Genomic DNA, 57,385 nt, shown 5'->3' on the forward strand with positions numbered 1-57,385 from the left:
CCTGACCTTGGGCACCTGTCCCCGGTTGGTCTGCCGGGCCTGTGGGTGCCGCCCCGCGAGGCGGGCCCTAACCTTGGGCACCTATCCCCGGTTGGTCTGCCGGCAGGGCCCGCCTGACTTTGAATCAGGACTAGCGACGTAGGTTCGACTCCTACCCGGGGAGCTGCACCCCCGCGAGGACGGTGCGTCGCAGCCAGGTCGAGGCGCCCCCGGCTCCGTCGGCGGGTCGCGACAGCAGCCGCGCGAGCACGACGGTCAGCACGGTGTGGGCGAGGTCGTCCAGGTCGACGTCGTCGGCCAGCTCGCCCGTCGCGACGCCGTCACGCAGGGCGGACCGGACCTCCTCTAGCACCGTGTCGTCGGGGCGCTCGCGGCCGCCGGCCACGAGCTCGGCGGCGTAGGGCTCGGTGAGGTGGGCGCAGCGGGCGAGCAGCCCGACGACGTCGTCGAGCCGCTCGCGCCACGGCGTCGGACGGGGGTCGAGGTGGGCGCGCGCCTCGGCGAGCAGGCAGTGGACGGCGAGGTCAGCCTTGCCGTTGAACAGTGCGTGCAGAGTGCTGGTGGCGACGTCGGCGGTGCGGGCGATCTCGGCCATCGTGGCGTCGGCGTACCCGCGTTCCCAGAACGTCGTCCGCGCGCTCGCGACGACCGCGTCGCGCCGCGGCTGCGCGCGGGTGCTGCCCTGGTGGCGGCTGCCACGGTCGGGGAGCGGGAAGTAGTTGATCTCGGCGAGCCGGTCGTCGAGGTCGCGTCGTTCGCCCTTCATCCGCAGCATCACCAGGCTGAGGGACGCGGCACTGCGGGCGAACACCTCGCGGTCGAGTGCCGTGTCGACGGACGCGCGGATCGCGGTGCCGTTGAGCAGGGCCGCGTGGGTCGCGCCGAACGCCGCCATCGACAGCGGCGGTCTGAGCTCGCGACCCCAGCTGTCGTAGAGCCGGTGGGCGAAGTCGTGCAGCGGTGCGTCGCGCTGACGCAGGTAGTCGCCGTACGCCGCCCGCCCGGCCTCGCCGCCCAGCGCCCACAGCCCGATGCGCAGGGGGTGCTCGGCGTCGGAGGTGATCCGGTCGAACTCGCCGGCGTGGAACTCCAGCGCGGTCGCCGTCGGCAGCGCGGAGCCGCGGATCTCGGTGACGCCCGGGCCGATCTCGCGGTCCGACGACGACGGTCGCGCCGGGTCGTAGACCCGGTCGAGGACCGCCCTCGCGAGGGACTCGGTGGTGCCGTAGTGGTGGAACAGCGTCGCCGCGCTCACCCCGGCTCGCGCGGCGATCGTGCGGGTGCCGACGGCCCGGAGCAGACCGGGCACGTCGAGGGCGAGCAGCTCGGCGACCGCCGCCGCGACCAGCGCGGCCCGGGTCTGCTCGGCGGTGGAGCGGCGGGGCACGGGGCGACCGTAGTCGACCGCCGGGCCCGCTACTCGTCGCTGACCTGCACGTCTCGATCACGTCACGCGCACGGCCTAGGGTGACCCGGTGCGCGACCCCCGGCAGACCGACCTGACCGTCATCGTCCTGGCCGCCGGAGGCGGCACGCGGATGAAGAGCAAGACGATGAAGGTCCTCCACCCGGTGGCGGGCCGGTCGATGGTGGGCCACGTGCTCGCCGCGGTGCAGGGGGTCCAGCCCCGCCGGGTCGTGACGGTCGTCGGCCACCAGCGCGAGCAGGTCGCGCCCCACGTCGAGGCCCTGCTGCCGGGCGTCGTGCTGGCGGTGCAGGAGGAGCAGCGCGGCACCGGCCACGCCGTCCGGGTCGCGATGGAGGCGCTGGCGGGGGAGGAGCCGAGCGGCACCGTCCTGGTGGCGTACGCCGACACCCCGCTCCTGCAGAGCGAGAGCCTGGCCCGCTTCGCCGAGGAGCACGAGGCCGCCCAGCGCGCCGTCAGCATCCTGAGCGGGGTCGTCGAGCGACCGACCGGCTACGGACGGATCGTGCGCGACGCGGTCGGCGACGTCGAGGCGATCGTCGAGGAGAAGGACGCGACGCCGGAGCAGCGGGACATCCGCGAGATCAACTCCGGCATCCTCGCCTTCGACGCGGCGTTCCTCGCCGAGGCGCTGCCGCGGCTCTCCGACGACAACGCGAACGGCGAGTACTACCTCACCGACACCGTCCACCTGGCCCGCGAGGCCGGGCTGCACGTCGGCGCCCACGTCATCGACGACGTCGCACAGACCGAAGGGGTCAACGACCGCGTGCAGCTGGCCGCCATGGGCCGCGAGATGAACCGCCGCATCGTCGAGCGCTGGATGCGCTCCGGGGTGAGCGTGATGGACCCCGACACCACCTGGGTCGACGCCGACGCGGTGCTGCACCCCGACGTGACCCTGCTGCCGGGGGTCCAGCTCCTCGGTGCCACGGTCGTCGGAGAGGACGCCGTCGTCGGTCCCGACTCCACCCTCCAGGACTGCGAGGTCGGCGCGGGCGCCCGCGTCGTGCGCACCCACGCCCAGCTCGCCGTCATCGGCGCCGGCGCGAACGTCGGACCGTTCAGCTATCTGCGCCCGGGCACCGTGCTCGGGGCCGACGGCAAGATCGGCGCCTTCGTCGAGACCAAGAACGCCGACATCGGGGCGGGGGCCAAGGTGCCGCACCTGTCCTACGTCGGCGACGCCGAGATCGGCGAGGGCACCAACATCGGCGCCGGCACGATCTTCGCCAACTACGACGGGGTCGCCAAGCACCGCACGACGGTCGGCCGCCACGCCCGCACCGGCAGCAACAACACCTTCGTGGCGCCGGTGGCGATCGGCGACGGCGCGAGCACCGCCGGCGGGACCGTCGTACGCCGCGACGTGCCGCCGGGCGCTCTCGCCGTCAGCAGCGCGCCCCAGCGCAACCTCGCCGAGTGGGTGCTCTCGCGCCGCGCCGGCACCGCGCAGGCGTCCGCCGCCGCAGCCGCCCTGCCCGTCGAGCGCCCCGGCGTGCGAGACTCGTCCGCGGACGGCGCGCAGGCGGAAGCGCCGTCCGAGGAGCACGGCGGCGACGGCGAGGAGCAGTCACGGTGACCGGGATGAAGAGGACCACCGAGAAGAACCTCATGGTGTTCAGCGGGCGGGCCCACCCCGCGCTCGCCGCCGAGGTCGCCGACCTGCTGGGCACCGATCTGGTGCCTCAGGCGGCCTACGAGTTCGCCAACTCCGAGATCTACGTGCGCTTCGAGGAGTCCGTACGCGGCTGCGACGCGTTCGTGATCCAGAGCCACACCGCTCCGATCAACGAGTGGATCATGGAGCACCTGATCATGGTCGACGCCCTCAAGCGGGCGAGTGCCAAGCGGATCACCGTCGTCATGCCGTTCTACGGCTACGGCCGCCAGGACAAGAAGCACCGCGGCCGCGAGCCGATCTCGGCGCGGCTGATGGCCGACCTGTTCAAGACCGCCGGCGCCGACCGCCTGATCACCGTCGACCTGCACGCCGACCAGATCCAGGGCTTCTTCGACGGCCCGGTCGACCACCTGATGGCGCTGCCGATCCTCGCCGACCACGTCAAGGCGAAGTACGGCGACCAGCAGCTCGCCGTCGTCTCGCCCGACGCGGGCCGGATCAAGGTCGCCGAGCGCTGGTCCGCCCGCCTCGGCGGCGTACCCCTCGCCTTCATCCACAAGACCCGCAACATCGACCGGCCCAACGAGACCGTCGCCAACCGCGTGGTCGGCGACGTCAAGGGCCGTTTGTGCGTCCTGGTCGACGACATGATCGACACCGCCGGCACCATCACCAAGGCCGCCGATGCGCTGCTCGCCGACGGCGCCTCGGGCGTCGTCATCGCCGCGACCCACGCGATCCTCTCCGACCCCGCCGTCGACCGCCTCAAGAACTGCCAGGTCGACGAGGTCGTCGTCACCAACACGCTGCCGCTCACCCCCGAGCAGCAGTTCGACAAGCTCACCCAGCTCTCGATCGCCCCGCTCGTCGGCCGCGCCATCCGCGAGGTCTTCGAGGACGGGTCGGTCACCTCGATGTTCGACGGGCACGCCTGAGCTACGGCGAGTGGTTTCGAGACGGCCGTAGCCGGCCTCCTCAACCACCGGGTGAGCGAGTGGTTTCGAGACGGCCGTAGCCGGCCTCCTCAACCGCCGGGTGAGCGAGTGGTTTCGAGACGGCCGTAGCCGGCCTCCTCAACCACCGGCACGGTGGTTGAGGAAGGACGAAGTCCTGTCTCGAAACCACGCCAGTTGCGGACGTAGGCTCGAGTCGTGCGCAGCAGGTCGCGTCCCGACCTGGTCGGGCCGCAGGAGCGCCCGGCCGACGAGTTCCTGCGGCTGGCCTGCCTGACCTGGGGCGACGACGCCCCGGGCCGTCCCCTCCGCGCTGCAGCGATGGTGCTGCCGCCCGAGACGGCGGACGACGTCCACGTCGCGGCCGCCCGGTGCGACGCACCCGCCCTCCGACGTCTGCTCGCCGCCGACCGCGACCTCTCCGGCGCCGAGGGCGGCCCGTTCGGCTGGGCGCCAGTGCTCTACCTGGCCTACGCCCGTCACGACCCGGCCGTGAGCGCCGAGGCGGTCCGCGCTGCGGTCGAGGCGCTGCTCGAGGCAGGTGCCGACCCCGACGCGCGCTTCTGGTGGGACGGGGCGGAGCCGCCGTTCACCGCGCTGACGGGGGCGTTCGGTGGCGGGGAGGGCGACCAGCCGCCGCACCCGCGGGCCGAGGTGCTCGCCCGGGCGCTGCTCGAGGCCGGGGCGGACCCGAACGACGGGCAGGTGCTCTACAACCGGATGTTCGGGCCCGACGACTCCCATCTGCGGCTGCTCCTCGCCCACGGCCTCGCCGACCCCGAGCTGCTGCGCCAGCAGCTGGGCTGGGCGGTCGTGCACGGCATGGACGCGCGGGCCGAGCTGCTGGTGGCGCACGGCGTCGACCCCGACACCGAGGTCGGCGGGGTCTACGGCGTGCCGCGGCGGGCCGCTCCGCTCGCGGCCGCCGAGGCCGGGCACCCGGCCACGGCGGCGCTGCTGCACCGGCTCGGCGCCACCAGCAGCAGCACGTCCGTGGTCGCCGCGGTGCTCGCGGGCGAGCCGGTGGCCGAGACGGAGGTGGCGGCCGCGATCCGGGCTCGCCCGGGTCTCGTGGCGTGGGCGGCCGCGCGCGGCGACCGGGCCGGCGTACGCCGCGCGGCGCAGCTCGGGTGGAGCGTCGACCGCCGAGCACGCACCGACGTGCCCTCGGACGAGGAGTGCGAGACCGGGCTGCACTCTGCGGCCGGTCGCGGCGACCTCGCGACGGTGCGGCTGCTGCTCGACCTCGGCGCCGACCCGACGGTGCGCGACGCGCGCTTCGACGCCACGCCCGAGCAGTGGGCCGGGCACGGCGGCCACGCGGAGGTGGCGGCGGTGCTGCGGGAGGGGCTCAGCGGCCGTTCTGGCTGAAGTGCTGGTAGTCCTTCAAGGAGCGCCAGTCCCCGCCCCACTCCCAGCCGATCCGGGCGAACGCCGCCACTACGGCGGGGGTGACCATGCCCGGGCGCTGGTCGCCCCGGTCGAGGTAGGTCGAGGCGAGCTCGGGCAGCACGACGTCGCCGTAGGGGCTGGCCTTGAGGTAGGGGTTCTGGAACGGGTCGAGGTCGATCGCCAGACCGTAGGCGTGCTGGCTGAACCCGCTCGACTGCCCCGTGGTGGGCCGGCACACGAAGGCACCGGTGTCGTTGCCGTCGCCGGTCGGAGCGGCGTCGAGCTCGGCGAGCGGCGTGATCCGCAGCCGCTCCATCGGGAACCGCTGGCGGTAGAGCGAGCGGAAGACCGAGACCAGGTCGCCGGCGACACTGCGGGCGACCAGCAGCTCGCCGGTGTGGCGTCGGTCGTCGAAGCCCCAGAAGCTGAGCCGCACCCAGGCGAGGTCGGCCGCGGCTACCGGGCAGCCGGGCTGCCACGTCGAGCGGGCGAGCACGGCCGCGGGCGCGCGGCGCACCCGTGCCTGGAAGCCCCGCCCGGGCAGCGGGCGCACGGTGTCGGGGAGCGTGAACTCGCGGGGATCGAGCGCCCGCGGGGTCGGGCGCACCTCGCCGAACCCGTCGGGCCGCAGCGGGAGGGGGCGGGTGCCCAGCCACGGTGGCGGCTCGGTCGCTGCCGGGGCCGCCGGGGCCGCCGGGGCCGCCGCGGGTGCCGGGGCCGCCGCGGGTGCCGAGGCCGCCGCGGGTGCCGAGGCCGCCGCGGGTGCGTCGTACGTCGACCGGTCGGCCCCGCCCGCCGCCTGGCAGCCGAGGCTGACCAGCGCGGTGAGGGCGAGGCCGAGGGCGGTCAGGGCGCGGGGCACGCCCCTCAGGGTAGGTGCCCGCGCCGGTGCGTCAGGCCCAGGCGAGCGCGTCGTCGGTGGCGACGCGGGGCAGGCGGTCGAACCACGGGTTCTCGCCGGGGTGGCCGAGGTTGACGACCAGGTGGGTCTTCCAGGTGGTGCCGGCGAAGAACTCCTCGTCGATGCCGGCGGCGTCGAAGCCGCCCATGGGGCCGACGGCGAGGCCGTGGGCGCGGGCGGCCAGGAAGAAGACGCCGGCGCCGAGCGCGGCGCTGTACTTCGCGACGTCGGCACGTGCCTCGGCGGGCATGGAGCCGAAGTTGTCCTTCATCATCTCGCCACGGGCCGGGAAGACGGTCGGGAAGTGCTCGTGGAACTCCGTGTCGTAGGCCAGCACGGCGACGACGGGGGCCGACTCGGTCTTGGCGCGGTTGCCCTCGGCCATGTGGGGCAGCAGGCGCTCCTTGCCCTCGGGGGTGCGCACGAACAGCACGCGCAGGGGCTGGCTGTTGGCCATGGTGGGCGCGAAGCGCGCGAGGTCCCAGATGCCGCGCAGCTCCTCGTCGGTGACCGGCTCGTCGGAGAAGGAGTTGGCGGTGCGGGCCTCGGTGAACAGCAGCGAGCGCGCCGTGTCGTCGAGCGTCTCGGATGCGAAGGTGGTCATGGGTGCTCCTGGTCTGAGGGTGGCTTGCGATCTCAAGGCTACTACTAAATCAGGAGTTACCGTCAAGACCGGAGTGCCGGTAGGGTGGGTCACATGAGCGAGGTGGACCGGTCGGAGCGCGTGTGCGACGCGGCGCTGACCCGTGCCTTCTCCTTCCTCGGCAAGCGGTGGAACGGCATGCTGCTCGCCTCGCTCGGCGCCGGCCCCGCGGGCTTCGCGGAGCTCAAGCGCGGGCTCGGCATCAGCGACTCGATGCTCTCCGACCGCCTCGCCGAGCTCTCCCGGGCCGGCCTGGTCGCCCGGACGGTCGACGACGGCCCGCCGCTCTCGGTCTCCTACACGCTCACCGACGCCGGCGCCGCCCTGCGGCCGGCACTCGACGTGCTCGCCGCGTGGGCGCGGGAGAACCTCACCGAGGAGCGCTGCTCCGGTCAGCACTGACCCCCAGTGATTCGTTGCTGGCAGAGCCGCGGTCCTAGACTGGTGCGGTTGCCTCGGCGAGGGAGTCCCTGGACTCCGTGATCGACAGGGCAGGTGCTTGGCCCCGCGGTCCCGCGCCTCCACGTCGTCACGTGTCGAGGCCCGACCGATCGACGTCATCCCGAGGAGCACCCGCCACCATGGCCAACGAGAAGATCACCGCCGAGCCGCGCACCGAGTTCGGCAAGGGCGCCGCCCGCCGCATCCGCCGCGCCGACAAGATCCCCGCCGTCATCTACGGCCACGGCAACGACCCCGTCCACGTGACCCTGCCCGGCCACGCCACGATGATGGCCCTCAAGCACGGCGGCGCCAACGCCCTGCTCGACCTGCAGATCGACGGCCAGACCCAGCTCGCGCTGACCAAGGCCATCCAGGTCGACCCGATCCGCCGCGTCATCGAGCACGTCGACTTCGTCGCAGTCCGCCGTGGCGAGAAGGTCACCGTCGACGTCCCCGTGACCGTCGAGGGCGAGGCCGGCCCCGAGACGCTGGTCGTCACCGAGAACGCCACCGTCCAGCTCGAGGTCGCCGCCACCGACATCCCCGAGGCCATCGTCGTCTCGGTCGAGGGCCTGCCCGCCGGCACCCAGATCCTCGCCAGCCAGCTCGACGTGCCCGCGGGTGCCGAGCTGCTCGACGACCCGGAGACGCTGATCGTCAACGTCACCGAGCAGATCTCCGCCGAGGCCCTCGAGGCCGAGCTGGAGGAGGCCGAGGCCGAGGCCGGCATCGAGCGCGAGCTCTCCGACGAGGAGGAGGCCGAGCAGGCCGAGGCCGAGGCGGCTGAGGGCGACGCCGAGGGCGAGTCCGCCGAGGGCGACTCCACCGAGGAGTGAGCGACGACGCTCTCTGGCTCGTCGTCGGGCTCGGCAACCCGGGCCCGACGTACGCCGGCCACCGGCACAACGTCGGCTACCTCGTGACCGACGAGCTGTCACGACGCCTCGGCTCGCCGTTCCGTGCCCACAAGCAGGGGCGGGCCGAGGTCGTCGAGGGCAGGCTCGGGGTGCCCGGCACCCCGGGCCCCCGGGTCGTGCTCGCCCGGCCTCGTTGCTACATGAACGAGGTCGGCGGGCCGACCAAGGCGCTGGCGACCTTCTACAAGATCGCCCCCGACCACGTCGTGGCCGTGCACGACGAGCTCGACATCGCCTTCGACACGATGCGGGTCAAGCTCGGCGGCGGCGACAACGGCCACAACGGGCTGAAGTCGATCCGCAGCTCGCTCGGCACCGGCGACTTCTACCGGGTCCGGGTCGGCATCGGCCGCCCGCCCGGGCGCCAGGACCCGGCCGACTTCGTGCTGTCCAACTACTCGACCGCCGAGCGCAAGGTGCTGCCCTTCCAGGTCGACACCGCCGCCGACGCCGTCGAGACCCTCATCACCGAGGGCCTCGAGCGCACCCAGCAGCGGTTCAACAGCTGACCGCGGGGCCTCCTCGGGCGTGGCTTTCAACCCGCGCGGTCGCCCGCGCGGCGCCGCATCGGACCTGGCGGCGTTGTCGTCGCCCGCCGTGGCGCCGCCACGGCGGGCTCCTCCGCCTTGCCAGCTCCGCGCGACCCCACGCCTGCTCCCACGGGGGTTGAAGAGCCACGCCCTAGGGTGAGCCCGTGACCTCCGACGTGCAGCCGACCCCGCCCGCCGACGCCGACGACCACGTGCTCGCCGCGTGGCTGGCCGAGACCGCCGGCCACCGCCTGCTCGAGGTGCGGCAGGAGGGGCTCGAGGGCCGCGAGCTCAAGGACGCCGGCGACCGGGCCGCCCACGAGCTGCTCATGGAGCTGCTCGAGCGGCACCGGCCCGACGACGCCGTGCTGTCGGAGGAGGGCAAGGACGACAAGGTCCGCCTCGAGCGCGACCGCGTCTGGATCGTCGACCCGCTCGACGGCACCCGGGAGTTCTCCGAGCCGCCCCGCGACGACTGGGCCGTGCACGTCGCGCTCTGGGAGCGCGGCGAGCTCGTCGCCGGAGCGGTCGCCCAGCCCGGGCTCGGCCAGGTCTTCTCGACGGCCGAGCCTCCCGTCGTACCCCCCAGCACCGCGGAGCGCCCGCGCATCGCGGTCTCGCGCAGCCGCCCGCCGGCGTTCACCGACGGCCTGGTCGCCGTGCTCGGCGGCGAGACGGTCGCGATGGGCTCGGCCGGCGCCAAGGTGATCTCGGTCGTCCGCGACCTCACCGACGCCTACGTCCACGCGGGCGGGCAGTACGAGTGGGACTCCGCGGCTCCCGTCGCCGTCGCCCGCGCGGCCGGACTCTTCACCTCCCGCGTCGACGGCTCGCCGCTGGTCTACAACCAGGACGACGTCTACCTCCCCGACCTGGTCGTGTGCCGGCCCGAGCTCAGCGAGCGCATCCTCGCCTACCTGGCGGAGCACGGCACCGACTGAGACGCTGGGGGTCATGGCCTCCTTCGTCTCCCACACCACCATCGACTGCCGCAACGCGTACGCACTGTCGGAGTGGTGGAAGCCGGTCCTGGGCTACGTCGACCTCGACGACGACCCCAACCTGCCCGGTCACACCGAGTGCGCGATCCGCGACCCCGAGACCGGCCACGAGCTGCTGTTCATCGAGGTGCCCGACCCGACGCCCGGCAAGCCGCGCATCCACCTCGACCTGCGCCCGCGCCAGGGCACCCGCGACGAGGAGGTCGAGCGGCTGCGGGCGTACGGCGCCACGGAGGTCGCCGACCTGCGCGGGAAGTACGGCCCCGGCACCGGGTGGGTCGTCTTCGCCGACCCCGAGGGCAACCAGTGCTGCATCCTGCGCTCGCTCGGCGAGATCGAGGCTGTCGGAGCGGGCTCCTAGACTGGGAGGCACGACCACCGGTGGTCGAGCAGCGAGCTCCAGCGAGCGTCGTCGAGACCCCGGCCTCCCGCTCGCGAGCCGCTTGCACCACCCTGCCTGGAGCCCTGCTGTGACCCTTTACGGACTGGCTGACGCCGTCCTGGCCGACCCGACCCTCGACGAGACGATCGCCGACGCCCGCGCGGGCGCGCTGCGGGCGCTCGACCTGACCGGGCCGGCCGCGCTGCGACCCTTCGTCGTCGACGGCCTGGTCCGCGCCGGGCGCACGGTGCTCGCGGTCACCGCCACGGCCCGCGAGGCCGAGGACCTGGTGAGCGAGCTCGGCTCGCTGCTCGACGAGGACGCCGTGGCGCTGTTCCCGAGCTGGGAGACGCTGCCGCACGAGCGGCTCAGCCCGCGCAGCGACACCGTCGGTCGCCGTCTCGCGGTGCTGCGCCGGCTGTCCCACCCCGACGCCGAGGGCGCCCACGGGCCGCTGCAGGTCGTCGTCGCGCCGGTGCGCTCGGTCCTGCAGCCCCAGGTCAAGGGGCTCGGCGACCTCGAGCCGGTCGCGCTGGTGCCCGGTCAGACCGCGGGCCTCGACGAGGTCGTCCAGCGGCTCGCGGACGCGGCGTACTCCCGCGTCGACCTGGTCGAGAAGCGCGGCGAGTTCGCCGTGCGCGGCGGCATCGTCGACGTCTTCCCGCCCACCGAGGAGCACCCGCTGCGCGTGGAGTTCTGGGGCGACGACGTCGAGGAGATCCGCTCGTTCTCCGTCGCCGACCAGCGCACTCACGAGCCCGTCGACCGGCTCTGGGCGCCGCCGTGCCGCGAGCTCCTGCTCACCGAGGACGTGCGCCGCCGCGCCCGTGAGCTCGGCCATGCCCACCCGCAGCTGCTCGAGCTCACCGACAAGATCGCCGCCGGCATCGCCGCCGAGGGGATGGAGTCGCTGACGCCTGTCCTCGTCGACGAGATGGAGCTGCTCGTCGACCTGCTGCCCGCCGAGACCCACGTGCTTGTGCTCGACCCCGAGCGGGTGCGCCGGCGCGCGCACGACCTGGTGGCGACGAGCGAGGAGTTCCTCGGCGCGAGCTGGGCCGCCGCGGCCAGCGGGGGAGAGGCGCCGATCGACCTCGGCGCCGCGTCCTACCGCGAGCTCGCCGACGTCCGCAGCCACGCCATCGACCGGGCGCAGAGCTGGTGGACGGTCAGCCCGTTCGGCCTCGCCGACGACGCCGACGACCTCGCGGGCTCCACCGCGGCCGACGCCGGCGTGCCGACCCGCACCCTGCCGATGCAGGCCGCCGAGGCCTACCGCGGTGACGTCGACAAGGCCTTCGCCGACGTTGCGCAGTGGCAGGCGGCCGGGTTCCGCACGGTCGTCGTCCACCCCGGTCAGGGGCCCGCGCAGCGCACGGTCGAGGCCCTCGGTGAGCGCGACATCGCGGCGCGGCTCGTCGACCACCTCGAGGACGCCCCGCCCGCCGACGTCGTCACCGTGACCTGCGGCAGCCTGACGGCCGGGTTCGTCGACGAGACCAACCGCCTCGTGCTGCTCACCGGCGAGGACATCTCCGGTCAGAAGGCCGCCTCCACGCGCGACATGCGCAAGATGCCGGCGCGGCGCAAGCGCCAGATCGACCCGCTCGAGCTCAAGACCGGCGACTACGTCGTCCACGAGCAGCACGGCGTCGGCCGCTTCGTCGAGATGAAGCAGCGCGAGGTGCAGGGCGCGGTCCGCGAGTACCTCGTCCTGGAGTACGGCGCCTCCAAGCGCGGCGGCCCGCCCGACCGTCTCTACGTCCCGGCCGACGCGCTCGACCAGGTCACCCGCTACGTCGGCGGCGAGCAGCCCGGCCTCGACCGCCTCGGCGGCGCCGACTGGGCCAAGCGCAAGGGCCGCGCGCGCAAGGCGGTCCGCGAGATCGCCGCCGAGCTGATCAAGCTCTACGCCGCGCGTCAGGCCACGCAGGGCCACGCCTTCGGCCCCGACACCCCGTGGCAGCGCGAGCTCGAGGACGCCTTCCCGTTCGTCGAGACCCCCGACCAGCTGACGACGGTCGAGGAGGTCAAGCAGGACATGCGCAAGACCGTCCCCATGGACCGCCTCATCTGCGGCGACGTCGGCTACGGCAAGACCGAGATCGCCGTGCGTGCGGCGTTCAAGGCCGTGCAGGACGGCAAGCAGGTCGTCGTCCTCGTGCCGACCACGCTGCTGGTCACCCAGCACCTCTCGACGTTCACCGAGCGGATGTCGGGCTTCCCGGTGCGCCTGGAGGCGCTCTCGCGCTTCCAGAGCGACAAGGAGGCCAAGGCCGTCATCGCGGGTCTGGCCGACGGCAGCATCGACATCGTCGTGGGCACCCACCGCCTGCTCAACCCCGACATCCGGGTCAAGGACCTCGGGCTGATCATCGTCGACGAGGAGCAGCGCTTCGGGGTCGAGCACAAGGAGCAGATGAAGCGGCTGCGCACCTCGGTCGACGTGCTGTCGATGTCGGCGACGCCGATCCCGCGCACCCTGGAGATGGCGATCACCGGCATCCGCGAGATGTCGACGATCACGACGCCGCCCGAGGAACGCCACCCGGTGCTGACCTACGTCGGCGCCTACGAGGACCGCCAGGTGACGGCCGCCGTACGCCGCGAGCTGCTGCGCGACGGCCAGGTCTTCTACATCCACAACCGCGTGCAGTCGATCGAGAAGGCCGCCGGCAAGCTCCGCGAGCTCGTGCCCGAGGCCCGCGTCGCGACCGCGCACGGCCAGATGAACGAGAAGCAGCTCGAGCAGGTGATGCTCGACTTCTGGGAGAAGCGCTTCGACGTCCTCGTCTGCACCACGCTCGTCGAGTCCGGTCTCGACGTCTCCAACGCCAACACGATGATCATCGAGCGTGCCGACACCCTCGGCCTCTCGCAGCTGCACCAGCTGCGCGGTCGGGTCGGCCGCTCCCGCGAGCGGGCCTACGCCTACTTCCTCTACCCCGCCGAGAAGCCGCTGACCGAGACCGCCCACGAGCGGCTCGCGACGCTTGCCCAGCACTCCGACCTCGGCGGCGGCATGGCGATCGCGATGAAGGACCTCGAGATCCGCGGGGCGGGCAACCTGCTCGGCGGCGAGCAGTCGGGCCACATCGCCGACGTCGGCTTCGACCTCTACGTCCGCCTGGTCGGCGAGGCGGTCTCAGAGTTCCGCGGCGACGGCGAGCCCGAGCTCGACGAGGTCCGCATCGAGCTGCCCGTCGACGCCCACCTGCCCCACGACTACATCCCCAGCGAGCGCCTTCGCCTGGAGATGTACAAGCGGCTGGCCGAGGTGCGCTCCGACGACGACGTCGACACGCTGCGCGAGGAGCTCGTCGACCGCTACGGCAACCCGCCGCAGGAGGTCGACTCGCTGCTGCTCGTCGCCCGCTTCCGCGCGCGGGCCCGCAAGGCCGGCGTGGGGGAGGTGACGCTCGCGGGCAAGAACGTCCGCTTCGCCCCGGTCTCGCTCCCGGAGTCGCGGGTGGTGCGGCTGCAGCGGATGTACCCCAAGTCGATCGTCAAGCCCCAGGTGGACACGATCCTGGTGCCGCGGCCCCACATCGGCGGGGTGCTCGGCAAGCCCCTCGACGGGATCGGGCTGCTGCAGTGGGCCCACCAGGTCATCGACGCGGTCATCGACCCGGTGCCGGAGCCGGTCAAGGCCTGACCGCTCGACGGCGGCCGCCGGGTCACACGAGCAGCACGAACGCCGTCAGCCCTGCGGCGACGATGGCGGCGCGCAGCAGGGTCGGGCGCAGCCTGCGCCCGACCCGCGCGCCGACGTACCCACCGATGACGGAGCCGAGGGCCAGGGTGATCGCGACCGGCCAGTCGATCTCGGCGACCAGGACGAAGACGAGGCTCGCGACGACGTTGGCCGCGGCGAGGCAGAGCGTCTTCAGCGCGTTGGCGACCCGGAGCTCCAGGTCGGCGCCGAAGCCGAGGACCGCGACCATCATGACGCCGGCCCCGGCACCGAAGTAGCCGCCGTAGGCACCGACGACGGTGGCTGCCACCGTGGTGGCCGGCCCCAGGCCGCGACGACTCACCGGGGCGGAGCCGGAGCGGCGCCGCAGCCAGGCGGTGATCCAGGGCTGCACTCCGACGAGCAGGCAGGTGAGCAGGATCAGCCAGGGGACGACCCGCTCGAAGACCCCGGGCGGGAGGGCGAGCAGCAGCAGCGCACCGCCGATCGAGCCGAGGGCGCAGGTCACCAGCACCGTGGCGGCGATCCGCGGCTGCGAGCGCAGCTCCTCGCGGTAGCCCAGCGAGCCGCTCAGGCCGGCCGGCGTCAGCCCGAGCGTGTTGGAGACGTTGGCGACGACGGGCGGCACGCCCAGGGCCAGCAGCACCGGGAAGCTGAGCAGCGAGGCGACCCCGACCGTCGAGGACAGCACGCCGGCTCCGAACCCGGTCGCGAGCACCAGCAGCTGCTCGACCGGACTCACCGATTCATGGTCTCAGCCCGGATCCTGTGACCGACACCGCAACGGGGTAACGCCGTTCTATGGAGCTGCTCGTCGTCTCCGCAGGCGGGGCCGTGGTGACGCTCGCCGTAACCGGCTTGCTGTACGTCGTGTTCAGAGACCGCTGGGGTGGGCAGCGATCCTCAGGGCGGGTGGCCACGACGACACCGCCGGACCGGGTGCTCGAGGCCGCCGTCGCCATCGGGCGACAGAGACTGAAGGCGTCGGTCGTCGAGGAGCGTCGAGGACGGGTGCAGCTCAAGATCCCCGTGACCTGGCGTTCCTGGGGTGAGCGAGTCGAGGTGCACGCCTGCTCGGCTCCCGAGGGCTCCGGCTGGACGGAGGTCGAGGTGACCTCGCGGAGCAGGTTGCGGACGACGGTCCTCGACTGGGGCGAGAACCGCGCCAACGTGGAGACGCTGCTCGCCGGCATCGACGCCCTTGGGGAGGTGTGAGCGGTGGCCGACCGCGGTGGCGACCCCCTGATCGACGCGAACGATGTCATGTGGTGGGCACTCTTCTCGATCCTCGCGATCGCGCCCTTCGTGGTCGTCGAGACACTGAGGTGGCCGTGGTGGACCATCCTGCTGGTCGCTCTCGGCCTGGCGCTGGTGACGATGCCCCTGCGGCGACGCTATGTGCGTCGCGTCCACGAGAGGGGGCGCGAGACGCCCTGACCAGGGCTGCTGTCGAGTCGGTGGGACGCGGGTTTCGCCGAACGCCGTCGCACACGGATCATGGACGGCGATGACCCGACTCTGCGCGACCGCCGCCGCCCTCGCGCTCGTGGCCGCCCTCGGCGCCGCGTGCTCGGACTCCTCGACCGTGCCCTCGTCGTCCGAGCTGCCCAGTGCGCCGACCACACCCGTGTCGTCGGCCGCCACCCCGACGCCGACGCCGACCCCGGTCGCGGAGCCCACGATCTCGGCGGCCGAGCAGCGCGCAGCCCGGCGGGCCGCGAAGGCGCAGGCGCGGGCGGAGGCGAAGCGGGCCGCCCGCGTCGCGGCCCGCCAGGCGAAGCGCGAGGCGCGGCGCCAGACCCTTGCCGAGCTACGAGCGGCGCGACAGGCGAACCCGCTCGCCGGTCGCCCCTGGGGCAACTACTACGGCGACGGCGACCAGGCGTGGGCGCCGTACGAGCGGTCGTCGGGTGAGACCCGGTCGCTGCTGGGCGAGATCGTGCTGCAGCCGCGCTCGAAGTGGTTCGGCGCCTGGATCCCCGACGGCGAGATCGAGGGCAAGGTCCGCGACTACATCGCCAACGCCCAGGACGGCGACCCCGACAAGCTCGTCCAGCTCGCGACGTTCCGGATGAAGCCGTGGGAGCACGACGCCTGCCGCTCGCTGCCCGGCCCGGCCGAGCAGGCGGGCTACAAGGCGTGGACCGACGCCCTGGCCCGCGGCATCGGCGACTCGCCGGTCGCCATCACGCTGCAGGCCGACGGCCCGTTCGCGCTGTGCGCGCCCGGCGGCTCGGGCATCTACAGCAGCCTGATCCGCTACTCCGCGCAGGTGCTGGGCGCCCTGCCCAACGCCGCGGTCTACATCGATGCCGGCGCTGAGGACTGGCTGCAGGGCGACCCCGAGGAGGCGCTGCGCCTGCTCGTGCCCGCCGGGGTGGAGTACGTCCGCGGCTTCTCGCTCAACAACACCCACTACAACTCCACCGAGCTCGAGGTGGAGTTCGGCGCCCGCGTCGTCGAGGCACTCGCCGCGCGCGGCATCACCGACAAGCACTTCGTCGTCAACACCTCCTCCAACGGCCGCCCGTTCCGCGGCTACGAGTACGACGGCAAGGGCCACTTCGACAACGCCGACCTGTGCCGCTCGGTCGACGACACGACCTGCGTCACTCTCGGCATCCCGCCGACCACCCGCGTCGCCGATCCCGCCTGGGGCATGTCGGCCGAGAACCGCCGCGCCGCCGCCCTCCACTGCGACGCCTTCATGTGGATCGGCCGCCCGTGGCTGTTCATGCAGGCCGACCCCTTCGACCTCCAGCGCGCCCTCCAGCTCGTCCGCACCTGGCCCTACGCCCAGTACGCCGACACCGCCATGACCGGTGGTTGAGGAAGGACGAAGTCCTGTCTCGAAACCACGCGCACGTCAGCTCGACAGCTGAGGTGGTTTCGAGACAGTCGCTGGCGCGACTTCCTCAACCACCGTGGGGAGACCACTGCGAGGGGACTCGACCCGGGGAGGCGCGCCGGGGCGCGGTCGGTGTTCAATGGTGCCGTGCGTCACGCCCGTCTGCTCCCGGTCCTCGCTCTCACCGGTGTCACGCTGCTCAGCGGCTGCGGCGTCGCCGGCACCCAGTTCAGCCCGGGGGTGGCGGCGAAGGTGGGTGACGTCCGCATCACCGAGCACCAGGTGGAGCAGGTGACCGACGGCTACTGCGGAGCCATCGAGGCGGTCTCGGCCGAGCAGGGCGGCACGCAGTCGGTGCCGCTGCGCTACCTCACCCACGAGTTCACGACGACGCTGGTCATCAAGGCGGCCGCCGAGCAGCTCGCCGAGCAGTACGACGTGCAGGCGGGCGACAGCTACCGCCAGGCCCTCGCCCAGCTCGAGCCCCAGGTCGCCTCGCTGAGCCGGGCGCAGCGCGACGCCGTGCTGGAGATCGAGGGCGGCCAGGCCTACTACCAGGACGTCCTCACCCAGATCGGCGCGATCGAGGCCGGCGACGACGAGGGCGACGACGCCGACAACGGCGCCACGGACGGCGCGGCGGCGGCCGGCCAGGCGGTGCTCGACGACTGGTTCGAGAAGAACGACGTCGAGGTCAACCCCAAGTACGCCTTCGAGTACGGCACCGCCGGCCAGGCCGACACCGACACCTCGGTGGCCGTCAGCTCGGCGGCCACGGGCGGCCTGGCCGCCCAGCCGTCGGAGTCCTACGCCGCCTCGCTGCCCCAGCACATGGTGTGCGGCGGGACCGAGGGCTGACCTGACCGAGCAGCAGCCGGGAGGGGCGGGGGACGAGCCGCTCCTCGAGTTCCGCGAGGTGATGCGCCGCCTGCGGGCCGAGTGCCCGTGGAAGCGGGAGCAGACCCACGCCTCGCTGTCGCGCTACCTGCTCGAGGAGGCCCACGAGACCCTCGAGGCGATCGACGACCTCGCGGACGGCGGCGACCCCGACCACCTGCGCGAGGAGCTGGGCGACCTGCTGCTGCAGGTCTACTTCCACGCGGCCATCGCGGAGGGGGCCGGCACCTTCACCCTGGACGACGTCGCGCGCGGCATCGTCGACAAGATGCACCGCCGCAACCCCCACGTCTTCGGTGACGCGGAGACGCCGGCGACGGCTGCCGAGGTCGACGCGGCCTGGCAGGCGATCAAGCAGGCCGACGCCCCGCGTCGTTCGCCGACCGACGGCCTGCCGGAGACCCTCCCGGCGCTGCTGTACGCCGCCAAGGCCGTCGAGCGGGGGCTCGAGCCGTCCACGAACGCCGACGGCCTCGGCGACCGGCTGCTGAGCCTGGTCGCCGAGGCCGTGGCGAGCGGGGTCGACCCGGAGCAGGCGCTCCGGACCGCCGTACGTCGAGCCGGTGGCCCTAGCGGCGCTTCTTCGCCTTCTTGACCTTCACCGTCACGGCGTTCGACTCCGAGCCGAGCACGGAGTCGTGGGCGGCGTACGACGCCACGACGGTGCGGCGACCCGGCTTGGCCTTGAGCACCAGCGTCGCGACACCGCTCCGGACGGTCGCGGTGCCGAGCACCTTGCCGCGGGAGGTGAAGGTGACGGTGCCGCTGGTGGCGCCGGTGACGGTCGCGTGCAGCCGGACCTTCTTGCGGCCCACGTCGGCCCGCAGCGTGGTCGTGGTGACGACCTTGCCGACGACCAGCGTGCTCGCCGACGACGTGCTCGGGCGGCGAGTGTCGGTGCCGCTCCACGTCGCGGTGTAGCTGTGCGAGCCGAGGCCGGGGGTGAAGGTGAAGGTCGCGACGCCGGTGCTCGACGGCTTGACGGTGGCCACCGGGGTGCCGCCGTCGAGCAGCGTCACCGTGCCGGCCGACGCGGCCGAGGAGGCGGGCGTGACGGTGACGGTCGCGGTGGCGGTGCCGCCGAGCAGCATCGAGGTGGCGCTGAGCTTGAGCGAGGTCGAGGACGACAGCGCCGAGCTGAACACGTCGGTCGCCTTGCCGAGGCGCAGGAACTGCGTCTCGCCGGTGGCGTCCTTGAGCCCGTCGTTGTCGGTCACGGCGTAGACCTGGCGGTCGGCGCCGATGGTGAGGCCCTCGAGCTTCTCCTGGGTCCAGCCCTTGAGGCCGCGCAGGGTGGGCAGCACGTCGACGGCGAGCCTCTTGGTCACCGGGGTGACCGAGCCGGTCGCGGTGCTGGGCAGGTCGACGGTGTAGACGCGCTTGACCGCGGCGGCGGGCCCGTTGAGCTTGTCGCGCTCGATGACGGCGACGGTGTCGCTGTCGACCATCGTGATCTCGGACAGCCCGATCCAGTCACCGGAGGTCGAGGTGGTCTCGAGCGGGTAGAGGAACCACGTCCACGCGCCGGTCGCGACGTCGTAGCGGCCGATGCGCGCGTTGTTGCCCTCGACGGGCTGCACCGCGCCGGCGGCGACGCTGGGGTCGACCCACAGCGGGCGCTGCAGGGCGACGTAGACCTGCTCGGCGGAGCCGGTGCCGGTCGCGGCGACGCCCTCGATGCCCCAGTTCTTGATCCGGTCGGAGACCGCGGTCGGCAGCGAGACGCGCTGCTGCACGACGCCGGTGGCCGAGACCTTGACCAGCGCGTTGGCGGCGCCGGTCGCGCCCTCGGAGCCGAGCCAGAACCCGCCCTCGGAGCGCGCCGAGACGGCCTCGATGTCGAGCGCGACGGGCGCGCCGCTCTCGGTGGTCTCGACGACCCGGTCGATGACGGCCGGGCTCTTGCTCACGTCGACGGAGTAGAGCCGGCCCGGGCTGGCGGCCGAGTCGCTGGCCGACCAGAGGTGGGTCGGGTCGCCGGGTGCGGCGGAGAGGGCGCCCAGTGCGGTCCAGCCGATCGGCTGGGCCGAGCCGTCGGTCGGCGTCGAGACGATCGAGGGGAACGTCGGGGTGCTGGTGCCGAGCCGGAACACGCCCACGCTGGCGCGCACGCCGACCGAGGCGTCGTCGGTCTCCGACGAGGTGAGCAGCAGGTTGCGCGAGGGCACCGGCAGCAGCCCCTCGGGGCCGTTGGTCGTCGGCAGTACCTGCCGGAACACCGGCGCGGTCGGGTCGCTCATGTCGTAGACCGCGACGAAGTTGCTCCGCTCTGAGCCGACGAAGGCGTACGGCGTGCCGCCGAACGTCTCGAAGGCGAGGCCCTCGGGCTCGGTGCCCTTCTTGCTCGCGCGGGCGTCGTTGAACAGCCCGTGCGCGACGGCGATGCGCTCGAAGCTGGTGCCGGCGTCCCAGACCACCGCGCCGGTGGTGGCGTTGAAGACGGTCCAGCCGCGGCTGCCGCCCTTCCAGTCGCCCTCGTTGGCGGTGGCGACCAGGTCGGGCCCGACCCACTGGATCGCGTCGGGCTCGCGCGGGACGCCGGTGATCGTCGCGGTGGGGTTGAAGACCTTGTCGCTGGTGTTGTCGACGCCGCTCAGCGTGACGGTGCCGGCGCTCCACGAGCGCAGGACCGCCTTGGTGGCGAGGTCGATGAAGACGACGCCGTTGTTCTCCTGCAGGGTCAGCGCGAGCACGTTGGCGTCGTTGATGTCGACGTACTCCGGCTCGGCGTCGTCGGGAGCCGTCAGCCCGGTGAGGGCCGAGGACGGCAGGGTGACGGGCGTGACCGTCCAGCCGGAGGGGTCGGACGGCGAGGGCAGGTCGACGACCTGGACGAACCCGGCCGGCGCCTGCGGCAGGTCGCCCTTCGAGCCGCCGGAGGGGGTGGCGTTCTCGTCGCGCTGGTTCTCGATGGCGATCGCGGCGAACTTCAGGTCCTTGCTGACCGCGATGGAGTCGGGCTGCCCGCCGAGCTGGATCGAGCGCACCCGAGTGCGGTCGGAGATCTTGATGACGTCGAGGCGGCCCGACGGGTTGGTGAAGCTGGCCGAGGTGTCGACCACGACCAGCACGTAGTCGCCCACGACCGCGACCGACGTCGGCTCGTCGGAGGCGTCGCCGAGCTGGGTGAGGTCGACGCTGCCGGTGCCGCGCGGGGCGGCCGGGTCGCTGAGGTCGAGGAAGCCGATGCGCTTGCCGGCGGCGTCGGTGTAGATCATCGTCCGGCCGTCGGCGGTGACCGCGGAGATCTCGGCGACCGTCTGAGAGGTCGGGGCGACGCCGGTCGGCAGGTTCTGGAAGACCGGGTACGTCGCGACCCGGTCGAACCAGCCCGACGCAGCCTGGGTGGTGGGGCTCGTCGGGGCCGCGGTGGAGGTCGCGGTGGGGCCGGCCGCGACGAGGGCGGTGGCGGTGAGGGCGGCGGCCGTGAGCCCGGCCGCGCGTCTGTGGGTGCGCATGGCGCGGAGGCTCACGGTGTCCGGCGTACGTCGGGTGGCGCCCGGGCGACGCGCGGGCGAACACCGGACGCACGCCAGGGCGTCCCGCGCCGGGGCCTCCGCGCGGACTAGGCTCAGCGCTCGTGGCATCCATCGAAGCTGTCGGCGCCCGCGAGATCCTCGACTCGCGCGGCAATCCCACCGTCGAGGTCGAGGTCCTTCTCGACGACGGCACGTTCGCGCGTGCCGCCGTCCCCAGCGGTGCCTCCACCGGCGCCTTCGAGGCGGTCGAGCTGCGCGACGGCGGCGACCGCTACCTCGGCAAGGGCGTCCAGAAGGCCGTGGACGGGGTCATCCAGACCCTCGGCCCGGCCGTCGAGGGCATCGACGCCGACGACCAGCGCCTGGTCGACCAGGCGATGCTCGACGCCGACGGCACCCCCAACAAGGCCAACGTCGGCGCCAACGCGATCCTCGGCGTCTCGCTCGCCGTCGCCCGCGCCGCGGCCGACTCGGCGGGCCTGCCGCTCTACCGCTACGTCGGTGGCCCCAACGCCCACCTGCTGCCCGTGCCGATGATGAACATCCTCAACGGCGGCGCCCACGCCGACTCCAACGTCGACGTGCAGGAGTTCATGATCGCGCCGATCGGCGCGCCGACCTTCGCCGAGGCCCTCCGCTCGGGCGCGGAGGTCTACCACGCCCTCAAGTCCGTGCTGAAGAAGAAGGGCCTCTCCACCGGCCTGGGCGACGAGGGCGGCTTCGCGCCGAGCCTCGACTCCAACCGCGCCGCGCTCGACCTGATCGCGGAGGCCGTCGAGGCCTCGGGCCAGTCGCTCGGCACCGACATCGCGCTGGCCATGGACGTCGCCGCGAGCGAGTTCTTCTCCGACGGCACCTACACCTTCGAGGGCGCGCCCAAGAGCAGCGAGGAGATGGTGGCCTACTACGCCGACCTCGTCTCGGCGTACCCCATCGTCTCGATCGAGGACCCGCTGAACGAGGAGGACTGGGACGGCTGGAAGGCGATGACCGACCAGCTCGGCTCGCGCGTCCAGATCGTCGGCGACGACCTGTTCGTCACCAACGTCGAGCGCCTCCAGCGCGGCATCGAGACCGGCACCGCCAACGCGATGCTGGTCAAGGTCAACCAGATCGGCTCGCTGACCGAGACCCTCGACGCCGTCGACCTCGCGCACCGCGCCGGCTTCCGCAACATGATGAGCCACCGCTCGGGCGAGACCGAGGACACCACGATCGCCGACCTCGCCGTGGCGACCAACTGCGGCCAGATCAAGACCGGTGCGCCGGCCCGCTCGGACCGCGTCGCGAAGTACAACCAGCTGCTCCGGATCGAAGACGAGCTCGCCGACGCGGCGCGGTACGCCGGCGCGGGCGCGTTCCCGAGGTTCACTGTCTCCTGATGGCACGAGACCGCAGCCGCGGACCCCGCGGGCGCACCGGACCGGGTCGCCGGCCCGGCGCCCCGCGGGCTCCGCGCGCCGCGGCGACGTCGACGACGTCGACGACGCACCCCGCGCGGCCAGGGGCCTCCGCTGCCACCCGGCCCCGCTCGCGCCTCACGATGCGCGCGGCGGTGCTGGTGCTGGTGCTCGCCGTGCTGATGCTGTCCTACGCCTCGTCGCTGCGGGCCTACCTCCAGCAGCGCTCGCACATCAACGACCTCAAGGCCTCCATCGCCGAGCGCGAGGCCGCGATCGACGCGCTCGACGACGAGAAGCAGCGCTGGAACGACCCGGCGTACGTCGAGCAGCAGGCGCGCGAGCGCCTCGGCTACGTCATGCCGGGGGAGAAGACCTACATCGTGCTCGGGGCCGACGGCCTGCCGCTCGAGCCGGTCGCGGAGCTGCCCGACCCGACCACCGTGCTGCGCTCGACGCCGCAGGCGTGGTGGGACGGCGCCTGGGACACGATGGAGACCGCCGGCAACCCGCCGCGCATCGGCAAGCCCCCGGTGACCGAGATCGACGGCACCGGCAAGGGCACCGGCGGCGAGGCCAGCCGCGGCGAGGAGCCCGAGGCGCCGTGACCTCACCTGACGACCTGGCTGCGCTCGAGGCGCAGCTCGGCCGGCCCGCCCGTGGCGTGCACGGAGTGGCCCACCGGTGCGGCTGCGGCCTGCCCGACGTGGTGGCGACCGAGCCGCGGCTGCCGGACGGCACGCCGTTCCCCACGACCTTCTACCTCACCTGCCCCCGCGCGGCCTCGCGGATCGGCACCCTCGAGGGCGAGGGCCGGATGCGCGAGATGCAGGAGCGCCTCGGCGAGGACCCCGAGCTGGCCGAGGCCTACCGCGCGGCCCACGAGCGCTACCTCGCGGCCCGCGCCGAGCTCGGCGAGGTGCCGGAGATCGACGGCATCTCCGCTGGCGGGATGCCCGACCGCGTCAAGTGCCTGCACGTGCTCGCCGGCCAGTCGCTCGCCCAGGGCCGCGGCGTCAACCCGCTCGGCGACGAGGTGCTCGACGAGCTCGGCGAGTGGTGGGCGACCGGACCGTGCGTGGAGCCGGGTGCCGGTGGTTGAGGAACCGTCCCCGGTGGTCGAGGAGTCGTCCCCGGTGGTTGAGGAGGCCGGCTACGGCCGTCTCGAAACCACTCTCGGGTGTGACGGTGGCCCCGGTGGTTGAGCCGGTCGCCGCGATCGACTGCGGCACCAACACCATCCGCCTGCTCATCGGCGACCTGCCCGACATCGCCCACCGGGAGTCGCGGGTGGTGCGCCTCGGCCAGGGCGTCGACGCCACCGGCCGCCTCGCCGACGAGGCGCTCGACCGGGCCTTCGCCGCGCTCGACGACTACGCCGCCCTGATCTCGTCGTACGGCGCGACGAGGGTGCGCATGTGCGCCACCTCGGCGGTGCGCGACGCCAGCAACGGGGCGGCGTTCGTCGATGGTGTCGTCGCGCGGCTCGGCGTCGCTCCGGACGTGCTCACCGGGGACCAGGAGGCGGCGCTGACCTTCGACGGCGCGGTCCGCAACCTCACCGGGGAGGCGCCGGAGCCGGTGCTGGTGCTCGACATCGGCGGCGGCTCGACCGAACTGGTGACCGATGACCGGGCCCACTCGATGGACGTCGGCTCGGTCCGCCTGCACGAGCGTCACCTCCACTCCGACCCGCCGACCGCGGCCGAGGTCGCGGCCTGCGTCGCCGACATCGACGCCCATCTCGACGCCCAGCCGGTCGACCCCGCGGTCGCCCGCACCGTCGTCGGAGTGGCCGGCACGGTGCTCTCGATCGCGGCCGGGGTGCTGGGGCTCGACCGCTACGACCGGGCGGTCGTCGACCAGGCGCGGCTGCCGCTCGCCGCGGTGACGGCGTACGTCGACCGGCTGGTCGCGATGTCGGTCGCCGAGCGGCTCGAGCTCGGCTGGCTCGACGAGGGCCGCGCCGACGTGATCGGGGCCGGCGCGCTGATCCTGACCCGGGTGCTGGCGCGTACGGGCGTCGAGACGCTGGTCGCCTCGGAGGGCGACATCCTCGACGGGATCGCCAGGTCCCTCGTCTGAGCGGACTCCTGTTTGGGGGGCCCCCGGCGGGGCACCGACCAGGCATGTCGACCGCCCATCCCGACGAACCCATCGGCGCCGTGGTGCACCGCCTCTCGGAGCAGATCCCCGAGCTGGTGCGCTCCGAGATGCGCCTCGCCCAGGCCGAGCTGGCCGAGAAGGGCAAGCACGCCGGTGTCGGGGTGGGTCTGTTCGGTGGCGCGGGGGTGCTCGCGCTCTACGGCGTGGGCGGTCTCCTGATCACCGCCGCCATCGCCCTCGACCTGGTGATGCCGCTGTGGCTGGCCGCGCTGATCGTCTCGGTCGTCGTGCTCGCCGCCGCCGGCATCGCGGCGCTCATGGGCAAGAAGCAGGTCTCCGCGGCCACCCCGGCCGCACCCGAGCGCGCCGTCGCCGGGGTCAAGCAGGACGTCGAGGCCGTGAAGGGACACACCGCGTGAGCCAGACACCCGAACAGCTCGAGGCCGACATCGCGCGCCAGCGCGAGGAGCTCGCCGCCACCGTCACCGAGCTGCAGACCAAGGTCGAGGACCGCGCCAAGCAGACCGCGCGCCAGGCCGCGATCGTCGGTGGCGCCGCGGCCGCCGTCTTCGTGGTCGTGCTCGTCGTCCGCAAGATCCGCGCGCGCCGCTGACCCTGCCCGGCGGCCCGGTCATCGACTCGCCCGTCCCGCCCGGCACCGGCTGGCCCGGTGACCCGGCCACGCCCGAGACGCCGGTCGCCCGCACCCCGGCGCAGGTGCGGCGCCTGGCCCGGACCGCGCTGCGCACCGACGAGCTGGGCGCGCTCGACGCCGAGGTGTCGGTGTGCCGCGCCTGCCCGCGCCTGGTGCGCTGGCGTGAGGACGTCGCCGTCGCCAAGCGCGCGGCGTACGCCGACGAGACCTACTGGGGCCGCCCGATCCCGGGCTGGGGCGACCCGCAGCCCCAGGTCCTGGTCGTCGGCCTCGCCCCCGCGGCGCACGGGGCCAACCGCACCGGTCGGGTCTTCACCGGCGACCGCTCCGGCGACTGGCTGTTCGCCTCGCTGCACCGCGTCGGCCTGGCCACGCAGGCCACCAGCGTCCGGGCCGACGACGGCCAGTCCCTGATCGACACCCGGATGGTCGCGACGGTGCGCTGCGCCCCGCCGCAGAACAAGCCGACCACCGACGAGATCGCCACCTGCGCGCCGTGGATCGAGGCCGAGCTGGCGCTCGTCGTGCGCCACGTCCGTGCGGTCGTCGCCCTCGGCGGGATCGGCTGGGCCGCCACGCTGCGGGCCTTCGACGCGATCGGCTGGACGGTGCCGCGTCCGCGACCGAGGTTCGGCCACGGCGCCGAGGCGGTCCTCTCCGGTCCCGACGGCCAGGCGATCACGCTGCTCGGCTGCTACCACCCCAGCCAGCAGAACACCTTCACCGGTCGCCTCACCGAGCCGATGCTCGACGCCGTCCTCGGCCGGGCCGCCGCCCTGCGTGTGCCACGCTGACCCCGGCCGTCACGGCCAGGCCCCTGTGTCCCAACCGGCAGAGGAAGTCGCCTTAAAAGCGATCAGTTGCGGGTTCGAGTCCCGCCGGGGGCACCGCGAGTGGTCCAGGTATCAAACGCAAGCCCCTCCATCTAACGCGACAGTCCACCTGATAAGGTGAAACGCCCTCTCTAGCGGAGTCGCGTGGGCGCGTGGGTTTAGAGATTTTGTCTCCAAGCAACCCCGGAACCTCGCCGACGTGCTGACCGAAACCCAGTGTCCCTTGCAGGGGTGGGAGGGTGGCGGCATGACTGCGGAGCGGCTTGCGGCGTTGTATCAGCGAGTGCAGGACGGACCTATCCGAGACGCGTCGACATGGCATTGGCTTGACTACAACTTCACGCCAGGCACGGAAGGATCTACGTACTTCGCTCCCCTAACCCTTGGGGCTCTCATTACCGTCGACGAGGCGATGCCCGGTTACGCCGACGAGATGCTCGGACGTTTGGAGAGCATCGGTGGGCGTGACAGGAACCGTGACGATTACGAGGCCATCAGCCAGTGGCTGGCTGAACTCGTAGTGGTCTTGCATCTGGTTAGGCACGAATGGTCGGAGCCGCCGGTTTTAACCATGGAGCCCACCGCGCCGAGCACTGTTGTCAAGAAGAATCCTGAGGTCATGGTTGAGGTCGCCGGACACGGACGATTCGGGGTTGAGGTGAAGTCTCCCAACCTCGTCAACCATCAGAAGTCGAGGGGGCGGCAGCCGTGGCAGTTGCTAGAACGTTCCGACGTAAAGCCAGCCGACCTCTCCGGTGGGGTCACTCTCCCGCGTGACAACCCCGTGAAGGACTACCTGATCTCAGCGGACGCGAAGTTCGCAGGCTTCCGTGACGCGTATGCGGATTTCCAGTCAGTCCTCGTAATCGTGTGGGATGACTACGTCAACGAGCCACTCACAGCGCTTCTCTCGCCTGCCTCAGGCTTGCTGACCGAGAACTCCTTCCATAAGGACGCTAGCGGGAACGCCGTCTCGTACCCGAACGTTGACGCTGTCCTCCTCATGCGGCACCAACACCAACTGCAGCGGGGGATGTCCAACCTTGAACCAGTGGACGACCGTATGCACTTCCTCGACTACGGGTCGCCAGACCGGTTTCCCCCGCATGTGCTCGTTCCGAACCCAGCGGGCCAGCCACTCGACGAGGAGTGGGTCGGAGCTCTGGGTGGGTGGTATCCGGATTTGCTGCCGGGAGCTGAGAACAACCCGGGTTCGATGGTCATGTGGATCGACCCGGCCTGACATCACACTTCGGCACGACCTGGATCGCCCAAGCGGTCTTCGACCCACGCATGAAGCCCCGCTATCTGCTCTCGGGAGGGTTGAGGTCGTTGGTGAGGAGGTGCTGCAGATCACCAAGATTCGCGGCAGTTCGGGTGGTTTCGATGCCGAGTGCCTCGCGAGTTGCAGTGAGGGCGGGATCGCCCCGGTAGAACTCGATGGCTCGCGTGTTCCTGACCAGACTTCGAGCACGCCCGCGCGACATGGACCGGGCTGCTCGGTGCAGAATTCGAGAGGGCACGAGCCGACGCCGCGAGCAAGTGCAAGGGGCGCGACGTAGAGCGCGTGCAGGGTCGAGATAGTCGCGTCCATTGTGGACGCGATGAATCCGCGAGGCTCACCGATCGCGCGCCTCACCCAGGTATCCCAGTTAGGGTCAGCCAGGATCGTCGCCCACATGGCCTCGCGCTCGTCCTTAGGGCTGACCTGGTCGATAGAGCAGGGCGGCTGGGCAGAACCCTCAGGTGAGATTTGGCTTAGTCGGCGTCCATGTCTGCGAAGTTCCGGGGCCACTGAATGGCCCCGCCTGACTTCACGTAGCGCGACAGAGTCGCGCTGGTGCCCTTGCCCGTCCTGTCTCGGGGGCCGCTGTTGAACCAATTCTCTTCGAAATTGATCCGCCAGTCAGTCGTTTGCAGGCCGTGGAACTTCGTGGGCGCGCGGCGGTCGCGGCGCCACCTGCCCCGGTTGAAAAAGCCCCAATCTTCGTACAGCAGTTGGGCCTCGTCGTAGCCCACGTCGTGGAACAACACGTCCATGCTGCGGTCGTTGGGGACGCCGGACCGGGGCAGGAAGCCTTCGAGTTCAGCGCTGGCAAGGTTGCCTGCACGGGTGAGCAGCAGACCCCTGCCGCGAAAGTGCCCCGACCACTGTCCGCTCTTCAGTGGTGGTGGATGTCCAGGCGGGTTTTTGTGATCGCCGAACACGTGATGGTGGAACTCTCGTGACGCGCCCTGCACGTTCACGGCGACAATCCAGAACGCGTCCTTGTAAGTCTTCCTGCCATCGCGTGGATAGGCCGACGAGAAGAGCGGCACCCCCTCTTCGGTAAGATGCCTGGCGCACTTCTTGGCGTAGGCGAGCAGTCGCCTAGCGTCTGGGTTCGACGTCTGCGTGACGACGGGGTCGACCCACGTCGCGTACGACTGCGAGGAGCCGTTTGGCCTTGCTGCGGAGCCGGCCGAGGTCTGCGTCGTCGGGGGCTCGAACAGCCGAGCGAACCACGACCTCGGTTTCGGAGGGCTGCCACGAGCCCGTCGCTTTCCGGCCATGACGGCGACCTCAGCGGGATGCGACTACAGAGCAGCGCCGCAAGAGATGCACGACTTGCTGTTCTCGTTGTTCTTGGCTCCGCAGTTCCCGCACGTACGTGCTTCGCGGAGTCCTGAAACCGGCTTCGAGTTCACCATCGCCCCCGTTCTCGCCTCGACCCCTTTGGTCGGGCTTGGGAGCAGTGTGTGACTAAAGCCGACTTGTGTCTAGGGAACTTTGCCGACCTGCTGGAGACGAACCGCCCGGAACTCAGTCAGTGCCTCTTTCTGATGCGGTGGCGGCGAAGGTGCGCGCGCGCCAGGGGGCGATCGGGCTCGACGGTGAGTGTCACGAGCCTCAGGCCCTTGTGGTCGCGCACCGTAGTCGACCTCAACGTAGATGGCTGAACCGTCACGAGATTGATGCCGCTCCTGTCTAAGTCACAGGAGGATGTACACATGCCCAAGAGAGTCGATCCCGCGATCAAGGAGCGGGTGCTTCGGATGTTCGCCGACCACCGTGGCGACGGCCCCTCGGACACAGCGATGGTCGAGGCGGTGGCGAGGAAGCTCGGTGTCGGTCGTGAGACCGCTCGGCGCTGGCTGATCCAGGCGGACGTCAACGCGGGCACCCGACCGGGGATCACCAGCGATGACCAGGCTGAGATCTTGCGCTGCGCCTCTCAGATTGTTCACAGCGAGAACGGGAACGTCTCTCACTGATCGGGCGTTGTGCTCGATGAGGGTCTCTACAGTTGACCCTCACAGGCAGCGGTCACGGTGACCGCCGATCGGCCTCCAAGGAGAGACCAATGCAGAGCAACAACCCGGTGTTCCGCCGCTCGGAGGAGTTCAACCGCGGCGGCTCGAACGCCTACGGCAACACGACCTACCAGGGCAACGGTGCGGTCTACCCGGGCTACGGCTCGGACCCGTCCACTTGGTCCACCGGCACCCCCGGCCAGGGCGGCCCCGGCTACGCGCCGGCCACCTCGTCGGCGCCCATGACCATCGACTCCGTCGTGCAGAAGACGGCGATCACCCTCGGTGTCGTCATCCTCACCGCGATGGCGACGTGGATCCTGACGCCGAACATCACGGCGGACAACGCCTCGACCGTCGACCTCGGCCCGCTCCTCGCGGCCGTGACGATCGGCTCGCTGGGTGCCTTCGCGCTGTCGATGGTCAACTCGTTCAAGCGCGTGGTCAGCCCCGCGCTGGTGCTCGCCTTCGCGGCGCTCGAGGGTGTCGCCCTCGGTGGCATCAGCAAGCTGTTCGAGATCCAGTACGGCGGCATCGTCGCCAACGCCGTCCTCGGCACGTTCGGTGCGTTCGCCGGCACGCTCGCGGCGTACAAGTTCCTGAACATCAAGGTCGGCGACAAGTTCCGCCGCGGCGTCATGGCCGGTGTGCTCGGCATGGTCGGCATCAGCATCCTGTCGCTGGTGCTCAGCCTGTTCGGGGTCAACCTCGGCATCTTCGCCGGCGGCACCCTGGGCCTGCTGTTCTCGATCGTGGGCCTGGTGCTCGGTGTCTTCATGCTGATCCTCGACTTCGACTTCGTCGAGCAGGGCATCGCCAACCGCATCCCCGAGGTCGAGTCCTGGCGCGCGGCGTTCGCGATGACCGTCAGCCTGGTCTGGATCTACACCAACCTGCTGCGCATCCTCGCGATCTTCCAGAACGACTGATCGCCTGACGCACCTGCGAGGCCCGTCCACCGACACGGTGGGCGGGCCTCGCTGCGTCTCGGGTCGGCTGTCAGCGCTGGACGCGGCGCAGGAACGCGTCGAGGTTGAGCCGCAGCCGCGCGACCTTGTCCTCGACGGGCAGGGTCTCCGGCACCCGGCTCATCACCGGCAGCGGCACCAGGCCGCGGACGTACGCCGAGCAGCGCAGGTCGGCGCAGATGTCGAGGCCCACGGTGTTGCCGTCGCGACCGGCCTTCCCGGCACGAGCGGCGACGAGCAGCGTCACGCCCGAGCCGGGGTGGGTCGTCATGCACAGCGAGCACATCCGGGCCCGGCCGCCGCCCAGCTGGTGGCGCCGCAGCGCGACCCCGACGCTGCCCTCGTCGGTCGTCGTCACGAGCTGCGCCTGCTGCGGCGTGCGGGGGTCGCTCCAGCCCAGGAAGTCGAGGGTGTCCCACTCGACCTCGTCGAGGTCGGGCAGACGCATCCGCGACACCTCGCCGCGGCTGGCGTTGACGAAGCTCGAGCGCACCTCGCGCTCGGTCAGCGGACTCATGATGCGGCTCCGATCAGGGCGGCGGTGACGGCCCCGACGAGGGCGTCGTCGGGGTCGGTGTCGGTGGTCAGCAGGCGGTGCAGGAACGGGCCGGCCAGCAGGTCGTGGAGCACGGCCGGGTCGGCGGGGGAGTCGTGCTCGGAGAGCAGAGCGGCCAGCGCCGCGCGTCGGGGAGCGACGAACTGCTCCTCGAACGCCGCTCGCGCGGCCGGGTCGCCCGCCATCGCCGCGTGCAGGTCGAGCAGCGCGCTGCGCTGTGCTCCGGCGTACGCCGCCCGGGTGCGCTGGACGAGAGCGCGCAGGTCTCCGGCGAGCGTGCCGGTGCCGGGCGGGGCCCCGGCGGCGATCGCGCTCATCGCGGCGACGACGAGCGCGGCCTTGGTGGGCCAGCGGCGGTAGACGCTCTGGCGACCGACGCCGGCGCGCGTCGCGACGTCGTCGACCGAGAAGCCGGCGAAGCCGTGCGCGGTCAGCAGCTCGCGGACGGCCGTCAGGATTGCCTCGTCGGCTCCGGCGGTGCGGGGGCGTCCTCGGCTCATGCTCCGAGATTACGATACGTGCGTCTCGTTATTGCATTCGACGGGTCACCGCGGTGGTTCCGAGACGGTCGCCAGCGCGATCTCCTCAACCAGCGGGGTGGGCGTGGGTGGTTTCGAGACGGCCGTAGCCGGCCTCCTCAACCAGCGGACGGTGGTTGAGGAAGGACGACGTCCTGTCGTGCCGGTGGTTGCGGAAGGACGAAGTCCTGTCTCGAAACCACCTGACCACCGAGGGTGGTTTTGAGACGGCGCTGGCGCGCCTCCTCAACCAGCGGGGCCGGGGACGGGTGGTTGAGGAAGGACAAAGTCCTGTCTCGAAACCTCGTTCATTCCCCTGGGTGGTCTCGAGACGGCCGTAGCCAGCCTCCTCGACCAGCGACGGTCAGGCGATCTCCGCATGCGGAGCGTTCTCGCCCTCGTCGGGGGCGGTGCCCTCGTGCTGCGGGTGGCGGCGGCGGTGGCGCAGCTCGACCCAGAGGCCGCGGACGCCGAGGCGGCGCCCGCCGACCTCGGTGCCGTCGAGCTCGGTGCCGGGCTCGCGGACGGCCTGCAGGGCGGCGGCGGTGATCGGCAGCACGCCCTCGCCGCGCAGCGACTCGGGGGTGTCCTCGCTGCTGGGGGCGAGGCCTAGGGCGGCCAGCGTGGAGGGCAGCAGCACCCCGGCGAGCGAGCGGTAGCCCGCGGCCGACGGGTGGAACTGGTCGGGACCGAAGAGCACGGCGGGCGCCGCCGCGAACTCCGGGCCCAGCACGGAGGCGAGCGAGACGGTGCGACCGCCGGTCTCGAGCACGGCGATGGTCTGCGCGGCGGCCAGGCGCCGCGACCACGAGCGCGCCACCTGCTTGAGCGGTGGGGCGATCGGCTTGATCGTGCCGAGGTCGGGACAGGTGCCGACGAGCACGGCGACCCCGGCCTCGCGCAGCCGGCGCACCGACTCCGCGAGGTGGCGCACCGACACCGGGGGCAGGACCGCGTGGGTGACGTCGTTGGCCCCGATCAGCACCACGGCGACGTCGGGCTCGATGGGGAGCGCGCGCTCCACCTGCCCGGTCAGGTCGGAGGACTGCGCGCCCACCTTGGCGAAGGAGCGGAGGTAGACCCGTCGATCGGCCCGCTCCGCGACGCCGCTGGCCAGCAGCGCGCCCGGGGTCTCCTGGACCCGGTCGACGCCGTAGCCCGCGGCGCTCGAGTCGCCCAGCAGCGCGATCTTGATCGCGGGGCCCGGCCGGCCGCGGCCGTACCACCCCGTCGCGTCCGGCGGCGGCTCGCGGCGCGGCTCGCCGATCGTCTTCCTCGCGAGCTGGGCCTCCGCGCGCAGCACGGTCACCAGACCGGCGCCGAGCAGCGAGAGCCCACCCCCGCCGTACGCCGCGGCGGAGGCGAGCTTGCGTGCGGCTCCGGCTCGTCCCATGGGGTGATCCTAAGGACCCCTGCCTGACCGGTCCGTAGATGCGTGGAGTCCACCAGGACGCTCTACATTGAACAGATGCAGTACGTGAACTCACTCCTGGAGCTGATCGGCAACACCCCGCTGGTCAAGCTCGGTCGCACGCTCGACCTGCCGGACGGGGACGGACCCCTCGTGCTGGCCAAGGTCGAGTACCTCAACCCCGGCGGCTCCGTGAAGGACCGCATCGCCTCGCGGATGATCGACGCCGCCGAGGAGTCCGGGGCCCTCCAGCCCGGCGGCACCATCGTGGAGCCGACCTCCGGCAACACCGGTGTCGGGCTCGCCATGGTCGCCCAGCAGCGCGGCTACCAGTGCGTCTTCGTCTGCCCCGACAAGGTCAGCGAGGACAAGCGCAACGTGCTCCGCGCGTACGGCGCCGAGGTGGTCGTGTGCCCGACCGCCGTCGACCCCGACCACCCGGACTCCTACTACTCGGTCTCCGACCGGCTCTCGAAGCAGCCCGGTGCGTGGAAGCCCGACCAGTACTCCAACCCCCACAACCCGCGCTCGCACTACGAGACCACCGGTCCCGAGATCTGGGCGCAGACCGAGGGCCGGATCACCCACTTCGTCACGGGCATGGGCACGGGCGGCACCATCTCGGGCGTCGGGCGCTACCTCAAGGAGCAGGCCGCGCTCGCCGGCACCGACGTGCAGGTCGTCGGTGCCGACCCGGCGGGCTCGGTCTACTCCGGCGGCACCGGTCGGCCCTACCTCGTCGAGGGCGTCGGTGAGGACTTCTGGCCCGACACCTACGACCGCGGCGTCGCCGACCGCGTCATCGAGGTCTCCGACGGCGACTCCTTCGCCTTCACCCGCCGCCTCGCCCGCGAGGAGGCGATGCTGGTCGGCGGCTCGGCCGGCATGGCGGCGTACGCCGCGCGTCAGCTCGCCCACGAGCTCCACGTGGCCGGCCAGGACGACGCGGTCATCGTCGTGCTGCTGCCCGACTCCGGCCGCGGCTACCTCACCAAGATCTTCAACGACGACTGGCTCTCGACCTACGGCTTCCCGACCGACTCGACGGCGGAGCACACCCAGACCGTCGGGGAGGTACTGCGCGGCAAGGACGGGCGCCTGCCCGACCTCGTGCACACCCACCCCGGCGAGACGATCGCCGAGGCCGTCGCGATCCTGCAGGAGTACGCCGTCTCGCAGATGCCGGTCGTGCGCGCCGAGCCGCCGATCGTGGCCGCCGAGGTGGCGGGCTCCGTCTCCGACCGGGCCCTGCTCGACGCGCTCTACGCCGGCTCGGCCCGCCTCACCGACCGGGTCGAGGACCACATGTCCCCGCCGCTGCCCACCGTCGGGGCCACCGAGGCCGCCCGCGACGCCGTCGCCTTGCTCGAGAAGGCCGACGCCGTCCTCGTCCACGAGGACGGCAAGCCCGTCGGCGTCGTCACCCGCCAGGACCTCCTCGCGTTCCTCGCCACCGACGGCTGACCTCCCGCTGGTCGAGGAGGTTGCACAGCTTCCGTCTCGAAACCACTTCTCTGACGGGGTGGTTTCGAGACAGGACTTCGTCCTTCCTCAACCACCGGCTTCGACCCCACCGGACCGGTGGAGCTCAGTCCGGCAGCGACCAGTCGATCGGGTCGGCTCCCTGCTCGGTCAGCAGCCGGTCGACGGCCGAGAAGGGCCGGGAGCCGAAGAAGCCCCGCGACGCCGAGAGCGGCGAGGGGTGCACGGAGGCGACGTGGGGGACGTCGCCGAGCAACGGCACCAGCGACTGCGCCTGCTTGCCCCACAGCACCGCGACGAGCGGGCCGCCGCGGGCGGCCAGCACCCGGATGGCCTGCTCGGTGACCTGCTCCCAGCCGCGCTTCCTGTGCGAGTCGGACTCGCCGGGGCGCACGGTGAGCACGCGGTTGAGGAGCATCACGCCCTGCTCGGCCCACGCGGTGAGGTCGCCGTGGGCAGGCGGGGTGACGCCGAGGTCGGAGGCGAGCTCGCGGTAGACGTTGGCCAGGCTGCGTGGCAGAGGGCGCACGTCGCGCTCGACTGCGAAGCTCAGCCCGACGGGGTGCCCGGGCGTGGGGTAGGGGTCCTGGCCCACGATCAGCACCTGCACCTGCGCCAGCGGGCGCTCGAAGGCCCGCCACACCCGCTCCGGCGCCGGGAGGTACGCCGGCTCACCGGCCAGGAACTCCTCCAGTGCCTCGACCTGCGGCTCCACCGGGGCGAGGGCCTCGGCCCAGTCGGGGGCCATCGACCCGCGCTCGACCAGCCTCGCGAGTGCGCCCACCCTCCCGACGCTAGAGGAGGGGGCCGCCTACGGTGAGCGGGTGGGTGTGATGAGAGCGGTGTCGTGCCAGGACCGGACGCTGTCGGTGGTCGAGCTACCAGACCCCGTGCCGGCCAGGGGCCAGCTCGTGCTCGACGTGCTGCGCTGCGGCATCTGCGGCTCCGACCTGCACGCCCGCGAGCACTGCGACGGTCTCGCCGACGTGCTCGAGGAGCTCGGCTACGAGCACTTCATGCGCACCTCGTCGGCCACGGTGATGGGCCACGAGTTCGTCGGTGAGGTGGTCGAGCGCGGTCGGGGCGTGCGCCGGGAGTTCCGCGAGGGCGCCCACGTGGTGTCGTTCCCGCTGGTGCGGCGCGGCCGCGAGGGCCACCCGGTCGGGCTGTCCCCGCTGGCGCCGGGCGGCTACGCCGAGCGGGTGCTCGTCGAGCAGTCGATGTCCTTCGTCGTGCCCAACGGACTCGCTCCTGAGGTGGCCGCCCTGACCGAGCCGATGGCGGTCGCGCTCCACGCCGTGAACGAGGCGCGGCTCTCGCGACGCGACACCGCGATCGTGCTGGGCTGCGGCCCGGTCGGGCTCGCCGTCATCTGCTGGCTGAAGGCCCGTGGCGTCCGCACCGTCGTCGCCTCCGACCTCTCCGCCGGGCGCCGGGCGCTCGCCGAGAGGTGCGGCGCCGACGTCGTCGTCGACCCGACCGAGCGGTCGCCGTACGACGCGGCGGGGAGGCGGTTCGTCACGACCGCCCCCGACCTGTTCCGCTACGGCCTCGACGCGATGGACAAGCTGCGGCTCGTGCCCGGCTGGCACCACGTCTTCCGCGCGGCCGACCGGCTCGGCGCCGCCCAGCCCGGCGGACCGGTGGTCTTCGAGTGCGTCGGGGTGCCCGGGATGATCGACTCCGTCGTCACCGCCGCGCCGATGGCGACCCGCGTGGTGGTCGTCGGGGTCTGCATGGGCACGGACGCGTTCCGCCCGTCGATGGGCATCAACAAGCAGGTCGACCTGCGGTTCGTCGCCTACTACTCGCCGCTGGAGTTCCGCGACACCCTCCACGCCCTGGCCGACGGGACCGTCGACGCCTCGCCGCTGGTCACCGGCACGGTCGGGCTCGACGGCGTCGAGGCGGCGTTCGCGGCCCTCGGCGACCCCGACCGCCACGCCAAGGTGCTGATCGACCCGCGGAGTGCGGTCGACAGCCTCTGACGGAGCTCGAGATCGGGCACCGGTCGGTCATGACCACCCTGCTCGACCTGGGCGACGAGAGCTTCGTGTCCCTCACGACCTACCGCCGCACCGGCAAGCCCGTGCCCACGCCCGTCTGGGTCGTCCGCGACGGCGACGACCTCGTCGTGTGGACCTCGCGCGACAGTGGCAAGGTCAAGCGGCTGCGCCGCGACCAGCGCGTCGCCCTCGCTCCCTGCTCGCGCCGCGGGCGGGTGGCACCCGACGCGCCGCGGATCTCGGCCACCGCCCGGGTGCAGGAGTCCGAGCGGGAGGTCGGGGACGCCGAGCGGCTGCTCCGCCGCAAGTACGGCGTGCAGTTCCACCTCGTGACCACGATCGAGCGCGTCGTCACGCTCGTGCGCCGCCGCTCGTCGCCGCGGGTGGCGTTGCGCATCAGCGCCGGGTAGCGGACCCTGGCCCGATGGGTCGGGCAGAGCCGCGCGCGAGCATCGACGACCTGCACCGCGTCGCGCTCGCGATGCCGGGGGTGAGCCCGCATCCCGACTCCGACCGAGCGGACTACCAGGTCGGCGGGCGCAGCTTCGTGGTCTTCCGCGAGCCGCGGCCCGACGCGGTCGACCCCGGGACGGGCGAGCGCTACGACGACGTCATCGTGTTCCGGGTCGCGTCCGAGGCGGACAAACAGGCCCTGGTCGCCGACGATTCCACGCCCTTCTTCACCACCCCGCACTTCGACGGCTACCTCGCGGTCCTGCTCCGGGCCTCCCGCATCGGCGAGCTCTCACGAGCCGAGCTGACCGAGGTGGTGCAGGACGCGTGGTGCGCGCGCGCCGGCAAGCGCGCCCGAGCGGCGTGGCTCGCGGGCGGGACCTGATCCGGTGGGGCCGTTCGCCGAGGTGCTGCGCGCGGGCGGCCACCGCAACTCCCTCGGTCGCGCCGCCGAGGTGCGCGCCGCGGTCGAGGCGGACCCGGAGCGGATGCCCGAGCTGTGGGCCTGCGCCTTCGACGAGGATGCCTGGGTGTGTGTGTCATGTCTGCGTGGGAGCAGGCGTGGGGTCGCGCGGAGCTGGCAAGGCGGAGGAGCCCGCCGTGGCGGAGTCACGGCGGGCGACGACAACGCAGTCCAGGTCCGATGCGACGCCGCGCGGGCGACCGCGAGGACGTGACACACACACCCTTGGTCAGGATGCGGGCGATCGACACCGTCGAGAAGCTCGTGCGCGACGACCCGAACCGTGCGGCGCCGTACGTCGGCTCGATGCTCCGCGACCTGACCACCAGCGACCAGCCGTCGGTCCAGTGGCACCTCGCCCAGCTGCTCGCGATCGTCGACCTGACCGACGAGCAGACCGACCGCGCCGTGGCCTGGCTCGTCGAGCGGATCGCCACGACGGAGGTCGACTGGATCGTCGCGGCCCACGCGATGGCCACCCTGGTGGAGCTGCAGGGGCGCGGCGCCGTCGGGGCAGACCTGGTCCGCCCGTTGCTCGAGGTCCAGACCGGGCACCGGTCGGCGTCCGTGCGCAGGCAGGCGGCCGCCCTCGCGGCACGGCGAGCGGGGGGCGTCGAGTGACGGTGTAGCGCCACTCCCCGTGTCGGTGCCGCTCCGCCGTGGTCCCGGCGCCCCCCGGCCGCCGAGACCCGGATCTCCGACGCGTGGCGGCACGCAGCCGCCCGCATCGAGCAGGGTCAAGCCTGACGGCGAGGAAGGGCGCGCACATCGCTGAGGTGAGTGATGTTTCCCGGCCGCGGGCCGTCGACGATGGAGCCCGTGCAGCTCACCCTCACCCTCGACGACGGCGACGAGCTCGCCGGCGCTCTCGAGACGGGCGGGGTCCTGCTGCCGTTCCACGGCCGCCTCGGGCTCCTCTCCGCCGTCGAGGCGGCGCAGGAGGCGCACCGCTCAGCGGGCGTCGGGTCCGAGCTCGCGGTGGGCGACGACCCGGGCCAGCTCGACGCGGCTCCGCAGGCCGAGCTTGGCGAGCACCCGGGACACGTGGGTCATGACGGTGTAGCGCGAGATGACGAGCTCGGCCGCGATCTCCGGGTTGGAGAGGCCGCGTGCGGCGAGCTCGGCCACGCGCCGTTCGCTGGCGGTCAGGGCCTCCCAGCCGTGTGACGGCCGGCTGCGCTGGGGGCGCGTGGTGCCGGAGACCCCGGCCGCCTCGAGGATGGCCCGCACTCGCGAGGTCTCCTGGAGCGCGCCGAGCGGCTCCCGGAGCCGCTCGGCTGCGAGGGCCTGCTCGCGAGCCTCGGCGGAGCGGCCCGCCCGGACCATCAGTACGGCGGCCGCCTCGTGGCCCGCGGCCCGGTCGTGGGCACGGCCGGCGGGGTCGAGGCTCGCCTCGACGAGGGCGTCGGCGTCGCCCTCGGCCAGCGCGCGGGCCTGACGGGCGAGGACGGACACCGAGCCCACCGTCGGGTTGAGCGTCTGCAGTGCGCCGAGGTCGGCGGCCGCCCCCGCGAGGCCGTCCGTGTCCTGCGCGGCGAGCAGCAGCCGCAGGTGGTCGGCGGCCAGCCACGGCAGCTGGTGCAGCGCCGGGGTCTCGACGGCGGTCCGCCACCCGGCGGTGAGCCCGGTCCGCGCGGTGCCCAGGTCGCCCCGGGCCTCGGCGAGCAGGGCCTCGGCCTGCTCGACCGCACCGAGTCGGAAGACGAAGGCGCCCGCCTGCAGGTGGGCCCGGGCCCGCGCCAGGTGGTCGGCGGCGCGCTCGGTCTCGCCGCGCCGGGTCAGGAGGATCGAGGCCTGGAGCAGCGCGTCGACCTGCCACCCCGTGCCGGTCCGCGCGACGAGGTCGACCGCGGTCTCCAGCTCGGCGAGGGCGTCGTCCCAGGCGCCCTCGACGGTCGCGACGGCGCTCGCGTAGTGCGGCAGCATCGCCAAGGCGGGCCACATCCCGAGCCGCTCGAAGGTGCGGCGGGCGCGTTCGAGCGCAGCGCGTGCGTCGTCGACACGGTCGACGTCGAGCAGCAGGAGCGCCTCGTTGGGGAGAGGCGCGGCTTCGTGCGCCTCGGTGGTGTCGGCCTGCCCGGCGAGCGCGGAGGCGCGGGTGGCGAGCCCGGCGGCGCGGGTCAGGTCACCGACCGCACCGGCCATCAGGCTCTGCATGGTCAGCACGTGGACCTGCGCGCCCACGTGACCTGCCTGCTCGGCGAAGGCGCGCACGCTCTCCGCCGCGGCACCGAAGGCCTCGAGGTCCCGGGTGAAGAAGGGCGCGATCAGCGCCCACGACTGGGCCCGGGCGCGGTCGCGGTCGGGGAGGCGGTCGAGGCCGGCGGTGAGCGTGGCCTGGGCGACGACCTCGGGCACGCGACCCTGCCGCATCAGGGCGTCGGTCAGGCAGAGCCGGAAGGCGCCCTCGAGGTCCTCCGCAACCCCGTCGACCAGGACGTCGAGGCACAGCTGCTCGGCCTCGACCAGCGCCCCGCTCGCGACCTGCGCGAGGGCGAGGTGCAGCTGGGCCTCCCGGTGGATGGCGTCCGGGGAGTCGGAGAGGTCGAGTCCGGCCCGCAGGAGCTGGACGGCGATGGCGGGGGAGCGCGCGGCCGACTCGACACCGGCCTGCACCAGCCACGCGATCGCGTCGCGGTCGCCACGCTGGGCGCCGCGCACCAGGTGCTCGCTCACGCGCCCGGGATCCGCCCCGGCGGCGGCCAGGGCTCGCGCGGTCTCCCGGTGCAGCGTCTGGCGGACCGCGCGGGGCAGCTCGGCGTACAGCACTTCGTGGACCACGTCGTGGGTGAAGGCGAGGCGCTCCCCGTCCTCCCTGAGCACGCCGGCCGCCACCGCCGGGCTCAGGTCGGTCCAGAGTCCGGCGCCGGCGCGCCCGGTCAGCACACCGAGCTCGGCCAGCGTGAACGCCGGCCCGAGGACCGAGGCCAGCGTCAGGGCCTCGCGGGTCGCCGGCTCGAGGTGGCTCAGCCAGGCGGCGACGGCCGAGCCGAGGCCGGGGCGGATCGGGTCGTCGGCCGTGTGGGCCACCCCGTCGGCGTCGACGGCCAACGCGCCGTCGGCCTGGAGGGCGCGCACCAGCGACGAGACCAGGAGGGGGTTGCCGGCGCACCCGCGCACCAGGCGGGCGACGCGCGTGTCGAGCCGGGCCCGCAGGAGCTGCGAGGCCAGATGCTCGGTCGCGTCGTCGGCCAGGGGGCCAATCGTGACGCGGCGGGCGCCGTCCCGCGTCGACGCTGCGAGGAGGCGGTCGAGCTCGGGCGGCCGCGCCGTGCGGGTCGCGAGCAGGACGGTCACCGGCAGCTCGACCAGCTCGGGGAGGTAGCGCGAGAGGAACTGCACCGACGCCTGGTCCGCCCAGTGCAGGTCGTCGAGGCACAGCAGCAGCGGGCCCTCCTCCACCTGCGCCCGCACCAGGTCGAAGAGCAGCTCACTGACGTGGAACTGCACCGAGCCGGGCGCGCCCGGCCCTGACGGGTCGGCGTGGAGGAGGCGCGCAACGGTCGCGGCCTCGCCCTCGCTGCGCGCCGTGACTCCCAGCGCGTCGGCCAGGACGCCGAACGGGCGGTGCACCTCGAGCTCGCGGGCCGCGGCACGTCGTACGGCGAGGCCCCGGTCGGCAGCGTGCGCTGCGGCGACGGTCAGCAGGTGGGACTTGCCGATGCCCGGAGGGCCCTCGAGCCACACCACCGCGCCCTGTCCTGCGGCGCGGGCGTCGGCGCGGCCGTCGAGCGCGTTCCGCAGGAGCGCGATCTCCTCTTCGCGGCCCACCGAGCTGGGCGTGTGCACGGAGAGGGAACCTACCCCCACGTCCCGGGTGTCACCGACGCCGCGCCGTTCCCGCCGCTCACGGCCGGTCGGCGGCCGACCGGTCGTGGATGCTGTGGAGCATCGCGGTCGTGAACGCCGCCACGAGGCGGTGGAGTCCCGCCCCGACCAGTGGGTCCGGCGGGGGCGGCAGCTGAGAGGCGAGACGCCGCAGCGTGTGCGTGACGACTGTGTCGCCCGGCTCGCGCAGGCGCCAGTGCTCCGAGCCCCGTCCCTCCCCGCGGGAGGACTGCACGAGCCCCTGGTCGGCCAGAGCTCGCAGGCGCCGTCGGGCCAGGGCGGTGTCGGTGTCGGTGCCGGCGGCGAGCTCGCCCGTCGTGAGACTGCCGCCCTGCGCGAGCGAGAGGAGCAGGTGGAACTCCGTCTCGGCGACCGCTGCCGACGCGCCGGGGGCGGTGGCGACGACCGGCGCCACGCGGCCGGCGAGCGGGACCAGCCGTCGGATCGTGGTCTCGAAGACGGGCCGGGGGGACCCTGCAGTCGCGGGCTGCGGTGCGTGGGGGTCGCCTCGGCCGGCACCGAGGTCGGTGACCACGAGGCGCAGCCAGGTCTCGAGGCGGTCGACATCGGCGGACGACCAGTCGGCGACGGCCTCGAGGTAGGGGCGGGGCCAGCCGAGGTCCCACTCCCGGAGCGCCTCGGCCGCCTCGTCCGTCAGCCCGATCAGCACCCGTCGCCGATCACGAGGGTCGGCGATGCGCACCAGGTGCCCGGCCTCGACGAGCTGCGAGCAGGCGCGGCTGACGACAGGCGCGGAGGAGCCGAGGTCGCGCGTCACCTGCTCGATCGGGACGAGGGCGGCCCCGGGCACGGCGTGGACGATCCACCGCTCGGTCGAGGAGAGGTCCATGCCCGTGGCGTGGAGGAGGCTCCTCCGGTGTCCGCGGCCCAGTGACGCCTGACGAACGGCGACGAGCAGCCGCGCCGTCGTCTCCCGGATCAGGGTGCCGTCGTCTGCGCCTGCGGCCACCCGCCCATCGTCGCGCACGCGACCCGCAGGTCGGGACGGCGGTGCACGGGTGCGCCCGGATCGACGGTCAGCGCCGAAGATCGTTTGACCGAAGTCCATTTTGCGCCAAGATCTGGACAGTGGCGGACGTCACTTCTAGGCTGCCCGTTGAAACGTATCAAACCGCGAGTGGATAGCGGCCCTTTCGACACCTCGACAGCGCCTCGACCTCGACATTGCTTGACTTCAGTCCTCGCCGTGAAGAGCTGGGCCAGCGATCGCACGTGCTGTCCGGACGCCGTTCGAGATGCCGCCCGCCACCCGTCACGACCACACCTCAAGGAGACCCAGTGCTGCTGACCTCATCTCTCCCTCAGGGGAGTCCGCCCAGACCCCGGGGCCGCGCCGGGGGCGAGGGCCGCTCCCGGCGCGCTCGTGCTGCGCTCGCGGCGACGGCGTGTCTCGCGCTCGGTGCGACCGGTGCTGCCGTGCAGCTCACCGCCCTGACCGCCGACGCAGCCCCGGCCGGCCCCTCGTGGGCCTCCTCGGTGCTCGGCGACGGCAGCACGGACCTGCAGCCCAGGGCGGTGACGACGACCTTCGGCGGCGTCACCAACGCCGAGGCGCTGCTCCCGACCCGGTCGGGGACGGCCACCCTCTCGTGGGACGGACAGGGGCTCGCGCCGACCGTGGTCCTCGACTACGGGCGCGTCGTCACCGGCCTGCCCCGCTTCACCGTCAGTCAGGTCACCCCGGCCTCGGGCGCCACCAGCGTCGGCGTCCGCACCGCCTACAGCGAGTCCCTCGGGTTCCTCCTCCGCAAGGGCAGCAGCTCGCTGGTCCTCGACGCAGCGGCGGGCAGCACCAACGTCAAGGTGGGCGACGTGTCGAACGTCGTCGTGGGCCAGCAGCTCAGTGTCGGGACGGGGACGTCCGCCGACACCGCGACCATCACCGCCGTGGGTACGGCGGCGACGGTCAACCCCTCGTTCGTCGCCACGGCCGCCGGCGCGACGCGCATCGAGGTCCTCAGCGTCGCGGGCTACGCCGTGGGTCAGGACCTCTACGTCGACCGGGGCGCGGCGCGCGAGAAGACGTCGATCACCGCGGTCGGACGGGCGTCGTTCACCACGGTGCTCGCCGCCCCGGCGACCGCCGGTGCGACCAGCGTGAAGGTCGAGGCCAACGGTCAGCAGTGCTACCCGGGTTACGGGTGCTTCGGCGCCGCGGCCTTCCAGGTCGGCGACGTCATCGACCTCGACGGCGAGAGCGTCACCGTGACCTCGGTCGGGACCCCCGGCTCCACCGGCACCGGGCTGGGCGTCACGCCGCTCGTCCGCGCCCACGCCAACGCTGCGTCGCTGGACTTCCACGGCACCGGGCTCACCGTCAGCCCCGCGCTCACGGCAGCGCACGCGCGCGGCGTCGACGTCATGACGCCGGGCACCGGCATCACCGTCGGCACCCCGCTCGCGGCCGCCCACGGCATCGGCGACCCGGTCACCAGCTCTCCCGGCAACGTGGTCGGCGACAGCCTGCAGTTCGTCGGCACCGGTGCGGCCAGCACACGCAACCGCACGACCTCGGTGACGGCCGCGGGCACCTACTCCACACCGGCCAACCAGCTGCAGGGCGGGGTCCGCTTCCACGCGATCACCCTCACCACGCCCGGCACGGTCCGCATCTCCGAGATCGGCATCGACTCGAAGTTCCCCAACTACGCGGCCTCCGACTACCAGGGCTGGTTCGAGTCGAGCGACCAGAAGCTCAACGACATCTGGTACCACGGCGCCTACACCATCGACTCCAACATGGCGCCCGCCGGCAGTCAGAACAACAGCACGGTCGGGGTCGTGCTCGACGGTGCCAAGCGTGATCGCCGCATCTGGATCGGCGACCTCTTCCAGCAGGGCCGCAGCACCTACAACGTGTTCGGCTACGGCGCGAAGGGCTCGGACTACATGCGCGAGTCGATGCGCGTCTTCGGGGCCTCGCAGAACCCGGACGGCTCGATCAACGGCGACTCCGGCAACTGGAGCAGCACGCCTCCGACGACCGGCTTCTACTCGACCGTCTACTCGATCTACCACGTCCTGAACGTCGTGGACTACTACCGCCACAGCGGCGACCGCGACTTCGCGGTCGACCAGTACGACGAGCTCGAGCGCCAGCTGGACTACGACCGGACCCTCGAGAACGCCGACGGCCTGATCGTCACGACCCCGGGCAACGACGGTCGCGACTGGGACTACTACGACGGCGGCAAGCCCGGCGCGGTCGCGGCCACCAACGTCGTCTACTACCGCGCGCTCGCCGAAGCCGCCTGGCTCGCCGGCCAGCTGGCCCAGCAGTCCGGTCCTCAGCAGGCGGACTGGCGAGCCGACGCCGATGCCTACGCCGCCAAGGCCGCCGCCACCCGCGCCGCGATCAACGCCCGGCTGTTCGACCGCTCGCGCGGCGTCTACAAGCTGTCGACGGTCGACAACGGCAGCCACGCCGGCACCGCGGTGGCGCAGGACGCCAATGCGCTCGCCGTGCTCTACGGCGTCCCCGAGGCGAAGGACGCGCCCGGCATCCTCGCTTTCCTGCGCTCCCACCTCTGGGGTGCGAAGGGTCCGCAGCCGTTCACCCGCGACGCCAACTACTCCGACCTGGTGAGCCCGTTCGTCACCGGCTTCGAGACCGCGGCGCGCTTCGACACCGGGGACGGCACCGACGCGGTGGCCCTGATCCACAACGTCTGGGACAAGATGGTCGACCCGACCGACCCGGCCTACTCCGGTGCGCTGTGGGAGAACTTCTCGCCCGACGGGACCGTCAAGGACCCCAACACCAGCCTCGCGCACGGCTGGTCGAGCGGCCCGACCTGGGAGCTGTCGCAGTACGTCCTCGGCGCGCAGCCGGTGGCGCCGGGCTACAAGACCTGGCAGGTCAAGCCCCGCACCTCGGGACTGGCCTGGAGCCGGGGCGCGATCCCGACCCCGCAGGGCCAGATCGGCGTCTCCTGGACCCACCAGGGTCAGGACTACCGCCTCGAGGTCACCTCGCCGGCGGGCACGACCGGCGAGGTGTGGGTGCCGCTGAGCTCGGCGCGCGCCAGGACGACGGCTCCTGCCGGGGCGACGTACCTGCGTCGTGAGGGCGCCTACGACGTGTTCTCCGTCGGGGCGGGCTCCTTCACCTTCGTCTCGGCGCCCGAGAGTGCTGGACCGGGTACGCCGACGACGCCCACCACCCCGGGTGCACTCGCCCCGCGCAAGGATCCCCGCATCTCCGGGCTGTTCCGCGTGGGTCGGAAGCTGGTCGCACGCCACGGCGTGTGGACTCCGGGCGCCACGTCCTACGACTACCAGTGGACGAGGAACGGCAAGCGGATCCGCGGTGCGGACGGCAAGACCTACGAGGTCAGGGCGCGTGACCGGGGCAAGCGCATCAGCCTCGTCGTCACCGCCACCGACACGTCCGGTCGCACCGGGTCCGTGACGGTTCGCGGCAAGCGGGTCCGGTGACCGGCTGCCCGGCTCGGTGACACCGCACCCGCACCACGCCCCCGGTCGACCGGTCGACCGGGGGCGTGGCCCCACCACGTGCGGGGGCGATCCGTGCGGGGGAGTCCCGTGACCTCCCAGGGGCCGCTCACCCCACGGGTCGACACGTTGACGGCGGCCGATCTCGAGCTGCTCGCGGTCCTGGCCGAAGGTCGCTCGCGTGTGGCAGCCGCCCGACTGCTGTCGACGTCGCCGCGGACCGTCAGCCGGCGCCTCGACGCGATGCTGCGCACCAGCGGCGCCAGCAACGTCACCCACCTCATCGCCACAGCCGTGCGCGCCGGCCTCGTCTGAGCAGAGTGGCGAATTCTCGCCACGCGGAAGCATTGCTGGTCGCAGTGACGGCTGCCACAGTCAGGGCGTCAATGAAACCTTTCACCCCTTTTGCGAGGTGCACCCGTGGATCGACAACTGAGACGCTCGAGGCTGACGGCGGCGGTGGCTGCGTCTGCCCTCCTGGTCGGCGGCGCCGTGGTCGGCGCGGACGCCGCGAGCGTCGGCACGACGGGGCCGCTGGTCCAGGTGTCGGTGCCCCGCAGCCTGGTCGCCGAGGCGCTGACCGCGGCGAGCTTCGCTGACCCGTCCGACGTCGTTCGGCCGCAGTTCCGCTACTGGGTCCCGACCCCGCCGCCGGCCGGCGGTCTCAAGGACGAGGTGATCCGCTCCGACATCGCCGACATGGAGGCCCTCGGTGCCGGCGGTGTCGAGCTCGCCGCACTCGGCTACTTCGGCGGTGGTCCCAACCGCTCGGAGGCGTGGGGCAGCGAGACCTGGGCCCGCAGCGTCAACACCGTCCTCGGTGCGGCTCTGGACAGCGGCCTCGAGGTGTCCGCGACGATCGGCCCCGGTTGGCCGGCGCGCATCCCGACGGTCGACACCCCCAACGACCCTCGCGCGAGCAAGGGGCTCTACGAGTCCTCCACCGTCGTCGCCCCCGGCAGCCCGGCCGTCGCAGCGCCGCTCCCGGCGCCTACCGGCTACACCGCCGGGGCGGTGCCGACGCTCGTCGCCCTCGTCGCGGCCCAGTGCTCGGCCAGCGCGACCTGCGCACCGACGACGAACCCCGGTGCGGCGGGTGCCGCGCGGACGACGGTCCTCGACCGCAGCACGGCCCGCCGGGTCGCCGTGACCCGGGCCGGTGACCCCGCGAGCGAGCTCGACGACACGTTCTCCTTCACCCCGCCGGCCGGCACGAGCAGCAACGGCTGGGCGGTGATGGCGTTCTGGCAGGCCACCGAGTCCGACGCCCAGAGCGGCTACGCCGGGCCGATGTACCTCGTCGACCACCTCTCGAAGGAGGGGGCCTCGGTCATCACGGACTTCTGGGACCAGAACATCCTCGACTACGGCTCCGGGCCGACGAGCACCCAGGCGCTCATCGACGACCTCGGTGGGATCCAGCTGTTCGAGGACTCGCTCGAGCTCTCCGACCGGTTGAAGTGGACCGACACCATGCTGAGCGAGTGGACCGCGCGGCGCGGCTACGACCCGACCCTCTCGCTGCCCGCGCTCGCCAACACCGGTGCGCAGGCGTGCAACAGCTTCACCCCGACCCAGTCCGGAGCCAACAACACGGCCGCGGGCACGGGCTCCGACTGCGGCGTGCCGCCGGTCTTCGACTTCTCCGACGGCTCCGGGGCCTCCGTGCGGCGTGACTACCGCCAGACCTTCAGCGACATGTACATCGCCAATCGGCTCGGCACGCTGACCGCCTGGGGCGACGCCCACAACATCCGGATCAAGACCCAGTCCTACGGCGAGCCGATCGACATGGCGGCCGCCGCCACCGCCGTGGACGTGCCCGAGGGCGAGTCGCTCGCCTTCAGCAACAACCCCGAGTACTACAAGGTGGTCGCCGTCGGCGCTCACATGAGCGGCTCCAACGCCGTCTCGACCGAGTGCTGCGCGGCCTTCCGCACGCCGTACGGCATCGACCTCAAGACCCGCCTCGGCTTCGTCAACCGGGCCTACGCGGGCGGGGTCAACGTCAACACCTGGCACGGCTACAGCTACGAGTACGCCGGCAACGGCAGCCAGGCCTGGCCGGGTCAGCACGCCTTCGGCACCTTCGTCGACGAGGCCTACGGCAAGCGCAACCCCAACGCCACCGCCTTCGGCGAGACCCAGGACCAGCTGGCGCGCCAGCAGCTCGTGCTGCGCCAGGGCTCGCCGCGCTTCGACGTCGCCGTCTACCGCGAGGACCTGGGCCTGCGCTCGACCCAGGGCAACGGCAACAACATCGGCGAGTCCCAGGGCGGCACGTTCAACGAGGGCACGGTCGACGCCCCCGACACCGTGCCCGGCACCGCGACGGTCGCGGTGAAGACCCGGATGAACGAGCTCGGCTACACCTACGAGTACCTCAGCCCGGAGCACCTCGACCTGCCGACCGCACGGTGGGACGGCTCCCGCCTCTTCCCCGACCGGTCGGCGTACAAGGCCATGGTGCTCAACAACCAGAGCACCTCGATGCGCCCCGACGCGCTGCAGCGGGTCGTCGCCCTCGCCGAGCAGGGCATGCCGCTCGTGATCATCGGCGGACTGCCCAGCACCTCACCCTCGGCCGGCGACCAGGCCGCCCAGTCGTCCCTCGTCGCCCGGGCGTCAGCCCGGCTGCGCGCCATGGTCGACGACGGGGTCCACCGGGTCACCCGGGTCGGCAGCGAGGCCTACGTCCCGTCGGCGCTCACCTCGCTCGGGGTGCGGGCCTCGGCGCGTCCCGAGACGCCGAGCCCGGCCCTGCTGCCGGTCCGTCGCCACTCGGCGACCGGCGACTTCTACTACCTGTTCAACCAGTCCGGCACCCCCGTGCGCGAGTCGGTGACGCTCGAGGGCGCGGGTCAGCCCTACCGGCTCGACGCGCTGACCGGCTCGATCACCCCGGTGCCGGTCTTCCAGCAGGGCGACGGCACGGTCTCCTTCGAGATCTCGCTGGACTCCCAGCAGGCGGGGCTCTACGCCGTGGCTCCGACCGGCATCCCCGGTGTGCAGGCCCCGTCAGTGCGGGCACTCAGCACGACGGCTCGCGAGGCGGTCACCACGGACCGGGGCCAGCTCGCCGTGCGGACCGGCGCCGCCGGCACCGTCACCACGATCCTCGGCGACCGCCGCAGCGTCGTCACGCCGGTCACCTCGCCGGGGACCGTCACGCTGAGCCCGGTGTGGGACCTGAGCGTGGAGTCCTGGACGCCCGACGCGAGCACGCCCGACACGACCGACACGGCCCGGACGCTGCTGCCCACGCGGCAGGTCACCGCGGCGGCCGACGGCACGCTGCCGTCGTGGCGCGACATCGTCGGCGTCGGCGTCGGCGTGGCCGGGATCGGCACCTACACGCAGACGTTCACCGCCTCCGAGGGGTGGCGCACCGGGGCAGGGGCCTACCTCGACCTCGGCGCGGCCTCCGACACCGTCGAGGTGCGGGTCAACGGTCAGCCGGTGCCCGTCGACCAGGCCGAGCCGGGCTCGGTCGACATCGGCCCCTGGATGGTGCCCGGTGCCAACCGGCTCGAGGTGGTGGTGGCCAGTCGCCTCCTGAACGCCGTGCGCACCGCCGGGTCCTCCGGGTTCACGTCGGCGGCCTACACCGACAACGGGCTCTTCGGCCCGGTCCGGGCGACGGCGTACCGCCAGACTGTCGTCGACACCTCCGCCGCTCCGACGACGCCCCCGGTCACCGACCAACGGCGAGCCACGGTCACCGAGCTCGTGGCGAAGCGGTCCACGCAGCGCTTCCGTTCCGGGCCGCGGGCGGTGCTGAAGGTCCAGGTGACGCCGGCACCGGGTCTCGGGTCCACGGTGGCCATCACCCGCCGCGGACGCGTGCTGGGGACCGTGGAGCTGAACGCGGCCGGACGGGCGACCTACCGCCTGCCGCGTTCGCTCAAGCCCGGTCGGCACGTGGTGAAGGCGGTCTTCTCCGGAGACGCACGCAGCCTGGGGTCCACCTCGGGGACCGTGGTCATCAGGGTGAAGGCGCGCCGCCCCCGGAGCTGACGCAGGCCCGACCGGTGCGGCTCAGCCGCGCCGCACCGGTCGGGACAGCCGGTCGAGGAACGCCACCAGGAGGGCCTCGCGCATCGCCGGCGCGGCGACGTCGAGCAGCGCGTTGACCTCGGCCATCCGCTCGGGCAGCTCGAGGCCTCCCTCGCCCGCGCCGACCAGGCCGCTGGCGGCGAGCAGGCCGTCGAAGTCGTCGTCGGAGAGCGCTGCGGGGTCGAGGGCCTCGATGAAGGCCACGACCTCGGGGTCGACGGCGACCGGTCCGGAGGCCTGCGCCGCGCGGACGCTCTCGGCGAGCGCGGCCAGGAACTCCGTCACGTGCTCGCCGGTCGCGGCGCTCACCGAGAGGTGGACGGTGGGTGGGACCTCGCCGTAGGACATCTGGGGCTGGACGTACCACCCCCGCGCCGCCATCTCGTCGCAGACCGTGAAGGCGTCGCAGCTGTCGTCGGTGACGAGGGCGAGCAGGGTCGACTGCGGGCGCACCAGCAGCTCGAGTGCGTCGATGTCGGTGACCCCCGCGACGATGGCGTCGACCGCGGCGAAGACCTCGCGGGAGAGGAGCTCGTAGCCCGGATCCCCGACCGACTCGACGACGGCCCAGGCGCCGGCCAGGGGGCCGCCCGACTTCGTCGACTGCATCGTCGAGTTCAGCATCGTGTAGCCGGGCCAGGCCGCCGAGGCGAACAGCTGCGGACGCCGCAGTGCGGGGGTGCGGTGCAGCAGCAGCGAGGTGCCCTTGGGGGCGTAGGCGTACTTGTGCAGGTCGACCGAGACCGAGGTGACCCCCTCGACGGCGAACGTCCACGGCGGCACGTCGCGGCCCAGCCGGGCGGCGTACGGCAGCACCCAGCCGCCGATGCAGGCGTCGACGTGGCAGCGGATCCCGCGTGCCGCGGCGAGCGCGGCGAGCTCGGTCACCGGGTCGACGACGCCGTGGGCGTACGAAGGCGCGCTGGCGACGACCAGCACGGTCCGCTCGGGCGCCTCGTCGACGGCGGCCTCGGTGGCGGCGACGTCGGCGGCGCAGTCGGACCCCACGGGCACCAGCACCGCCTCGACGCCGAAGTAGTGCGCCGCCTTGTGGAACGCCGCGTGCGCGGTCGCAGGCAGGACCATCCGCGGTGCGGTGACCTCCGGGCGGGCGTCACGGGCCGCCTGCACCGCCAGCAGCACCGACTCGGTGCCACCAGAGGTGACGGTGCCGACCGCCGTGGCCGGGGCGTCGAGGAGGTCGAGGGCGAAGCCGACGAGCTCGTTCTCCATCTGCAGCAGGCTGGGGAACGCCGTCGGGTCGAGCCCGTTGGAGCCGGCGTAGGCCGCGACCGCCTCGCGACCGATGGAGTCGACGTCCGCGCGACCGCTGTCGTAGACGTAGGCCAGGGTGCGGCCGCCGAGCACGGGCAGGTCCTGGGCCTGCAGCGCCCGCAGTCTCTCCAGTGCATCGCTCACGGGTGGTCGACCTCCTGCTCGGTGAGGGAGTAGCGCGCCAGCCAGACCAGGCTCGCGACGACGAGCACGGCGGGGAGGACCGAGAAGCCGACGGTGATGGCGTCGAGGGCGCCGTCGGGCTGGACGGCGCCGCCGTCGGTGCTGGAGCGGTAGCCGCCCAGCGCCAGCACGAGCGCGAAGACCCCCGGCCCCAGCGCGAGCCCCAGGGTCTCGCCGGCCGTCCACACGCCGGTGTAGACCCCGACCCGCGAGGAACCGGTGCGCCGGGCGTCGACCGCGGCGGCGTCGGGCAGCATCGCCAGCGGGAAGACCTGCGCCCCGGCGTAGCCCACGCCCACGAGCGCCACCGCCGCCACGACCACGCCGAACGGCGCCACCCGCGCGGTCGCGGCGAGCAGCGCCCCGGCGGCGAGCACGACCGAGGCCAGCAGGTAGCCCCGCTTCTTGCCCACCCGGGCGCCCAGCGCCGACCACGCCGGGGTCAGCAGCAGCGCCGGGCCCACGAAACAGGCGAAGAGGATCGACGCCGCGCCGTCGCGCCCCAGCACGTCACCGGCGAGGTAGTCGACGCCGGCCAGCATGCAGCCGGTCGCGAGGGCTTGGACGACGAAGGTCGCCAGCAGCAGCCGGAAGTCCCGCGCGCCCGCGACGATGCGCAGCTGGTCGCGCAGCGAGCCCGGACCCGGCTCGACCGCGCCGACGGGCGCGCGCCGCGTGCCGGCGTACGCCGCGACGACGCCGAGGGCGATGACCAGCGCCATCGCGGCGCCCATGACGCGGTAGCCGTCGCGCCCGCCCACGGCGTCGCGGATCAGCGGCGCGCTCGCGCCGGCGACCAGGATCGTGAGGGCCAGGATCGCCACCCGCCACGTCATCAGCCGGGTGCGCTCGGCGTAGGACGACGTCAGCTCGGCGGGCATCGCGACGTAGGGCACCTGGAAGAACGCGTACGCCGTCGCGCAGGCCAGGAAGCACACCAGCACCCAGGCGGCCTCGGCGCCGCGCGAGCCGAGGCCGGGCGCGGCGAACAGCAGCGCGAAGGCGACCGCGAGCGTCAGGCCGGCTCGCAGCAGCCACGGGCGCCGCGGCCCGCGCGGATCCACGGTGCGGTCGCTGATGCGCCCCGCGACGGGGTTGAGGACGACGTCCCAGGCCTTGGGCAGGAAGACGATCGCTCCGGCCGCCAGGGCGCCGATGCCCAGGCTGTCGGTGAGGTAGGGCAGGAGCATCAGCCCGGGCACGGTGCCGAACGCGCCGGTCGCGACCGACCCCGCGCCGTACCCCAGCCGGACGCCGCGGGGCAGGCTCCCGCTCAGCGGGCCAGACCCCGCGAGCCGGCCGAGCCGTAGCGGCGCTGGGTGTTGGAGCCGATCGTGTCGCGGCTCGCAGACTTCTTGGTCGCGGTCTTCTTGGCCGCGGTCTTCTTCGTCGTCGCCTTCTTGGCGGCGGTCTTCTTGGTCGACGTCTTCTTGGCGGCGGTCTTCTTGGTCGACGTCTTCTCGGCCGCCGTCGCCTTCTCGGCGGCGGTCTTCTTGGTCGTCGCCTTCTTGGTCGTCGCCTTCTTCGTGGTGCTCTTCCGGGCCACGGCCCTCTTCAGGGTCGGCTCGGCGACGGCACGCTGGGCGACGGGGGTGCGCTCGTCGGTGCTCGACCACTCCTCGACCCACTCGTCGAGGGTGCGCCAGGTGGTCTCGCGGGCGCCGCGTCCGGCGAGCATGCCGAGGTGCCCGCCCGGCACGATCTCGAAGCGCACCTCGCGGGAGCCGCTGAGCAGCGGCACCACTGCCTTGACCGCACCGATCGGCGCGATGCCGTCGTTGGCGCCGGCGAACACCTGCACCGGGACCTCGATCGCGGCCAGGTCGATGGTGCGTCCGCCCAGCTCGAAGCGGCCGGTGCTGAGCTGGTTGGTGCGCACGAAGCGGTGGTAGAGCTGCCCGAAGCTGCGGCCGGGGTAGGCCGTCATGTTGCGGGTGAACCGGTCGACCGCCTCGATCTGGGCGAGGAAGTCGGTGTCGTCGTACCTCACCGCGACGGCGAGCGGCTTGGTGACGAGCTTCTGGAACGACGAGAGCTGGAAGGCCCACCGCACGAGCGGCTTCGGCGCGCCGCCGGTGGCCTGGTAGAGCAGGGTGAGCAGCCGGCCGTCGGCGAGGTTGAGCAGCGGGCGCAGGGGCGCGACCAGCGGCACCTGGGAGACGTCGACGGGCGAGCCCAGCACCGAGATGGAGGCGATCGGCAGGTCCGCGCGGTCGGCGGCGACCAGCAGGCTGAAGATGCCGCCGAGGCTCCACCCGACGAGGTGCACCGGGCGGTCGCCGGCGTGGCGCGAGACCTGCTCGATCGCGGTGGGCACGACGTCGTCGACCCAGTGCTCGACGCCCAGGTTGCGGTTGCGGAACGACACCTGGCCGTACTCCACCAGGTACGTCGGCCGTTCGGCCGAGACGAAGTGCTCCACGAGCGACCCGCCGCGGCGCAGGTCGAAGGCGAGGGCGGGCGCGGCGAGCGGCGTCACCATCAGCACCGGGTCGCCCTGCTCGCGCGCGGCGCGGGCCGGGCGGTAGTGGTAGACCTCGCGCAGCTCACCCTCGTCGATCAGCGTGCGCGGCATCGGCCGCAGGTCGGCGATGCCGCCGTAGACCAGCTTGTGCGCGACGTTGCCGGCGGCGGAGACGACCTGGTCCGGCTTGGGGAGCACGTCCATGGCTGAAACCTAGCCCGGTGGAGGTGGCCCTGGTGAGGGGCGAGGCACTAGACAGTCCAGATGGAGACCCGGATGGAGATGCCGTGAGGTGGACGCGCCTGGCGGCCGGGGCGGCGGCGGCGCTCGGCGCGGTCGCGGCGTACGACGTCACGCAGACGCGGCACGCGATCCTGCGCAACTTCCCGGTGGCCGGTCACCTGCGGTTCGTCCTCGAGAAGGTCGGCCCCGAGCTGCGGCAGTACATCGTCACCTCCAACGACGAGGAGCGGCCCTTCAGCCGCGACCAGCGGCGCTGGGTCTACGCCTCCTCGAAGGGGGAGAACCAGTACTTCGGCTTCGGCACCGACAACGACGTCGAGAACGCCGAGGGTTGGACGGTCATCAAGCACCGCACCTTCGCCGGGCCCGGCGCCGCGACCGCGCGCCACGCCGAAGAGGGCGAGCCGCTGCCGATGGCCAAGGTGCTCGGGGCGGCCCGCGGCCGGCGCCTCGCGCACCGGCCGGCGAGCGTCGTCAACATCTCGGGGATGAGCTTCGGCTCGCTGTCGGCCAACGCCGTCACCGCGCTCAACGAGGGCGCGAAGCGAGCGGGGTGCCTGCAGAACACCGGCGAGGGCGCGCTCTCGCCGTACCACCGCCAGGGCGGCGACCTGGTCTTCCAGATCGGCACGGCGTACTTCGGCTGCCGCGACGAGGCCGGCCGCTTCGACCTCGCACGGCTCAGGGACCTGGTCGCCTCGGCGCCCGTGCGGGCCATCGAGATCAAGCTGTCGCAGGGCGCGAAGCCCGGCCTCGGCGGGATGCTGCCCGCCGCGAAGGTGACGCCCGAGATCGCCGAAATCCGCGGCATCCCCGTCGGTGTCGACTGCGCCAGCCCGAGCCGCCACACGGCGTTCGGTGACGTGGACTCGATGCTCGACTTCGTCGAGCTCGTGGCCGCCGAGACGGGGCTGCCGGTCGGCATCAAGTCGGCCGTCGGCGACCTGACCTTCTGGGACGACCTGGTGTCCCGCATGGAGGGACTGCGCGGCTCGGGCGGGCGAGGCGTCGACTTCGTCAACGTCGACGGGGGAGAGGGCGGCACCGGCGCAGCGCCGCTGGTCTTCTCCGACTCGGTCGCCTACCCCTTCCGGCTCGGCTTCAGCCAGGTCTACCGCCGCTTCGCGCAGGCCGGGCTCACCGACGACGTCGTCTTCATCGGCGGCGGCAAGCTCGGCCTCACCGAGAACGCCGTCGTCGGCTTCGCCCTCGGCCTCGACGGCGTCCAGGTCGGGCGCGAGGCGATGCTGGCCCTCGGCTGCATCCAGGCTCAGCGCTGCCACACCGACGAGTGCCCTACCGGCGTCGCCACCCAGAGCGCCTGGCTCCAGCGCGGCCTCGAGCCCCAGACCAAGGCCGCCCGCGTCGCGGCGTACGTCGTCGCGCTGCGCCGCGACCTGCTCAAGGTCTCCGAGGCCATCGGCGTCACCCACCCCGCCCTGATCGGCCCCGACGACATCGACCTCGCCGAGGGCGTGCGGAGCTCGGCGTCGCTGCGCGAGGTCTACGGCTACGAGCCCGGCTGGGGAGAGCTCGGTCCGGCGCTGCGGGAGGAGCTGCTCTCCACCGGTGGTTGAGGAGGCCGGCCACGGCCGTCTCGAAACCACTGTCGAGGGTGGTTTCGAGACAGGACTTCGTCCTTCCTCAACCACCGCCACGGTGGTTGAGGAGGCCGGCTGCGGCCGTCTCGAGACCACTCGGACCGAAGGTGGTCCCGAGACAGGACTTCGTCCTCCCTCGACCACCGTGGGTTCAGTCGTCGCTGGGCGGGCGGACGGACTTGCCGTGGGACTCGCGGACGGCGGACAGCTCGCTCATGAACGACTCGGCCCAGGCCTGGACGTCGTTGCTGGAGACGGTCTTGCGCATCGCGCGCATCCGGCGGCCGAGCTCCTTGCCGTCGGCGCGGAACGCCTCGAGCAGGGCGGCCTTCATCCCGTTGATGTCGTAGGGGTTGACCAGCCAGGCCTGGCGCAGCTCGTCGGCGGCGCCGGCGAACTCCGAGAGCACGAGGGCGCCCTGCTCGTCGTAGCGGCAGGCGACGTACTCCTTGGCGACGAGGTTCATGCCGTCGCGGTACGGCGTCACGACCATCACGTCGGCGGCGCGGTACATGGCCGCCATCTCCTCGCGGGGGTAGGAGGAGTGCAGGTAGGAGATGGCGGGGCGACCGATGCGGCCGAGGTCGCCGTTGATGCGGCCCACGAGCCGGTCGATCTCGTCGCGCAGGCGCTGGTACTCCTCGACCTTCTCACGCGAGGGCACGGCGACCTGGACGAAGACGGCGTCGTCGACGTCGAGCTCGCCGTCCTCGAGGAGCTCGGCGTAGGCGCGCAGGCGGGCGTAGATGCCCTTGGTGTAGTCGAGCCGGTCGACGCCGAGGAAGATCTTGCTCGGGTTGCCGAGCGCCTCGCGGATCTCGGCAGCGCGCTCGGTCACCGTCTCCGACTGGGCCAGCTCCTCGTAGCCGGCGGCGTCGATGGAGATGGGGAACGCCGCGGCGCGCACCGTGCGGCCGTCGGGCAGGTAGACGAGGTCGCGGTGGGTCTTGTGGCCGACCCGCTGGCGCACCAGGCGCACGAAGTTGGCGGCACCGCCGGGCAGCTGGAAGCCGACGAGGTCGGCGCCGAGCAGTCCCTCGAGGAGCTGGCGGCGCCACGGCAGCTGCTGGAACAGCTCGGCCGGCGGGAACGGGATGTGCAGGTAGAAGCCGATGCGCAGGTCGGGGCGCAGCTCGCGCAGCATCTGCGGCACGAGCTGCAGCTGGTAGTCCTGCACCCACACGAGCGCGCCCTCGCTGGCGAGCTCGGCGGCGGTGTCGGCGAAGCGCTGGTTGACCGCGACGTACTGCTCCCACCACTCGCGGTGGAACTCCGGCTTGGCGACGAGGTCGTGGTAGAGCGGCCAGAGGGTGCCGTTGGAGAACCCCTCGTAGTGGCCCTCGACCTCCTCGGCGGTCATCGACATCGGGTGCAGCGAGAGCCCGTCGGCCTCGAAGGGCTCGAGGTCCTGCTCCGTGCCCCCGGGCCAGCCGATCCAGACGCCGTCGCCGGCGCGCATCACCGGCTCGATGGCGCTGACGAGCCCGCCCGGCGAGGGTCGCCAGTCGAAGCTGCCGTCCGGCTGCTCGACGCGGTCGACGGGCAGTCGGTTGGCGACGATGACGAGGTCGTGACCCACGTCGCCACCCTAGGCAGAGCGACCTGAGACCGCGGTCACCCCCCGGGGTCGGTACGCCGGGCGGGGTGTCAGCTGCTCGTGCCGAGGCCCTGGTTGGCGTCGACGCGCACGAGCTGGAGCTGCGCCGGGGCGTACTCGGGGTTGGCGGGCACCGCGAGGATGTTGCCCGCCGTCGGCCGGCAGAACAGGCGGAGCGGGCCGCCGACGGTCACGACCCGGCTGGCGGTGATGGTGCGGAACGACCCGTACGGCGCGGCGTAGGCGTCGAGCAGGTCGACGGCCACGCCGTCCTGCGACAGGCTGCAGAACATGTTGGCGGAGGCGCTGGTGAGCGAGGCCGTCAGGTAGAGCGTGGCCTGGTAGGTCCCCGCCGGCACCGCCGGCAGCGTCTTGTCGAAGCTCGC

Annotated in this window: 51 protein-coding genes and 2 tRNA genes (1 of these 53 cut by a window edge); 35 read left to right on the forward strand and 18 right to left on the reverse strand. The window is 72.8% G+C overall.

The window, feature by feature from the left end:
* Positions 1-84: 84 nt before the first annotated feature.
* Positions 85-163: transfer RNA gene (locus tag GRQ65_RS12200), tRNA-Gln, on the forward strand.
* On the opposite strand, the gene GRQ65_RS23430 is transcribed toward GRQ65_RS12200, so the two are convergent.
* Positions 152-1,387, reverse strand: a complete 1,236-nt coding sequence (locus GRQ65_RS23430) for a TetR family transcriptional regulator (RefSeq protein ID WP_160878262.1) — start codon at positions 1,385-1,387, stop codon at positions 152-154. The two genes, GRQ65_RS12200 and GRQ65_RS23430, sit on opposite strands and share 12 nt — an antisense overlap.
* Before the next feature lie 88 nt (positions 1,388-1,475).
* Between GRQ65_RS23430 and glmU the strand changes: the two genes are divergently transcribed.
* The 3 genes from glmU (at position 1,476) to GRQ65_RS12220 (ending at position 5,374) form a co-directional block, all read left to right on the forward strand.
* Entirely contained in the window at positions 1,476-3,008 is a 1,533-nt protein-coding gene (gene glmU, locus GRQ65_RS12210) for a bifunctional UDP-N-acetylglucosamine diphosphorylase/glucosamine-1-phosphate N-acetyltransferase GlmU (protein ID WP_337191683.1), read from the forward strand.
* Positions 3,005-3,985 (forward strand): ribose-phosphate diphosphokinase, encoded by a 981-nt coding sequence (locus GRQ65_RS12215; RefSeq protein ID WP_439331862.1) that lies wholly within the window; start codon positions 3,005-3,007, stop codon positions 3,983-3,985. The genes glmU and GRQ65_RS12215 overlap by 4 nt, the downstream gene beginning before the upstream one ends.
* Before the next feature lie 216 nt (positions 3,986-4,201).
* Positions 4,202-5,374: an ankyrin repeat domain-containing protein gene (locus tag GRQ65_RS12220; RefSeq protein WP_160878264.1), complete on the forward strand. Its 1,173-nt coding sequence runs from the start codon at positions 4,202-4,204 to the stop codon at positions 5,372-5,374.
* On the opposite strand, the gene GRQ65_RS12225 is transcribed toward GRQ65_RS12220, so the two are convergent.
* Both GRQ65_RS12225 and GRQ65_RS12230 read right to left on the reverse strand, forming a co-directional pair.
* A complete protein-coding gene (locus tag GRQ65_RS12225; RefSeq protein ID WP_337191684.1) occupies positions 5,355-6,257 on the reverse strand; it encodes a M15 family metallopeptidase in 903 nt (300 codons plus the stop codon). The genes GRQ65_RS12220 and GRQ65_RS12225 overlap by 20 nt on opposite strands.
* Before the next feature lie 31 nt (positions 6,258-6,288).
* Positions 6,289-6,900 carry a malonic semialdehyde reductase gene (locus GRQ65_RS12230; RefSeq protein ID WP_160878265.1) on the reverse strand — a complete coding sequence of 204 codons (612 nt, stop codon included), beginning with the start codon at positions 6,898-6,900 and terminating at the stop codon, positions 6,289-6,291.
* Between the two features lie 93 nt (positions 6,901-6,993).
* Here GRQ65_RS12230 and GRQ65_RS12235 point away from each other — a divergent pair, with 93 nt between their 5' ends.
* The 6 genes from GRQ65_RS12235 to mfd all read left to right on the forward strand — a co-directional run bounded on the left by GRQ65_RS12235 (position 6,994) and on the right by mfd (position 13,868).
* Positions 6,994-7,341: a winged helix-turn-helix transcriptional regulator gene (locus GRQ65_RS12235; RefSeq protein ID WP_160878266.1), complete on the forward strand. Its 348-nt coding sequence runs from the start codon at positions 6,994-6,996 to the stop codon at positions 7,339-7,341.
* 179 nt (positions 7,342-7,520) lie between these two features.
* Complete coding sequence (locus GRQ65_RS12240) at positions 7,521-8,219, forward strand: 50S ribosomal protein L25/general stress protein Ctc (protein ID WP_160878267.1); 699 nt, start codon at positions 7,521-7,523, stop codon at positions 8,217-8,219.
* Positions 8,216-8,809, forward strand: a complete 594-nt coding sequence (gene pth, locus GRQ65_RS12245) for an aminoacyl-tRNA hydrolase (RefSeq protein WP_160878268.1) — start codon at positions 8,216-8,218, stop codon at positions 8,807-8,809. The genes GRQ65_RS12240 and pth overlap by 4 nt, the downstream gene beginning before the upstream one ends.
* Before the next feature lie 185 nt (positions 8,810-8,994).
* Complete coding sequence (locus GRQ65_RS12250; protein WP_337191685.1) at positions 8,995-9,771, forward strand: 3'(2'),5'-bisphosphate nucleotidase CysQ; 777 nt, start codon at positions 8,995-8,997, stop codon at positions 9,769-9,771.
* Between the two features lie 13 nt (positions 9,772-9,784).
* Positions 9,785-10,192 (forward strand): VOC family protein, encoded by a 408-nt coding sequence (locus GRQ65_RS12255; protein ID WP_160878269.1) that lies wholly within the window; start codon positions 9,785-9,787, stop codon positions 10,190-10,192.
* 109 nt (positions 10,193-10,301) lie between these two features.
* A complete protein-coding gene (mfd, locus tag GRQ65_RS12260) occupies positions 10,302-13,868 on the forward strand; it encodes a transcription-repair coupling factor (protein ID WP_160878270.1) in 3,567 nt (1,188 codons plus the stop codon).
* 22 nt (positions 13,869-13,890) lie between these two features.
* Here the strand turns inward: mfd and GRQ65_RS12265 are convergent, their stop codons facing one another.
* On the reverse strand, positions 13,891-14,649 hold the full coding sequence (locus GRQ65_RS12265; protein ID WP_160878271.1) for a TSUP family transporter: 759 nt from the start codon (positions 14,647-14,649) through the stop codon (positions 13,891-13,893).
* Positions 14,650-14,708: 59 nt separating this feature from the next.
* Here GRQ65_RS12265 and GRQ65_RS12270 point away from each other — a divergent pair, with 59 nt between their 5' ends.
* From GRQ65_RS12270 to GRQ65_RS12290, 5 genes are all read left to right on the forward strand, one after another.
* Positions 14,709-15,122 (forward strand): hypothetical protein, encoded by a 414-nt coding sequence (locus tag GRQ65_RS12270; RefSeq protein ID WP_160878272.1) that lies wholly within the window; start codon positions 14,709-14,711, stop codon positions 15,120-15,122.
* A gap of 3 nt (positions 15,123-15,125) precedes the next feature.
* Complete coding sequence (locus tag GRQ65_RS12275) at positions 15,126-15,344, forward strand: hypothetical protein (RefSeq protein ID WP_160878273.1); 219 nt, start codon at positions 15,126-15,128, stop codon at positions 15,342-15,344.
* A 70-nt stretch (positions 15,345-15,414) separates the two neighbouring features.
* Positions 15,415-16,737: a glycoside hydrolase family 6 protein gene (locus tag GRQ65_RS12280; protein WP_160878274.1), complete on the forward strand. Its 1,323-nt coding sequence runs from the start codon at positions 15,415-15,417 to the stop codon at positions 16,735-16,737.
* Positions 16,738-16,902: 165 nt separating this feature from the next.
* Positions 16,903-17,613, forward strand: coding sequence for a hypothetical protein (locus tag GRQ65_RS12285; RefSeq protein ID WP_160878275.1), 711 nt, complete (start codon positions 16,903-16,905; stop codon positions 17,611-17,613).
* A 61-nt stretch (positions 17,614-17,674) separates the two neighbouring features.
* The gene (locus GRQ65_RS12290; RefSeq protein ID WP_160878473.1) at positions 17,675-18,247 is read left to right on the forward strand and encodes a nucleoside triphosphate pyrophosphohydrolase; all 573 of its coding nucleotides are present in this window, start codon (positions 17,675-17,677) and stop codon (positions 18,245-18,247) included.
* On the opposite strand, the gene GRQ65_RS12295 is transcribed toward GRQ65_RS12290, so the two are convergent.
* Positions 18,222-21,110: an esterase-like activity of phytase family protein gene (locus tag GRQ65_RS12295; RefSeq protein ID WP_160878276.1), complete on the reverse strand. Its 2,889-nt coding sequence runs from the start codon at positions 21,108-21,110 to the stop codon at positions 18,222-18,224. The two genes, GRQ65_RS12290 and GRQ65_RS12295, sit on opposite strands and share 26 nt — an antisense overlap.
* A 122-nt stretch (positions 21,111-21,232) precedes the next feature.
* Here GRQ65_RS12295 and eno point away from each other — a divergent pair, with 122 nt between their 5' ends.
* The 9 genes from eno (at position 21,233) to GRQ65_RS12340 (ending at position 27,368) form a co-directional block, all read left to right on the forward strand.
* Positions 21,233-22,513 carry a phosphopyruvate hydratase gene (eno, locus tag GRQ65_RS12300; RefSeq protein ID WP_160878277.1) on the forward strand — a complete coding sequence of 427 codons (1,281 nt, stop codon included), beginning with the start codon at positions 21,233-21,235 and terminating at the stop codon, positions 22,511-22,513.
* The gene (locus tag GRQ65_RS12305) at positions 22,513-23,139 is read left to right on the forward strand and encodes an FtsB family cell division protein (RefSeq protein WP_160878278.1); all 627 of its coding nucleotides are present in this window, start codon (positions 22,513-22,515) and stop codon (positions 23,137-23,139) included. The genes eno and GRQ65_RS12305 overlap by 1 nt, the downstream gene beginning before the upstream one ends.
* Positions 23,136-23,633 carry a DUF501 domain-containing protein gene (locus tag GRQ65_RS12310; protein ID WP_160878279.1) on the forward strand — a complete coding sequence of 166 codons (498 nt, stop codon included), beginning with the start codon at positions 23,136-23,138 and terminating at the stop codon, positions 23,631-23,633. The genes GRQ65_RS12305 and GRQ65_RS12310 overlap by 4 nt, the downstream gene beginning before the upstream one ends.
* Before the next feature lie 95 nt (positions 23,634-23,728).
* Positions 23,729-24,616, forward strand: a complete 888-nt coding sequence (locus GRQ65_RS12315; RefSeq protein ID WP_160878280.1) for a Ppx/GppA phosphatase family protein — start codon at positions 23,729-23,731, stop codon at positions 24,614-24,616.
* A gap of 44 nt (positions 24,617-24,660) precedes the next feature.
* Positions 24,661-25,056 (forward strand): phage holin family protein, encoded by a 396-nt coding sequence (locus GRQ65_RS12320; RefSeq protein ID WP_160878281.1) that lies wholly within the window; start codon positions 24,661-24,663, stop codon positions 25,054-25,056.
* Positions 25,053-25,250, forward strand: coding sequence for a DUF3618 domain-containing protein (locus GRQ65_RS12325; RefSeq protein WP_160878282.1), 198 nt, complete (start codon positions 25,053-25,055; stop codon positions 25,248-25,250). The genes GRQ65_RS12320 and GRQ65_RS12325 overlap by 4 nt, the downstream gene beginning before the upstream one ends.
* Entirely contained in the window at positions 25,247-26,086 is an 840-nt protein-coding gene (locus GRQ65_RS12330) for a uracil-DNA glycosylase (protein ID WP_160878474.1), read from the forward strand. The genes GRQ65_RS12325 and GRQ65_RS12330 overlap by 4 nt, the downstream gene beginning before the upstream one ends.
* Before the next feature lie 19 nt (positions 26,087-26,105).
* Positions 26,106-26,179 (forward strand) — tRNA-Leu (locus GRQ65_RS12335).
* Positions 26,180-26,372: 193 nt separating this feature from the next.
* Positions 26,373-27,368, forward strand: a complete 996-nt coding sequence (locus GRQ65_RS12340; protein WP_160878283.1) for a hypothetical protein — start codon at positions 26,373-26,375, stop codon at positions 27,366-27,368.
* Positions 27,369-27,883: 515 nt separating this feature from the next.
* Here the strand turns inward: GRQ65_RS12340 and GRQ65_RS12345 are convergent.
* Both GRQ65_RS12345 and GRQ65_RS24280 read right to left on the reverse strand, forming a co-directional pair.
* Positions 27,884-28,444 carry a hypothetical protein gene (locus GRQ65_RS12345; RefSeq protein WP_160878284.1) on the reverse strand — a complete coding sequence of 187 codons (561 nt, stop codon included), beginning with the start codon at positions 28,442-28,444 and terminating at the stop codon, positions 27,884-27,886.
* Positions 28,445-28,702: 258 nt separating this feature from the next.
* Positions 28,703-28,816 carry a zinc-ribbon domain-containing protein gene (locus GRQ65_RS24280; RefSeq protein ID WP_160878285.1) on the reverse strand — a complete coding sequence of 38 codons (114 nt, stop codon included), beginning with the start codon at positions 28,814-28,816 and terminating at the stop codon, positions 28,703-28,705.
* A 300-nt stretch (positions 28,817-29,116) separates the two neighbouring features.
* Between GRQ65_RS24280 and GRQ65_RS12355 the strand changes: the two genes are divergently transcribed.
* Both GRQ65_RS12355 and GRQ65_RS12360 read left to right on the forward strand, forming a co-directional pair.
* The gene (locus GRQ65_RS12355; RefSeq protein WP_160878286.1) at positions 29,117-29,380 is read left to right on the forward strand and encodes a hypothetical protein; all 264 of its coding nucleotides are present in this window, start codon (positions 29,117-29,119) and stop codon (positions 29,378-29,380) included.
* Positions 29,381-29,469: 89 nt separating this feature from the next.
* Positions 29,470-30,348 carry a Bax inhibitor-1/YccA family protein gene (locus GRQ65_RS12360; RefSeq protein WP_160878287.1) on the forward strand — a complete coding sequence of 293 codons (879 nt, stop codon included), beginning with the start codon at positions 29,470-29,472 and terminating at the stop codon, positions 30,346-30,348.
* Between the two features lie 70 nt (positions 30,349-30,418).
* On the opposite strand, the gene GRQ65_RS12365 is transcribed toward GRQ65_RS12360, so the two are convergent.
* From GRQ65_RS12365 to GRQ65_RS12375, 3 genes are all read right to left on the reverse strand, one after another.
* Positions 30,419-30,904, reverse strand: coding sequence for an FBP domain-containing protein (locus GRQ65_RS12365; RefSeq protein WP_160878288.1), 486 nt, complete (start codon positions 30,902-30,904; stop codon positions 30,419-30,421).
* Positions 30,901-31,443 (reverse strand): TetR/AcrR family transcriptional regulator, encoded by a 543-nt coding sequence (locus GRQ65_RS12370; RefSeq protein ID WP_160878289.1) that lies wholly within the window; start codon positions 31,441-31,443, stop codon positions 30,901-30,903. The genes GRQ65_RS12365 and GRQ65_RS12370 overlap by 4 nt, the downstream gene beginning before the upstream one ends.
* A 382-nt stretch (positions 31,444-31,825) precedes the next feature.
* Positions 31,826-32,854 (reverse strand): SGNH/GDSL hydrolase family protein, encoded by a 1,029-nt coding sequence (locus GRQ65_RS12375; RefSeq protein ID WP_160878290.1) that lies wholly within the window; start codon positions 32,852-32,854, stop codon positions 31,826-31,828.
* 75 nt (positions 32,855-32,929) lie between these two features.
* Between GRQ65_RS12375 and GRQ65_RS12380 the strand changes: the two genes are divergently transcribed.
* Positions 32,930-34,336: a cystathionine beta-synthase gene (locus GRQ65_RS12380; protein WP_160878291.1), complete on the forward strand. Its 1,407-nt coding sequence runs from the start codon at positions 32,930-32,932 to the stop codon at positions 34,334-34,336.
* Positions 34,337-34,460: 124 nt separating this feature from the next.
* Here GRQ65_RS12380 and GRQ65_RS12385 read toward each other — a convergent pair whose 3' ends face one another.
* Positions 34,461-35,138, reverse strand: a complete 678-nt coding sequence (locus GRQ65_RS12385; protein WP_337191686.1) for a uracil-DNA glycosylase — start codon at positions 35,136-35,138, stop codon at positions 34,461-34,463.
* A 106-nt stretch (positions 35,139-35,244) separates the two neighbouring features.
* On the opposite strand from GRQ65_RS12385, the gene GRQ65_RS12390 reads away from it, so the two are divergent.
* The 4 genes from GRQ65_RS12390 (at position 35,245) to GRQ65_RS12405 (ending at position 37,897) form a co-directional block, all read left to right on the forward strand.
* Positions 35,245-36,342, forward strand: coding sequence for a zinc-binding dehydrogenase (locus GRQ65_RS12390; protein WP_337191687.1), 1,098 nt, complete (start codon positions 35,245-35,247; stop codon positions 36,340-36,342).
* Positions 36,343-36,371: 29 nt separating this feature from the next.
* Positions 36,372-36,770 carry a PPOX class F420-dependent oxidoreductase gene (locus GRQ65_RS12395; protein ID WP_160878292.1) on the forward strand — a complete coding sequence of 133 codons (399 nt, stop codon included), beginning with the start codon at positions 36,372-36,374 and terminating at the stop codon, positions 36,768-36,770.
* A 14-nt stretch (positions 36,771-36,784) separates the two neighbouring features.
* Entirely contained in the window at positions 36,785-37,198 is a 414-nt protein-coding gene (locus tag GRQ65_RS12400; protein ID WP_160878293.1) for an MmcQ/YjbR family DNA-binding protein, read from the forward strand.
* 312 nt (positions 37,199-37,510) lie between these two features.
* On the forward strand, positions 37,511-37,897 hold the full coding sequence (locus GRQ65_RS12405; RefSeq protein ID WP_160878294.1) for a hypothetical protein: 387 nt from the start codon (positions 37,511-37,513) through the stop codon (positions 37,895-37,897).
* Positions 37,898-38,227: 330 nt separating this feature from the next.
* Here the strand turns inward: GRQ65_RS12405 and GRQ65_RS24035 are convergent, their stop codons facing one another.
* Together GRQ65_RS24035 and GRQ65_RS12415 are read right to left on the reverse strand one after the other, a co-directional pair.
* Positions 38,228-41,065: an AAA family ATPase gene (locus GRQ65_RS24035; protein WP_160878295.1), complete on the reverse strand. Its 2,838-nt coding sequence runs from the start codon at positions 41,063-41,065 to the stop codon at positions 38,228-38,230.
* Between the two features lie 58 nt (positions 41,066-41,123).
* Positions 41,124-42,074 (reverse strand): MarR family transcriptional regulator, encoded by a 951-nt coding sequence (locus GRQ65_RS12415; protein WP_160878296.1) that lies wholly within the window; start codon positions 42,072-42,074, stop codon positions 41,124-41,126.
* A gap of 467 nt (positions 42,075-42,541) precedes the next feature.
* Between GRQ65_RS12415 and GRQ65_RS12420 the strand changes: the two genes are divergently transcribed.
* From GRQ65_RS12420 to GRQ65_RS24040, 3 genes are all read left to right on the forward strand, one after another.
* A complete protein-coding gene (locus GRQ65_RS12420) occupies positions 42,542-45,562 on the forward strand; it encodes an alpha-L-rhamnosidase C-terminal domain-containing protein (protein WP_160878297.1) in 3,021 nt (1,006 codons plus the stop codon).
* Between the two features lie 108 nt (positions 45,563-45,670).
* Entirely contained in the window at positions 45,671-45,895 is a 225-nt protein-coding gene (locus tag GRQ65_RS12425; RefSeq protein WP_160878298.1) for a helix-turn-helix domain-containing protein, read from the forward strand.
* 144 nt (positions 45,896-46,039) lie between these two features.
* On the forward strand, positions 46,040-49,597 hold the full coding sequence (locus tag GRQ65_RS24040; RefSeq protein WP_160878299.1) for a glycosyl hydrolase: 3,558 nt from the start codon (positions 46,040-46,042) through the stop codon (positions 49,595-49,597).
* A 21-nt stretch (positions 49,598-49,618) separates the two neighbouring features.
* On the opposite strand, the gene GRQ65_RS12435 is transcribed toward GRQ65_RS24040, so the two are convergent.
* Genes GRQ65_RS12435 through GRQ65_RS12445 form a run of 3 tightly spaced genes read right to left on the reverse strand, consistent with a single transcriptional unit; the run spans position 49,619 to position 53,762 of the window.
* Positions 49,619-51,055, reverse strand: a complete 1,437-nt coding sequence (locus GRQ65_RS12435; RefSeq protein ID WP_160878300.1) for an aminotransferase class V-fold PLP-dependent enzyme — start codon at positions 51,053-51,055, stop codon at positions 49,619-49,621.
* Positions 51,052-52,371: an MFS transporter gene (locus tag GRQ65_RS12440; RefSeq protein WP_160878478.1), complete on the reverse strand. Its 1,320-nt coding sequence runs from the start codon at positions 52,369-52,371 to the stop codon at positions 51,052-51,054. Before GRQ65_RS12440 ends, GRQ65_RS12435 begins: the two co-directional genes overlap by 4 nt.
* Positions 52,368-53,762, reverse strand: a complete 1,395-nt coding sequence (locus tag GRQ65_RS12445) for an alpha/beta fold hydrolase (RefSeq protein WP_202388025.1) — start codon at positions 53,760-53,762, stop codon at positions 52,368-52,370. The genes GRQ65_RS12440 and GRQ65_RS12445 overlap by 4 nt, the downstream gene beginning before the upstream one ends.
* Positions 53,763-53,845: 83 nt before the next feature.
* On the opposite strand from GRQ65_RS12445, the gene GRQ65_RS12450 reads away from it, so the two are divergent.
* On the forward strand, positions 53,846-55,378 hold the full coding sequence (locus GRQ65_RS12450; protein ID WP_160878301.1) for a glutamate synthase-related protein: 1,533 nt from the start codon (positions 53,846-53,848) through the stop codon (positions 55,376-55,378).
* 175 nt (positions 55,379-55,553) lie between these two features.
* Here the strand turns inward: GRQ65_RS12450 and GRQ65_RS12455 are convergent, their stop codons facing one another.
* On the reverse strand, positions 55,554-56,981 hold the full coding sequence (locus GRQ65_RS12455) for a trehalose-6-phosphate synthase (protein ID WP_160878302.1): 1,428 nt from the start codon (positions 56,979-56,981) through the stop codon (positions 55,554-55,556).
* 68 nt (positions 56,982-57,049) lie between these two features.
* Positions 57,050-57,385, reverse strand: the 3' portion of a protein-coding gene (locus GRQ65_RS12460; RefSeq protein ID WP_160878303.1) for a hypothetical protein. The gene runs 282 nt beyond the window's last position; 336 of the gene's 618 nt are visible here — the last part of the coding sequence; the start codon falls outside the window, past its right edge — the gene reads right to left on this strand; its stop codon occupies positions 57,050-57,052.

This window comes from Nocardioides flavescens, from assembly GCF_009823805.1.
Classification (GTDB): domain Bacteria; phylum Actinomycetota; class Actinomycetes; order Propionibacteriales; family Nocardioidaceae; genus Nocardioides; species Nocardioides flavescens.

Excerpts from the sequence above, each read along its gene's own strand:
- GRQ65_RS12230 (WP_160878265.1), bottom strand. The coding sequence starts at position 6,900 with ATGACCACCTTCGCATCCGAGACGCTCGACGACACGGCGCGCTCGCTG.
- GRQ65_RS12235 (WP_160878266.1), top strand. The coding sequence starts at position 6,994 with ATGAGCGAGGTGGACCGGTCGGAGCGCGTGTGCGACGCGGCGCTGACC.
- GRQ65_RS12240 (WP_160878267.1), top strand. The coding sequence starts at position 7,521 with ATGGCCAACGAGAAGATCACCGCCGAGCCGCGCACCGAGTTCGGCAAG.
- GRQ65_RS12255 (WP_160878269.1), top strand. The coding sequence starts at position 9,785 with ATGGCCTCCTTCGTCTCCCACACCACCATCGACTGCCGCAACGCGTAC.
- GRQ65_RS12270 (WP_160878272.1), top strand. The coding sequence starts at position 14,709 with ATGGAGCTGCTCGTCGTCTCCGCAGGCGGGGCCGTGGTGACGCTCGCC.
- GRQ65_RS12280 (WP_160878274.1), top strand. The coding sequence starts at position 15,415 with ATGACCCGACTCTGCGCGACCGCCGCCGCCCTCGCGCTCGTGGCCGCC.
- GRQ65_RS12290 (WP_160878473.1), top strand. The coding sequence starts at position 17,675 with ATGCGCCGCCTGCGGGCCGAGTGCCCGTGGAAGCGGGAGCAGACCCAC.
- GRQ65_RS12295 (WP_160878276.1), bottom strand. The coding sequence starts at position 21,110 with ATGCGCACCCACAGACGCGCGGCCGGGCTCACGGCCGCCGCCCTCACC.
- GRQ65_RS12305 (WP_160878278.1), top strand. The coding sequence starts at position 22,513 with ATGGCACGAGACCGCAGCCGCGGACCCCGCGGGCGCACCGGACCGGGT.
- GRQ65_RS12320 (WP_160878281.1), top strand. The coding sequence starts at position 24,661 with ATGTCGACCGCCCATCCCGACGAACCCATCGGCGCCGTGGTGCACCGC.
- GRQ65_RS12340 (WP_160878283.1), top strand. The coding sequence starts at position 26,373 with ATGACTGCGGAGCGGCTTGCGGCGTTGTATCAGCGAGTGCAGGACGGA.
- GRQ65_RS24280 (WP_160878285.1), bottom strand. The coding sequence starts at position 28,816 with ATGGTGAACTCGAAGCCGGTTTCAGGACTCCGCGAAGCACGTACGTGC.
- GRQ65_RS12355 (WP_160878286.1), top strand. The coding sequence starts at position 29,117 with ATGCCCAAGAGAGTCGATCCCGCGATCAAGGAGCGGGTGCTTCGGATG.
- GRQ65_RS12360 (WP_160878287.1), top strand. The coding sequence starts at position 29,470 with ATGCAGAGCAACAACCCGGTGTTCCGCCGCTCGGAGGAGTTCAACCGC.
- GRQ65_RS12365 (WP_160878288.1), bottom strand. The coding sequence starts at position 30,904 with ATGAGTCCGCTGACCGAGCGCGAGGTGCGCTCGAGCTTCGTCAACGCC.
- GRQ65_RS12370 (WP_160878289.1), bottom strand. The coding sequence starts at position 31,443 with ATGAGCCGAGGACGCCCCCGCACCGCCGGAGCCGACGAGGCAATCCTG.
- GRQ65_RS12375 (WP_160878290.1), bottom strand. The coding sequence starts at position 32,854 with ATGGGACGAGCCGGAGCCGCACGCAAGCTCGCCTCCGCCGCGGCGTAC.
- GRQ65_RS12380 (WP_160878291.1), top strand. The coding sequence starts at position 32,930 with ATGCAGTACGTGAACTCACTCCTGGAGCTGATCGGCAACACCCCGCTG.
- GRQ65_RS12395 (WP_160878292.1), top strand. The coding sequence starts at position 36,372 with ATGACCACCCTGCTCGACCTGGGCGACGAGAGCTTCGTGTCCCTCACG.
- GRQ65_RS12400 (WP_160878293.1), top strand. The coding sequence starts at position 36,785 with ATGGGTCGGGCAGAGCCGCGCGCGAGCATCGACGACCTGCACCGCGTC.
- GRQ65_RS12405 (WP_160878294.1), top strand. The coding sequence starts at position 37,511 with ATGCGGGCGATCGACACCGTCGAGAAGCTCGTGCGCGACGACCCGAAC.
- GRQ65_RS12445 (WP_202388025.1), bottom strand. The coding sequence starts at position 53,762 with ATGGACGTGCTCCCCAAGCCGGACCAGGTCGTCTCCGCCGCCGGCAAC.